Origin of the sequence: Burkholderia alba (assembly GCF_034721475.1) — a bacterium.
In the GTDB taxonomy this organism is placed as follows: domain Bacteria; phylum Pseudomonadota; class Gammaproteobacteria; order Burkholderiales; family Burkholderiaceae; genus Burkholderia; species Burkholderia alba.
This window is the reverse complement of the sequence record NZ_JAWJWL010000005.1, coordinates 115,344-164,952: the sequence shown is the minus strand read 5'-3', so window position 1 is coordinate 164,952 and position 49,609 is coordinate 115,344. Positions and strand designations below refer to the sequence as shown.

Below are 49,609 nucleotides of genomic sequence, written 5' to 3'. Positions count from 1 at the left end.
GGTCCGCGCGCCGCGGCCTTCTTCGAAGTGCTCCGTCGCGCGGAGCTCGTGATCGTGCCGACCGATCCGCGCGCGCACGACCGATTGATGGCGACGCTTCAGACGCTCGTGCACGGCGCCGTGCTGGCGTTCGGCGATGTGCTGTGCGATGCGTCGCTCGATATCGACGCGCTGCTCGCACTCGCGTCGCCGCCGTTTCGCGTGATGTTCGCGCTGCTCGCGCGGATGACCCGCAATCACCCGGACGTCTACTGGGAAATCCAGACGCAGAACCCCTATGCGCGCGAGGCACGGCATGCGCTCACTGCTGCGCTGGCCCGCCTCGAACAGACTTGCGCGACCCATGACGTGACGGCGTTTCGCGACACGCTCGCGCGGGTCGACGCGCTGCTCGTGCGGCCGAGGCCGGACACGGTCGACCTCAGCAAACGGATCTTCGATCTCGTCGGCCGGTCCGCCTGAGCTTTCGCCGCGGCTCGCCGTTACTTCACGCCACAGGATGGAATCCTTATGTCGCTGAATCATGTGAGACAACGAATCGATGCGCTCGACGACGAAATCATCGACCGGCTGGGCGCGCGCCTGAGTCTGGTGCGCCAGGTGGCGACATTGAAGCAGCAAAGCGCGACGCCGGTGATGCAGCCGGGCCGCGTGGACGAAGTCAAGGCGCGCTGCCGCGCTCGCGGGGCGGCGCTGGCATTGCATGGCGAATTCGTCGACAAGCTGTACGACCTGATCATCGGGGAGGCCTGCCGCATCGAATACGAGGCAATACGCAATTCCGACTGACGTTTCATCCCTTCATTGACGGAAAGAGACACTCCCATGAAACATGAACCGACCGGCGCCTTCGAGGCCGCCACCGTGCTGAACGACATCTTCTCGGCAGACTACCGGTACCGCGAAGCGACGCTGAGCCTCACGGCGAACGAGAACTATCCCAGCGAGCTTGTGCGCCTGACGTCGGGCTCGACGGCGGGCGCGTTCTATCATGTGTCGTTTCCGTTCGACGTGCCGGATGGCGAGTGGCATTTCCCGGAACCGGGGCACATGCACGCCGTCGCGGACCGCGTGCGCTCGCTCGGCAAGTCGCTGCTACATGCCCAGACTTTCGACTGGCGCCCGAACGGCGGATCGGCGGCGGAACAGGCGCTCATGCTAGCGGCGTGCCAGCCGGGCGACGGCTTCGTGCATTTCGCGCACGGAGACGGTGGGCACTTCGCGCTCGAGGCGCTCGCGGCGAAGGCCGGCATCGAAATCTTCCACTTGCCCGTCGATCCCGACACGCTGCTGATCGATGTCGACCGTCTCGCGACGCTGGTCAATGCCCATCCGCGTATCCGGATCGTGATTCTCGACCAGTCGTTCAAGCTGCGCTGGCAGCCGCTGCGCGCGATCCGCGATGTATTGCCCTCGCATTGCACCCTGACGTACGACGCGAGCCACGATGGCGGGCTCGTGATGGGAGGCTGGTTCGACTCGCCGCTGCGCTGCGGCGCCGATGTCGTTCACGGCAATACGCACAAGACCATCGCCGGCCCGCAGAAAGCCTACGTCGCGTTCGGCTCGGCGGAGCATCCGTTGCTGACGGATACGTCGATCTGGGTGTGTCCGAACATCCAGAGCAATTGCCATGCCGAGCAGTTGCCGTCGATGTGGGTGGCGCTGAAGGAGATCGAGACATACGGCCGGGCCTATGCGGCGCAGGTGGTGCACAACGCGGCCGCGCTTGCGCGCGCTTTGCATGCGCGCGGCCTCGACGTATCCGGAGAATCGTTCGGCTTCACCGAGACGCATCAGGTGCATTTCAGCGTCGGCACGCCGGAAGCGGCGCTGGAGATGTGCCGCGACGTGCTGCATCGCGGCGGTATCCGGACCACGAATATCGAGTTGCCCGGCAAGCCGGGCGTACACGGCATTCGCCTGGGTGTTCAGGCGATGACGCGCCGCGGAATGGTCGAACGCGATTTCGAAGCGGTCGCCGGCTTCATCGCCGCGTTATGCACGCGCGAGCGGACGCCCGAGGACGTCGCGTCCGAAGTCGAAACGTTCCTCGGTGATTTCCCGCTTTCGCCGCTCGCGTTTTCGTTCGACGGCGGAATGACGGACGAACTGCGCGCCTCGCTCCGCCAGGGAGTGATGCGATGAGCATGCCGGCGTTCGAACGGCCGGATGACGGCGCAGCATCGCTTGCCGACGAACTGGTGAGCGTCGGGCGGATCGTCGGTCGCGAACTCGTCGACGCGGGCATCGGCGACGTGTTTTGCATTCCCGGCGATTTCACGATGCAGCTATGCCGGGAGTGGCTCGCCGTGCCCGGATTGTCGCTGCGGACCCTGTCGCACGAATACGGCGTCATGCTGGCCGCGCTCGGTAACGCCCTGGCCGCCGGCCGGCCGGCGGCGGTGTGCTTTACCTACGGCGTCGGCCTGATGAATGCGATGAACGGGATCGCGCAGGCCTACGTCGAACGTGTGCCCATTGTCGTGATCAGCGGCGCGCCCGGCGCACGCGAGCGAGGCGACCACGTATTTCCGCACCATACGATCGTCGATCACGGTACGCAGCTGCGCATGATGCGCGAACTGACCGTGCATCAGGAAATCGTATCGGATCCGCGCGACGTGGCCATTCAGGTTGCCCGGGCGGTGGCGGTGGCGCGCGACGCCAGCCGCCCGGTGTATGTCGAGCTGCCGCGGGATCTGTACCGTCTGGAGGTGCCGTACCGTCCGGCGCATCGCGAAATAGTGCGCACGGTGGGCGGCGGCCCGGAAGAGCGTGTCGCGGCCCGTGCCGCGGCGCGTGCCGCGCTCGCGCTGTCGTGCGCCGCGCGCGCGCCGGTGTTCGCGCCGGGACTCGAGATCAAGCGCTTCGGGCTTGCCGGCGAAGTGCGGGCGCTCGTGGAGCGGCTTGCGCTCGACTGGGTCGCGAGCCCGATGTCGCGCCAGGTGCTCGATCCGACCGTGGCGGGTTACCGCGGCGTTTATGCCGGTCCCGCGTCGCCGTCCGCCGGGACGCGGACGCTCGTCGAGACATCGGATTGCCTGTGGGTGATCGGCGAGCCGAATTCCGACGTCAACATGGGTCTGGCCGGCCGCGTGCCCGCCGGCGCGTTGATCCACGCGCACGATGGGTGGGTGAGTGTCGCCGGCGAACGGTATGCCGCCGGCACGCCGGCGTTCGTGGATGCGCTGGTCGAATGCGTCGTCGTCGACAGGGTGGCGCCGATTCGCGAAGCGCGGCCCGCCATCGCGCCGGTGCCGCCGGGCAACCCGGCCCCGCCGCCCGATCCGGCCGCGCCGCTGACGCCCGACGTGTTCGTCGCGGCGATGCGCCGGTATTTCGAACGAGAGCCTTCGCGGGTGCTGGTCGCCGATTGCGGCGATGCGTTTTTCATGTCGCTCGGCATGGAACCTCGCGATGTGCTGACTTCGTCGCTGTACATGAGCATGGGCATCGGGGTGCCGGGCGCGATCGGCTGGCAGCTCGGCTGCGCGTCGCGTCCGATCGCGCTCGTCGGAGACGGAGCGTTTCAGATGACGGGACTGGAACTGATGCACGCGCGCCGGTTCGGCGCGAGCCCGATCGTCGTCGTGCTGAACAACCAACGCTGGACGTCCCTGTCGTCGCAACCCGACGATGCGCCGCTCACCGCGCTGCCCGCCACCGATTTCATCCACATGGGCGCCTATCTCGGGGTGCAAAGCGCGCGGGCCGACACGGTTGCCGACCTCGAGCGTCTGCTCGCATGGGCGGACACGCTGGACGAACCGGTTCTGATCGACGCGCGCTTCGCGCCGGACACCCGCTCGACGCTTTGCGAGCAGTTCTTCGGCGCTGTCGGCGCCCAATACCATCTGTCGCCGCCGCGCTCGAGCGGCTCCATCACGGAGGCATGACGCAGCCATGCAAGCACGGAATCAGGTAGACATCCTGCCCTTGACCGCCGCCCAGAACGCCATCTGGATCGGCCACCAATTCGACACGGCGAGCAGCGCATACAACGTCGCGACCCAGGTCGGCCTCGACGCGGCGCTCGATGCCGATACGCTGCGCCGCGCGTTCGACGTCGCGGCGAACGAGGCGGACTGCCTGCGGATGCAGTTCGTGGAAAGCGACCCGGACGGTGAAGGCGTCGTTGGCCAGATACTCGCCGCGCGCGCGCAAGTCGCGTTCGTCGTGCGCGATTTGCGCGCCGAACCCGAGCCGGATTCGGCCGCACACGCGTGGATGGCGGCCGATGTGCGCCGCCGGATCGATCTATCCGCGGGTTGCCTCGTGCATGCCGCGCTGCTCAGGACCGGCACGCGCGACTATGTGTATCTCAAGAGCCACCACATTGCGCTTGACGGCTTCGGGCTGTCGATGGTTCTGCGTCGCGTCGCGCACGTCTACGGTGCGCTCGCGGCCGGCCGCGAGGCGGCCGCGCCGTCGTTCGGCCCGTTCGCCGGGGTGATCGAGGACGAGCGGGCGTACCGGGCATCGGCCGCCTGCGAAACCGACCGCGCGTACTGGCAGGCGTACTGCAAGGGATTGGACGATGTGCCGGCGCTGTGCGCCGGCACCGCGTTGCCGGCGGAGATCGCGGTGTGCCATACGCTGCCGCTGCCGGCGCCGTTCGTGGAGCGGCTGCATGGGTTCGCGAGCGAGTGCGGGACACACTGGGTCAGCGTACTGGTCGCCGCGTTCGGCGCGTTTGTCGGCCGGGCGACCAGCCGCCGCGACATCACGATCGGCCTGCCGTTGATGAACCGGTTGGGCGGCGCTGCCGCGTCGGTGCCGTGCACGATGGCGAACGTCCTGCCGCTGTCGCTCGACGTGCGCCCCGGCGCGTCGAGCGGCGCGCTGGTCGCCGCGGCCGATGCCGATCTCACTGCCATGCGGCGCCATCAACGCTATCGCGCGGAGGACATCCGCCGCGACTGTCATCTGATCGGCGACAAGCGGCGTTTGACCGGACCGCAGATCAACGTCGACGTATATAGCGATCCGATCGCCTTCGGCGCCGCGTCCGGGATGGCGCGCGTGGTGAGCGCGGGGCCGGCCGACGATCTGTCGCTGATGATCCAGCGCGGCGAGACGACCGGATCGCTATCGATTGTCGGGATGGCGAATCCGGCGCTGTACCGGCCGCACGAGCTGGTGCTCTGGATCGAGCGTTTCGTTGCGTTCGCCGGCGGTTTCGTTGCGGACGCGAAGCGCCCGGTCGGGCAGCTCGATGCCTGCTTGCCCGGCGACGGCGCCGGCGCGCGCGTGCCCGAACCGGTGGAGCGAAGCCTCGGCGCGACGCTCGTCGAGGTATTCGAACGACGGGCGACGGAGCGCCCCGACGGGCGCGCGGTGACCCTCGGCGATACGACGTTGAGCTACGCGGAGCTGGATGCGCGGGCGAACCGGCTCGCCCGGCATGTCGCGGCGATCGTCCCCGCACGCGGCAACCTGCGCGTCGCGCTGTTGCTGCCGCGCACGCTGGACGCGATCGTCGCGATTCTCGCGACGCTGAAGTTCGGTGCCGCGTATGTCCCGATCGATCCCGACGCGCCCCGCGAACGGATACACGCGATCATCGACGATTGCGACGCCGCGCTGATCGTGACGACGGCCGGGCTTGCCGGGCAGATCGACGCATCCGGGCGCCGGCTCGTCGTGCTCGACGCAGCGGAGACGATCGCGGCGGTTTCCGCTGCGTCAGCCGCGCGACCGTCGCGCGACGAAGGCATGGCGCCGGGTGCGGACGATCTCGCGTACATCATCTTTACGTCGGGTTCGACCGGCAAGCCGAAGGGCGTGAAGATCACGCACCGTAACGTGATCCGGCTTTTCGAAGCGACCGACGCATGGTTCCACTACCGGGACGACGACGTGTGGACGATGTGCCACGCGTATGTGTTCGATGCTTCGGTATGGGAAATGTGGGGCGCGCTCCTGCATGGCGGTCGGCTGGTGGTCGTGCCGCCGGAGACGACGCGCGCGCCGGATGCGCTGCTCGAACTCGTGGTGCGCGAAGGCGTCACCGTGTTCGGGCAGATTCCGTCCGCGTTCTATCGCTTCATGGAGGCGCAGGCGGACAATCCGGCGTTGCGTCAGGGGCTCAGGCTTCGATATCAGTGCTTCGGCGGCGAGGCGCTGGACCTCAGCCGGCTCAAGCCGTGGTTCGACTGGCATCGCGACAGCGGCACGCGTCTGCTCAATATGTACGGCATCACCGAAACGACGATCAACGCGACCTATCGCTTCATCGACGAGCGCGATGTCGACGTCGGACGCGGCAGCCTGATCGGCGAGGTCTACGCCGACCTCGGAATCGTCGTGCTCGACGACGCGCTGCGGCCGGTGCCGGCGGGGGCGTACGGGGAAATGTACGTGACGGGCGCGGGACTGGCGCAGGGCTACCTGAACCGCCCCGATCTCGATGCGGTGCGATTCGTGGCGAATCCGCACGGCCCGGCAGGCACGCGCATGTATCGCAGCGGCGACGTGGCCCGCCTGCATGCGGACGGCGTGCTCGAATACGTCGGGCGAGCCGACCATCAGGTGAAGGTCCGGGGCTATCGGATCGAAATGGGCGAGATCGAGTCGCGGCTGCGCGAGCACGCGTCGGTATCGGATGCGGTCGTATCCGTGCGGCGGGATGCGGTGGGCGATGCGCAGCTCGTCGCGCACGTCGTTGCGCGCCGCGGCGGGCGCATCGAGGCGGAAGCGCTGCGCGACTATCTGCGCGAGCGCGTGCCCGCCTACATGGTGCCCGCGGCATTCGGAACGCTCGATGCGCTGCCGATGACCCGCAACGGCAAGGTGGACCGTAAATCGTTGCCCGAGATCGCGACGGAAGCGGCGCGCGTCGTCGAACCGCCGCGCGATGCGCTCGACGAGCAGATCGTCGATCTCTGGCGCGAGCAGTGCGGCGGCATCGCGATCGGCATCGACGACAATTTCTTTGATATCGGCGGCGACTCGATCAAGGCGATCCGGGTGGCGCGCGCACTCGACATGCCGGTGATGGCGCTGTTCGACGCGCCCACCATTCGCGCGTGCGCCGACTATCTGAGGACGGCGCGCGCCGAAGGCGGCAGCGAAGCGGGCAACCGTGCGCTTCATCATTTCAAACGGCCCGGCCACGCGCGCGTGCATCTGGTCTGCGTACCGTTCGCGGGCGGCAGTGCGTTGTCGTATCGCGAGCTTTCACGGGCGCTGCCGGACGGGTTCGCCTGCTCGGCGCTGCAATTGCCGGGACACGATCCGGCGGCGCCCGACGAGGCATTCGTCGATCTCGGCACGGTGATCGCGCGCGCGGTCGATGCGCTGCGCACGGAAGCGGTAGCGCCGATCGTCGTCTACGGCCACTGCGCCGGCAACGCGCTTGCGCTCGCGCTCGCGCGGCGCCTGATCGACGCCGGCACGCACGTGAGCGGCCTCGCGATCGGCGGAATGCTGCTGGACGAGGATGCGGATGCCGTGCTGGCCGAGGTGGGCGTGCGAACCGGCGAGAACATCGTCGACTTCCTGCGGCAGATCGGCGGCTTCAGGGACGTGCTCGACCCGGACACGCTGGCGGCGATCGCGCGGATGACCAAGCACGACGCGATGCAGGCCGCGACGTTCTTCGCCGCGGAGGCCCGTGGCCTTTCGCGGCTGGACGTGCCGCTGCATGTCGTGATCGGAGGCCGGGATCCGCTGACCCCGGATTACGCGCGCCGCTATCGCGATTGGCTGCGCTACTCGGACGCGGTCGACCTGGACGTGATTCCCGAGGGCGGCCACTACTTCGTCACCGAGCACGCCGACGCGCTGGCCGGGTTGCTCGCCGCGCGTTGGTTGCCGGCATCGAGCGCACCCGAGCGTGACCGGCAGGCGCTGCGCGCGTTCCTGAATCCGTTCGACGATGAAGACGAGCAGCACTATCTGCTGTCGAACGACATCGGCGCGTACTCGCTGTGGCCGACCTTCGCGCCGGTGCCGGAGGGCTGGCGAATCGTCGTCGGAGCCGCGTCGCGCAGGGCATGCCTCGACGCGCTTCCCGATCAACCGGCGGGCGCATGGACCGCCGCCCGCGACATCGCGGAGCAATGCATATGACGACTTTCGACGATTTTCCTCGCTATCCGGAAGCGGAGCGCTACCGTTGCGACGGCTTCTGGACCGGCGAGACACTCGGCGCGATGCTGCGTCGCGCCGCGCTTACGCGGCCCGACGCGCCGGCCGTCCTCGACGGCGGGCGGCGGGTGACATACCGCGAGCTGGATTCGACGGTCGATCGCATCGCGAACGGACTGGCGGCGGCGGGCCTGCGCGCGGGCGATCGCGTCGTCGTGCAGTTGCCCAATTCGATTGAGTTCGTCGAGGCGTTGTTCGGGCTTGCGCGAATCGGCGCGGTGCCGGTCATGGCGTTGCCCTCGGACCGGATCGGCGAACTCAAGCATGTCGCGGCCGGCACGGGAGCCGTCGGGTACTGGATTCAGGATCGGATCTTCGCCACGGACTACCTGCCCATCGCCGCCGAGCTGATCGATGCGGTCGATACGGTGCGGCACGTGTTCGTGGTGGGCGAGGCGGGGCGCTATCGCACGCACGCGTCGCTATATGGCGCCGAGACACGGCACCCCGAACCGGAGGCGAGCGCCGCCGCGCTCGTGATGCTGTCGGGCGGCAGCACGGGGCTGCCCAAGTTCATCGTCCGCACGCACGAGGATTACCTCTACAGCGTGCGGCGCAGCGCCGACGTGTGCGAACTGTCCGCGCGCACCGCTTATCTCTGTGTGTTGCCTGCCGCGCACAATTTCACGATGAGTTCGCCGGGCGTGCTCGGCGTGATTCATGCGGGCGGGTGCATCGTGATGCTGCGCGAGCCGAGCGGGCACGCCGCGCTCAACGCGCTGGCGTTCCTCGAGCCCGGCCGCGAGGCGTTCACGTCGCTCGTGCCGGGCCTGGCCCAGGCGTGGCTCGAAACCACACCGCCGCGCGCGTTTGCCGCGCTCGATTTCGTGCAGATCGGCGGCGCGGCGCTGAGTCCGGATGTCGCGGCACGCGTCCTCGAGCATTTCGGCTGCGAATTGCAGCAGGTGTTCGGCATGACGGAAGGCATGGTCGCCTACACGCGGCGCGGCGATCCTCCGGAACGGGTGCTGCACACGCAGGGGCTGCCGATGTCCATCGCGGATGAGATCGCGATCGTCGACGACGACGACCGGCCGGTGCCGGACGGCGAAACCGGCCATCTGCTGGTGCGCGGCCCTTACACGATTCCCGGCTATTTCCGCGCGTCGCCTCAGGCGGCGCTGGCGTTTACGCGCGACGGCTATTACCGCACGGGCGACCGTGTCTGCCGGCGCGCCGACGGCTACCTCGTGGTCGAGGGGCGTGTGAAGGATCAGATCAACCGGGGCGGCGAGAAGATCGCCGCCGAGGAGATCGAGTCCCATCTGCTGGCGTCCCCCTGCGTGTGCGAGGCGGCGGTCGTCGGCTTGCCGGACCGTTACCTGGGCGAGGTGTCGTGCGCGTTCGTCGTCGTCGCGGGCGAGACGAGGGACGCGCGCGCGCTTGCCGGTCAACTGCGCGCATTTGTGCGCGAGCGCGGCGTGGCTTCGTTCAAGGTGCCCGACATGGTGCGGATCGTGCCCGCGCTGCCCAAGACGACGCTCGGCAAGATCGACAAGAAAGTGCTGCGCGCGCGCTTCATACCCGAGTACGAAACCGCGCTCGGGGTCGCGTGAGCCGCGCGTCTAACGGAACATTGCCCGCCGCGGGGCGGGTCATCACGAAAGGGGATTCGTCATGGCATTACCCAGCATCAAACACTACGATCCGCCGGTGCAACCGGCGTCGCAGCGCGCCGGCGCGAATTGGCGCGTCGATGCGGGCCATACGGCGCTGCTGATCCACGACATGCAGCGCTATTTTCTGCGCGGCTACGAATCGGTCGAATTCGTCGAGCGGTTGGTCGGCCGGATCGTCCGGCTTCGCGCGCAGTGCGATGCGCTCGGCATTCCGGTCTATTACACGGCACAGCCGGGCGACCAGCGCCCGGAGGATCGCGGGCTGCTGTGCGATGTCTGGGGGCCGGGCCTCTCGTCGCGCGACGAGGACGTGTCGATTGTGGACGCGCTCGCGCCGCGTCCGCATGACGTCGTCATGACCAAGCACCGCTACAGCGCTTATGCGAAGAGCGATTTTCTCGACCGGTTGCGCGCGGCGGATACGCGTCAGCTCGTCGTGTGCGGCGTCTATGCGCACATCGGCTGCCTCGTGACCGCGACGGAAACGTTCATGGCCGACATTCAGCCGTTCTTCGTCGCGGATGCACTCGGGGATTTCTCCCGTGAGCACCATCAACTCGCGATCGACTATGTCGCCAGCCTGGCCGGCCGCGTGTTGACGACGGATGCGCTGTGCGCCGAGTTTGCGCGGGCGCGCGGCGAAGCGAAGGAGATGGTGTGATGACGGCGTCCTCGACGACATCCCCACTGACCCGCGCGCGCTTCCTCGCCGACGTGGCGACTGCGGCACGCATGGACGTCTCGTCCCTGTCCGACGATCTCAATCCGTTCGAGGCGGGCCTCGATTCGCTACGGTTGTTGCTGCTGATCGACGGCTGGCGCAAGCTCGGCACCGAGCTTGGCTTCGGCGAACTGGCCGAGCGGCGCACGCTCGGCGACTGGTGGGCGCTGATCGAGGCCCGTGAGCAGGGGGGCGCGTGAACGGGGCGAACTCGGACGGGCGTTTCGCCGACAGAACCTTCATCGTCACGGGGGCTGCGCGCGGCATCGGCGAGGCGGCCGCGCGGCTTCTCGCCGACGAGGGTGCCCATGTTCACGCGCTCGACGTCGCGGCGGATGCGCTGCACGCGTGGTGCGGCGCACTCGATCCGGCCACCGCGCGCCGCATCCGCCCGCACGTGGCGGACATCCGCGATGCGCAGGCAATCGGCTCGCTCATCGCGGCGCTCGACGACGAGCGGCCGATCGACGGTCTCGTCAACGCGGCGGGCGTGTTGTCGGCGGGCGCATTCCTGTCCACGGACGCGGACGCATGGCGGCGCATGCTCGACATCAATGCCTTCGGCACGCTCGTCGTGACGCAGGCGGCGGCCGCGCGCATGACGACGCGGCGGCGCGGCGCGATCGTGACCGTCGCATCGAACGCCGGCGCGACGCCCCGCTTCAATCTGACCGCCTATTGCGCGTCGAAGGCCGCCGCCGCGATGCTGACCCGCTGCGCCGGGCTCGAACTGGCGGGGTACGGCATTCGCTGCAACGTCGTGTCGCCCGGCTCCACCGATACGCCGATGCTGGCCGAGGTGGCCGGGACGGGGCCTGAGCGCGACGCGCGCTCGATCGCGGGCGACCCGGCCATGTTTCGCGGGGGGATCCCGCTCGGCAAGATCGCGACGGCGCGCGATATCGCGCAGAGCATTGCGTTCCTGCTGTCCGACGAGGCTGGCCACATCACGATGCGCGAGCTGGTGGTGGATGGCGGCGCGACTTTTTGAAGCGGACCGATGATATTGGCGACGAGGACAAGCATGACGAACGAAAGCGGCGAGATGTTGTCATTGCGATGGACGACGGGCACGGCCGTGCCGGATGGCGCATGGCCGCGCGCGGCGCAGGCGCTGGCGGCCGGCGGCGCGATCGCGTTGGCCGTCGAGGGCGACGCGCCGGATCTGGACGGATGCGCCGTCGACACGCTGCAGCGCTATCTGGCATTCATGTCGGGCATGACCGTACTGCGCGGCGACGCGGGGGCCGCCCCGGGGGATTCGCCGGCATTGCGCGTACCCCGCGGCACCTCCGCCGACGCGATCGCCGAGCATGCCCGGCGAGCCGCCGCCGCGGGACATGAGGCGCTGGTCTGCATCGCGGCGCGTGGCGACGGCGAGACGGATCTGTACGAAACGCTCGATGGGCTGCGCGACGTACCGCTGCGCACCGTCTGGCTCTACGACGCGCGCGACGGCGAGGGCGATGTCGCCTGGACGCAGGCGCTGCATCGCCGCTGCGGCCGCTCGCTGAACGGTGTCGCGGTGGCGGGGGGCTTCGAGGCGGCGTTGCGGGCATGCAGTCACTTCATTCACGGCACCCGGGGGCATCATGAGCGTTGAATGTGAATTCGCGACCGATTTCGATCTGGCGGCGCTCGTTCGTGCGCCGCTTCCGGCCGTCGTGACCGGTAGCGCGCTCAAGCCGTTTGCCATCAGGCTCGCGCGCCGGCTCGCGGGGCTGCGCGAGGACTACGCGCGGGAGTTCCTGTGCGTGTTCAGCCGCGAAACCACCCGAGGCCCCGAAACGATCGTCGCCATTGGCAGTGCGCTCGAGATCGACGCACGGCGCGAGGGCGATACGATGCATGTGTCGCTGCGAGAGGCGGGACGCGTGCTGTCGTCATCGTGCTTCGTCATTGACTGGAGCACGGAATTCCATCGGCAGATTTTCGATCGGCTGTCGGCGTTGGTTCGTCAGGCCGGACGCCGGCTGCCGGATGTGGCCGCGCTCGGCGGCTGGCAGTGCGCGACCCGCCCGGACACCCTGGCCCAGCCCGCGCGCTTCACGGTGCCGCGTATCGCGATCGAATTGAGCGACATGGGCGGCTTTCTCGTCGCGACGCCTGACGACGCGCCCGTTGCGGCCGCTGCGCTCGCCGGCTCGTCGGCCGCCGCCGACGAGCCGGCGAGCGGCTGGCGCGTGAGCGCGCGGACGAACGTGCCGGACGCGCCGGCCTACATCGACAGCCTTGTCGCCATGATCGGCGAGATGTCCGGAGAGGCGCGCGACAAGGTGGTGATCGGGCGCGAGGTACGCCTCGCGATCGACGGCGACATCTGTCCGCTGGCGCTGCTCGATTCCGTTGCGCGGCAGCAATCCAATCGCTACGAATACCTGTTTCGCTGGGACGGCGGCGATGCGTGGATCGGCATCTCGCCGGAAACGCTCGTGCGCGTTTCCGGCGGCGAGGTCTGCGTGGAGCCGCTGGCCGGCACGCGCAAGGGCAGCGGTATGGCTGACCGGCATACCCGCTATCGCAACGAGCTGCTGAGCGATGCGAAGGAAATCGAGGAGCACGAGACCGCCGCTCGCATGTTCGAGGATGCGCTCGGCCGCGTGTGCGTGCCCGGCACGCTGACGGTCGACCATGCGCGCGACGTGCTGGATCTCGGCTACGTCCAACACTTGCGCAGCAAGATGACTGGTCGGTTGCGCGCGGATACCGACGTGTTCGGCGTGCTGGCGGTTATTTATCCACCGGCCACGATCTGGGGGAAGCCGATCGGCCTGTGCGGAGAGCGGCTGCGTCGCTTCGAGCACATCGACCGCGGTTTCTTCGCGGGGGGGCTCGGGATGATCCGGCTCGCCGGCGATGCCGATTTCGCGCTGGCGATTCGCAGCGCGCGCGTGACGGGCCGCGAAGTGCGTATTTACGCGGGCAGCGGCATTGTCAAGGGTAGCGATCCGTATCGCGAATGGCTGGAAACGAGCAGCAAGATGCGTCCATTCCTCGAGAACGCCGCGTTCGAGCGCACATAACATTCGAAAATGCACGGGATATATGATAGTTTCAGCAACTCGCCGGAGGATGTCGCATTGATGCGGCGTCTGTAATGCAATTTTCACGATTATTCAACTCCCATGATTTCAATCGCTCTCCCCGACGGTAGCAAGCGCGCCTTCGACCACCCCGTGACGGTGGCCGCATTGGCGGCGGATATCGGCCCCGGGCTCGCCAAGGCGGCGCTCGCGGGCAAAATCGACGGCAAACTCGTCGACCTCGATTATCTGATCGGCACCGATTCGACAGTGGAAATCGTGACGGAGAAGCATCCGGACGCATTGCCGATCATTCGCCATTCGTGCGCGCACCTGCTGGCGCAGGCCGTGCAGCGGCTCTATCCGGCCGCGCAATTCTCGATTGGACCGGTCATTGAAAACGGTTTTTATTACGACATCGCGATTTCGCCGCCGCTGTCGGAAGACGATCTGCCGCGCATCGAGGCGGAGATGCGCGCGATCGTCGCCGAGGCCATTCCCGTGTCCCGCGCCGAGCTGTCGCGCGACGACGCGATCCGGTTCTTCTCCGACCGGGGCCAGACGTACAAGGCGGAGATTGTCGCAAGCATCCCCGAGAACGAGCGCCTGACGATCTACACGCAGGGCGAATTCTCGGATCTGTGCCGCGGGCCGCACGTACCGAGCACGCGCGCGCTGCGCGCGTTCAAGCTGATGAAAACGGCGGGCGCGTACTGGCGGGGCGATTCGAATAACGAGATGCTTTGCCGCGTCTACGGCACCGCGTGGCTGAACGACGCCGATCTGCAGGCCTATCTGCATCAGCTTGCCGAGGCGGAGCGGCGCGATCACCGCAAGATCGGCAAGCAGCTCGACCTGTTCCATATTCAGGAAGAAGCGCCCGGCATGGTGTTCTGGCATCCGCGGGGATGGAACGTCTGGCAGGCGGTCGAGCAGTACATGCGGCGGGTCTACGTCGAATGCGGTTACCAGGAAGTCAAGGCGCCGCAGGTTGTCGACGTGTCGTTGTGGAAGCGCTCCGGGCACTGGGACAACTACAAGGAGAACATGTTCTTCACCGAATCGGAGAAGCGCGAATATGCGCTCAAACCGATGAATTGTCCCGGTCACATCCAGATCTTCAAGCATGGGCTGCGCAGCTATCGCGATTTGCCGCTGCGCTACGGCGAATTCGGCGGCTGTCATCGCAACGAGGCATCGGGCGCGCTGCACGGCATCATGCGAGTGCGCGCGTTCACGCAGGACGACGGTCACATCTTCTGCACGGAAGCGCAGATCGAGGACGAGGTGGCCGCGTTCCATCGGCAGGCGATGAAGATCTATCGCGATTTCGGCTTCGACAGCGACAGCGTCGCGGTGAAGATCGCGCTGAGGCCGGAGTTGCGCCTGGGTTCGGACGACGTCTGGGACCGGGCCGAAAATACGTTGCGCGACGCGCTGCGCAAGTGCGGGGTCGAGTGGGAGGAGCTGCCGGGCGAAGGCGCGTTTTACAGCCCTAAGGTCGAGTACCACCTGAAGGATGCGATCGGCCGCGAATGGCAGGTCGGCACGATCCAGGCCGACTACCTGATGCCCGAGAAGCTCGGCGCGGAGTATGTCGACGAGCACTCGGAGCGCAAGACGCCGGTGATGCTGCACCGGGCGATCGTCGGCTCGATGGAGCGCTTCATCGGCATCCTGATCGAGCACCACGCGGGGCAACTGCCGGTGTGGCTCGCGCCGATCCAGGCGATGGTGCTGAACGTGACCGACGCGCAGCGCGAGTACGTGCATGACGTGCGTCGCGCGCTGATCGGGCACGGCGTGCGCGTCGACGTCGATGTCCGCAACGAGAAGATCGGCTACAAGGTGCGTGAACACGTACTGCAGAAGGTACCTTACCTGCTGGTCGTCGGCGAGCGCGAACGGGAAACGGGCATGGTATCGGTCCGCGCACATTCGGGCGAGGACCTCGGCACGATGACGATCGACGCGTTCGCGGCGCGGGTGCGGGACGAACGCCCCGCCTGAGCATTGCCGCAGGGTCAGGGCGGTTCGACGGCACACGTCCGGTCAGGCGGCTTCGGCCGCCGTGTGATCGTGTTCGTGCAGCGCGGCGGCGAGGCCCGGGATCCGGTAGAGATGCGACAAGGACTCCGCGACGTCGATCCACAGCGCGATCGGCGTCGATGCATCCGCGTCGCCGTGCCGGTCGAAGCGGCGGGATGCGACGCCGAGATGGCGCAGCATCCGCTCGATGGCCGGAGTCGTCACGGTGACGTAGCGCGTGATGCCCGATCGATGCGCATAAGAGAGCACGCTTGCGATCGACATCACGGTCGGATTCGAAAAACCGAACCGGCGCGACGCGGTTTCGTTGGCGAGCGCGAAGCGGCTCAACTCCCAGATGTCCGGAGCGTTCGGCGCGGGCTGATCCCCCAGCAGGTGCGTGAATGAATTCTTCAGCATGTACGGGCCTTGTGTGCTCAGGATGCGCCAGCAGCCGCACAGTTGGCCGTCGTCGGCGCGGACCGTCAGATATCGAGGCTCCAGCGCGTCGTAGCTGTCGACTTCCATGCCGTCGAACACATCGACATCCCAGTTCAGACGCTGTCTGAATACGCGGGCGCGCAGCCGAAATATCTCGTGAAGTTCATCCGGGCGAAATACGTCGCGATGCCCGATTTTGATCAGCGGTTTCATGCCAACTCCCGTTCAACAAAGGTGCGCCTATTCTTAGGGAGTGCAGTCGCGGCGAATACTAGAACATCTGATAGGGTCCGGCAGCGCAGCCCGATACATCGTCATACGACGACCCATCCCTCCATCAGGCTTTTGGCGATCGCTTGCTGACGATTTATTACGCCGAGTTTCTTGAGAATGTTTGAAACGTGAAAGTTGACGGTAGCCTCGGAGCAGACCAGGATCTTCGAGATTTCCCATGATGTCTTGCCGCTCGTCACCCATTTGAGACATTCCGATTCCCTGGGCGTCAGCGGCGATTTACACGATTTCTGGGTATCGGGCGGAATGAGTCCCAGCCCGGATTCGAACACCAGATCGCGGGTCAACGCCAGGGTGGAGACGCTCGCCAGCATGTCGGCGTGGCTGAGCCTGTAATCGGACGCAAAACTGAGCAGGCCGAATTCTCCTTTTGTACCGTGAATCGGCAGCGTGATGCCGACCTTCAAGCCAAACCCTGCGGCCTGTTCGTACAGAACGCATTCGTGGTGCGTGCGGAAATTCGCCTGGTTCCAAAGCAGGGGTTTCAGGTGATGCAGCGCATGGTTGACCGTAGGATCGACGAGATGAAGCTTGTCCTGCTGATACAGGTTGCGCCACGCCGGCGGGTAGTTGGTCAAAATCAGCGCATTTTCATAGTGGGTGGCCTTGCTCGATTTCAGTCCTAATAAAACCGATGTAAAACCATATTCTCTCGCGATCGAATGAAGCGCTTCGATCAGAGATTCGTTGCTGTCGCAGGCTGAAATTCTCTCAAGTTCATGAAGTGACTTCATTTAATTTGGATCTTGATGGCGGCCACGTCATGTTGATGTAACTTTGGCTGCGCAGGTTCTCGGAACGGCGATTGTCTCGGAATCTCGCTTTCGATTCAATCATTGCTATATGACAGCATTTTGTATCAGTGCGGCAGGTTCGGTGGCGATTTAAATCTTTGCTCACGTTTGAACAGCGGATAGCGTGGCTATTCGTCTGAGTAATGGCTTGCGCTTAATCCACGATATATGTCGTTGTCAAGTTGACTTGTTTCAATTTGAAAGCATCCGATGACGAATCGAAAGTATTTTGAAATGAATAAACGTCGTCGTTCTTCGTAAATGAACGTGAATTCCGACCATTCGACCATTCGACCATTCGGCAATTGGGTCGATGCGCGGCGACAGGGGCCGCCCGTTACTCGAGGGCGGTCTCTCGTCGGGATGACGCGTGCGTTGCGCGTCGACAGGGCGTCAACCGCGCGCTGAGTCGAGGAGCCAAAGCGGTGCTCGAACGAAACGAGAAATTCACCGAGCCTATCCGCGTCGGCCTCGCGGATTGTCGATACCGGTGCTCGCCCTGAGCATGAACCGCGATCACGCGGGATGCCCTCCGCGGCAATGATCGAGCCTGCTTCGGCGAGGCCGGTTGCACCATCGCGGCGCGCGGTCGGCTATCGAACCCTCATGACCGATGAGCCATTCAAATGAAACCGGATGTCGTCAATCGTTTGCAGTTCGTAATCATCTGTTTTAAAGTCGTCAGTCAATAATCTGACACATTGACGATAACAAGGAGACACGGATGAATCTGAAACGCTCGATTCGATCGTTGCATATGTTCGCATTCCTAATCATGGGCCTGTCGGGATGCGGAAACGACGACGGCACCAGCACCCGGCCGCCTGTCGACGGCGGTGCTTCGTCGTCGCTGCAGTTCAGGATAGACGAGGGCGGCCAGATCAATGCGTTCTTCCGGCAGGACCGGGTCGCCGCGCACCTGCTGGCGCGCTCGTCCGCGAAGCCGCGCCTGCTCGCGGTGTTTCCGGCCGGCAATAGCGGCACCGGCCTGTGGTTCGCCGACACCGCGCGGCCGGTGAACTGGACGCTCGACGCGCCCGTCGCGCCGGTGACGAACAAGGACGCGCTGGGCCGCGATCTGTACGGCATCGGCGCGGATCTTTCGGTCGATATCGACCGGCTTGCCGTGCGCGCGGCGGTGCTCAGCTCGGTGCGCTTCCTGCGCGACTACAACGGCGGCGCCGCGATTCCCGATGCGATCGGCGCGACGCCGACGATCGCCGGCAATACGGTGACCTGGGCGCGGCACCGCGTCGACGGCGCGCCGGGCTATGCGCTGCGCGTGTCGATGCGCGACGGCGGGCGCGTGTCGGCGGGCCCGGACGGCCAGCCGCTGTTCCAGGCCGCCTCCGGCGCATCGACGCTGCGTATGCACATGGAGGCGCTGAGCGGCGAGACGCCGTTGCGCGCGATCGCGAAGCCGGACCTGTTCACGTCGTTGGTCAATCCCGACGAGCGCAGCCAGAACGTGCTGGCCTTCCTGAGCTACGAGGACAAGCTGCTCGCCGGCTCGTGGCAATACGACACCTACTTCGGCCGCGACACGCTGGTGTCGCTGCGGATGCTGATGCCCGCGCTGCAGCCGGTGGCGATCGAGGCGGGCCTGAGCGCGGTGCTGGCCCGGCTGTCTCCGGAAGGCCGTGTCGCGCACGAGGAGGGCATCGGCGAATTCGCGCTGATCGACAACGGCAGGCACGGCCGGCAGAACGATCCGACGCCCGCCTACGACTACAAGATGATCGACGGCGATTACCTGCTCGCGCCGATCATGGCGGCCTGGCTGATCGACGATCCGCGCGGCCAGGCGCGCGCGGAGGCCTATCTCGCGGCGACCGGCGGCGACGGGCTGTCGAACGGCAGCCGGCTCGTGCGCAACCTGCTGCTGGTCGTCAACAGCGCGAGCGCGTTCGCGCAGCAGCAGAGCACCGCCAATCTGATCCGCCTGCGCAGCGGCGAGATCGTCGGCAACTGGCGCGACAGCACCGACGGCCTGGGCGGCGGCGTGTATCCGTACGACGTCAACGCGGTGCTGGTGCCCGCCGCATTGCGGGCGGCGAGCGGCTTCCTCGGCAAGGGGCTGCTCGACCCGTACCTCGATGCGCAGCAGCGCGCCACGCTCGCGGCGGCGGCCGGCGCCGCGAGCGTGTGGGAGGCGGCGGCGCCGCCGCTGTTCCAGGTCACGGTGCCCGCGGCGCAAGCCGGCGAGCGGCTGACCCGCTACGCGGCGCAGGCCGGCGTGCCGGCCGGGACGATGCCGAGCGCGCCGCTGTCGTTCTACGCGGTGTCGCTCGATGCGCAGGGCAAGCCGGTGGCGGTGATGAATTCCGACGGCGGCTTCGCGCTGCTGTTCGGCAGTCCGTCCGCCGACGTGCTCGAACGCATCGCGACCGACATGATGCGGCCGTTCCCCGCCGGACTCGCGACGGACATCGGGATGCTGGTCGCGAACCCGGTCTACGCGGACGAATCGCTGTGGCCGAAATTCTCCAGCTCCGCGTATCACGGCACGGTGGTGTGGTCATGGCAGCAGGCGCTGTGGGCGGCGGGCCTCGACCGCCAGTTGGCGCGCCAGGATCTGCCGGACGCGGTCCGTGCGCAGCTCGAGCAGACGCGCACGCGCCTGTGGGAAGTGATCGAGAACGCGAAGGACATGCGCGCGTCGGAGATGTGGACCTGGTCGTATGTGAACGGCGGCTACCGCGCCGATGCGTTCGGCACCCGCAGCACAGACGTCACCGAATCGAATGCCGCGCAGCTGTGGAGCACGACGTATCTCGCGATCCGCGATCCGAAGCAGCGCGCCGGACGATACTGGTGGTCGATGGAGCGGGGCGGGGCGCAAAGCTACGCGTCGCTCGGCGCCGGATCCTGACCGGCGAGGACGGCGTGCCGGATCCGGCACGCCGTCGCGCGTTCATCCGCGGCGGCGTCGGGGTGCGGCCCCGCCGCGCCGATTGAACGAGATTTGAACGATAGGCGGTTTTGCCTGTCTGTCTGAACGGCGCGGGGTGAGGCGCGCCGCGCCGCCCGATGCCGGTTCGCCGTCATTCCCTTCGCTTCATCCCATCCCGTTACGACGCGCCGGTCCGGCGCATGCCTTTCCATCCATCCTGTTGCGGCGTTCGCCGCGAGGTCAATTCAGACACGGACTTTCATGCAAGAACTTCTTTCCCATATTCATCCCGACCGCTGGACCTTCCTGTGGAACGCGCTCTCCACGTTCGCGATCAGCGCATGCACGAGCGCGCTGATCCTCGTGATCGGCTGGTGGATTTCGAAGCGCGCGGGCCGCTGGCTCAATCGCGCGTTGACCAATCAGGCGCGGATGGACGACACGCTGCGCCCGATCATCTGCGACGTCAGCGTGTGGAGCATCCGGATCGTCGCGATCGTCGGCGCGCTGTCGCAGCTCGGCATCCAGACCGCGAGCATCGTCGCGGTGCTCGGCGCCGCGGGTCTCGCGATCGGTCTCGCGCTGCAGGGGACGATGCAGAACATCGCGGCCGGGATCATGTTGCTGCTGCTGCGCCCGTTCAAGGTCGGCGACTACATCGACGGCGGCGGCGGAGCCGTCGCCGGGACGGTCGAGGAGGTCAGCCTGTTCACCACGCGGCTGACCAAGCCCGACGGCATTTGCGAATACGTGCCGAACAGCGCGCTGTGGAGCAATTCGATCCGCAACTACACGCGTAATCCGACCCGCCGGCTGGATCTCGAGGTGGAGGTGTCGATGCGCGACGACGTCAATCGCGCGATCGAGGCGCTGCGCCGGCTCGCCGCCGGTTACGCGCATGCGCTGCCCGATCCGGCACCGCAGGTGATGGTGATGCGCTTCGACGACAGCACCGCGGTGCTGAACGTGCGGGTCTGGTCGAAGACGGATGCGTTCTGGGACATGCGCTGGGATCTCGCGCGCCAGATGCGCAAGGCGCTCGACGACGCGCAGTGCGCGCTGCCGGTGCGCACGCGCGAGCTGCATATCGTGAAGGAGGCGGGCGGCGCGCACTGACGCGCGGTTCGTCGCGCCGGACGCCGTCGTCGAGGCGGCGCTCGGTACCCGATATCCGGAGCGAGCGCACGGCCGGGCGAGCCGCCGCGCGCACGACCGGTCAGCCGGCGGCCTTGCCCTTTTTGGCCGGCGTCCGGGCTTTCTTCGCCGGGGTCTTGGCGAGCGCGTCCGACGGCTTCGCGTTCGCCTGCTGGGTCACGGCCATGTGCTCGCGGATCAGCTCCGTCTGGAAGCGCGTGATGGTGTCGGGATCGGTGATCACGCACGCGGTGTTGTTCTGCGCCTTGTAGCCCTTGCCGCCCGGCGCCGGAACCTGGACGCCGCCGGTCGGGATCAGGAAGGTGCCCTCGCCCGATTGGGACCAGTTCGTCGACCCTTCCAGCGCGACTCGCCCGTCGGCGACGAAACCCTTGGTGTGCGTGATCTGATGCGTCGGCGATTCGCCGATCGCGAAATGCGTATTGAAGGCCGGCGCATTCTTCAACAGATCCTGATTGAGAATGCCGCGCTCCGTGAGGCCCTTGGCCTGGCTGCTGTCGAGCGTCACGAGCATCGTGACGGTCGGATCGACGGCGAGATCCATCAGGATGGCGTTGAGTTCCGGATCGTCGTAGCCGAACATGTTCAGATACAGCGACACGCTCACGCGCGACAGGATGTACTTGAGGATGTCGTGGACGTCGTCGCGCCCCACGTAGAAAAGATGGACATCCGCGCTGGCGTCGGTCGAGTAGGCGTGTTCGTAGGTGTACTGCGCGAGATCCGCGAGCGTGAACGTCTGCAGCGTTTTCGACGGATCGCTGATCACGTTCGATGCGCTGGTCCGGGTCTTCGTTTTGCTCGCCTTCTTCGATGTAGCCATCTGCACGCTCCGTGACAAGGGGATGACACTGGATGGAACGACCGGGGCCGCCCTTCGGCGACCCCGGCCACTCTGTCACGCGGCGAGGGGGCGGTCAAGGCGGTCGCGCGCAAGCTGACGGCGTGCTTTCCGGCGCATGACGGATGCCCCGCGAAGCGCGCGTCGTCCGTCATGCGTTGCCGGGCGGAACCCGCGCGCCGCAATTGCCGGCGACGGGCTGACCGTTCATCACCTTGCGGATGAACGGCAGCGAATCGACCCGCGACGCGTTGACGGTGCCGTCGTGCGTGAGGCCCGGATAGTCGTGCCATTCGACCGTCGCGCCGAGCGCGCGACGCCGTTTTCGTGCCTCGCCTACGCCGGTGCGATCGAACGATCCGGTCGCGGCCGGAGTGTGAAATGATCGCGGATCGACAATCGAAGAGGGCACACGCGATGACGCAATTGGCCGGCAAGGTGGTGTGGATTACCGGGGCATCCGGCGGAATCGGCGAGGGCCTCGCGCTGCGCGCCGCGAGCCGCGGCGCCAAACTGATCCTGTCGGCGCGCCGCGTCGACGCGTTGCAGCGGGTGCGCGCCGCCTGCCCGCGCCCGGAGGAGGTCGCGGTGCTCCCGCTGGATCTCGAAGCGCTCGACGATCCGCAGGCGGCCGTCCGGCAGGCCGAAGCCTGCTTCGGCCCGATCGACGTGCTGGTGAACAATGCGGGGTTGTCGCAGCGGACGCTGACGCTCGACACGGCCGTGCGGGACTACCGCCGCCTGATGGAGGTGGATTTCTTCGCGCCGGTGGCGTTGACCAAGGCGCTGCTGCCCGGGATGCTCGCGCGCGGCGGCGGTCACGTCGTGACGGTGAGCAGCGTGTTCGGGCATATCGCGATGGCGCGCCGTTCGGGCTATGCGGCGGCCAAGCATGCGCTGCACGGATTCTTCGACTGCGCGCGGATCGAACTCGGCGGGCAGGGCATCCGCTTCACGACGGCGTGCCCGGGCTTCGTCGCCACCGACGTGTCGGTCAATGCGCTCGGACCGGGCGGCCTGCCTTTCGGACAGGTCGATCCGGACATCGGGCGCGGCATGGACCCGGCCGCTTGCGCGGAACGCATCTGGCAGGCGGTGGAGCGCGACCGGCAGGAAGTGCTGATCGCCGGCCGCGAGCGCATCGCGGTGTATTTCAAGCGCTTTCTGCCGCTGCCGTGGTTTACCGCGTTTGCCAGACGTCTGAAGGTGAATTGAGCGCGGCGGCGCGTGGGTTCGGGTGCAAAGGTGATGGGACGCGGGTTCGCGACGGCGGAGGCGGGGTCGCTTGGCGCGTGGTTCCCCGCGTTTCGCGTTGCGCGTGCGGAGGGCGCGGCGGAGCAAGGCAAGGCAAGGCAAGGCAAGGCAAGGCAAGGCAAGGCAAGGCAAGGCAAGGCAAGGCAAGGCAAGGCAAGGCAAGGCAAGGCAAGGCAAGGCAAGGCAAGGCAAGGCAAGGCAAGGCAAGGCAAGGCAAGGCAAGGCAAGGCAAGGCAAGGCAAGGCAAGGCAAGGCAAGGCAAGGCAAGGCAAGGCAAGGCAAGGCAAGGCAAGGCAAGGCAAGGCAAGGCAAGGCAAGGCAAGGCAAGGCAAGGCAAGGCAAGGCAAGGCAAGGCAAGGCAAGGCAAGGCAAGGCAAGGCAAGGCAAGGCAAGGCAAGGCAAGGCAAGGCAAGGCAAGGCAAGGCAAGGCAAGGCAAGGCAAGGCAAGGCAAGGCAAGGCAAGGCAAGGCAAGGCAAGGCAAGGCAAGGCAAGGCAAGGCAAGGCAAGGCAAGGCAAGGCAAGGCAAGGCAAGGCAAGGCAAGGCAAGGCAAGGCAAGGCAAGGCAAGGCAAGGCAAGGCAAGGCAAGGCAAGGCAAGGCAAGGCAAGGCAAGGCAAGGCAAGGCAAGGCAAGGCAAGGCAAGGCAAGGCAAGGCAAGGCAAGGCAAGGCAAGGCAAGGCAAGGCAAGGCAAGGCAAGGCAAGGCAAGGCAAGGCAAGGCAAGGCAAGGCAAGGCAAGGCAAGGCAAGGCAAGGCAAGGCAAGGCAAGGCAAGGCAAGGCAAGGCAAGGCAAGGCAAGGCAAGGCAAGGCAAGGCAAGGCAAGGCAAGGCAAGGCAAGGCAAGGCAAGGCAAGGCAAGGCAAGGCAAGGCAAGGCAAGGCAAGGCAAGGCAAGGCAAGGCAAGGCAAGGCAAGGCAAGGCAAGGCAAGGCAAGGCAAGGCAAGGGATGTGGACCGGGGCAGTCCGCCGGCGTTCCGGCTCATCACGGATGAGGGGCTGTCCACCGTGTTGTTCCCGGAGCATTCCGCCATGCCCGCCGCCGGTTTCTCCCGGGGGCAGTACCCGATGATGAGCAAACGCTCGAACGCGCCGGCTGATCGTCGCCGGGCGGCCAAACGCCTGAGCGTCGCGGCTCGCCGTTGGCTGATATCCGGCATCGGCCGTCCCGCCGTACCCGGCCCGGGTTTATCCCCGGTCCGGGCGCGAGCCGCCGACGTGGCGCGGCTCGCGCCCGACCCCTACGTATTCTTACGTACCTGCAATACGTAGTAATCCGCTTGTTAGCACCGCGCCGAAAGCGAACAATACCCGGCCATCGCTTCGCTCGATCGAAGCGGGACACTTGCCTTCATCGAGCGCGGCCGAGCGCCGCGCCCATTTCAATAAATAGACAGGAGACGCCATGAATCGGGCTTCCGGATTTCTGCTCTGGACGGCGGTCGCGCTGCTCGGCGCGTTCGCGTTCGGCACGATCGCGCTGGGCCACGGCGAACGGGTCAGCGCGCTGTGGATCGTGATCGCCGCCGTGTGCGTGTACTTGATCGCCTATCGCTTCTACAGCCGCTTCATCGCCAGCAAGGTCGTGCAGCTCGACGGCCTGCGGATGACGCCCGCCGTCAAGTACAACGACGGGCTCGACTACGTGCCGACCAACAAGTACGTGCTGTTCGGCCATCACTTCGCCGCGATCGCCGGCGCCGGGCCGCTGGTCGGTCCCGTGCTCGCCGCGCAGATGGGCTATGCGCCCGGCATGCTGTGGATTCTCGCGGGCGTCGTGTTCGCGGGCGCGGTGCAGGACTTCATCGTGCTGTTCATCTCGTCGCGCCGCGACGGCCGCTCGCTCGGCGATCTCGTGAAGATGGAGCTTGGCACGGTGCCCGGCGTGATCGCGCTGTTCGGCGCGTTCCTGATCATGGTGATCATTCTCGCGGTGCTCGCGCTGATCGTCGTGAAGGCGCTGACGAATTCGCCGTGGGGCACCTTCACCGTCGCGGCGACGATTCCGATCGCGCTGTTCATGGGCGTCTACACACGCTACATCCGCCCGGGCCGGATCGGCGAAGTGTCGATCATCGGCTTCATCGGGCTGATGGCGGCGATTTCCTACGGACAAGTCGTGCACGATTCGCCGACGCTCGCCGCGTGGTTCACGTTCAGCGGCACGCAGCTCACGTGGATCCTGATCGGCTACGGTTTCGTCGCGTCGGTGCTGCCGGTGTGGCTGCTGCTCGCGCCGCGCGACTACCTGTCGACCTTCCTCAAGATCGGCACCATCCTCGGTCTCGCGATCGGCATCCTGATCGTCGCGCCGGAACTGAAGATGCCCGCGCTGACGAAGTTCGTCGACGGCACCGGCCCGGTGTGGTCGGGCAACCTGTTCCCGTTCCTGTTCATCACGATCGCCTGCGGCGCGGTGTCGGGCTTCCATGCGCTGATCGCGTCGGGCACGACGCCCAAGCTGCTCGACAACGAAACCAACGCGCGGATGATCGGCTACGGCGCGATGCTGATGGAATCGTTCGTCGCGATCATGGCGTTGGTCGCCGCGTGCGTGATCGAGCCGGGCATCTACTTCGCGATGAACGCGCCCGCCGCCGTGCTCGGCACGACGCCCGAGGCGGTCGCGCAGACGGTCACGCAGTGGGGCTTCGTGCTGACGCCCGAGATGCTGACGGAAACGGCCAAGGCGGTGGGCGAGACGACCATCATCTCGCGTGCCGGCGGCGCGCCGACGCTCGCGGTCGGGATGGCGCACATCCTGCACCAGGTGATCGGCGGCCCGGCGATGATGGCCTTCTGGTACCACTTCGCGATCCTGTTCGAGGCGCTGTTCATCCTGACGGCGGTGGATGCCGGGACGCGCGCGGGCCGCTTCATGCTGCAGGATCTGCTGGGCACGTTCCATCCGGCGCTGAAGCGCACCGAGTCGCTGCCCGCGAATCTGGTCGCGACCGGGCTGTGCGTCGCGGCCTGGGGCTATTTCCTCTATCAGGGCGTGGTCGATCCGCTCGGCGGCATCAACACGCTGTGGCCGCTGTTCGGCATCTCGAACCAGATGCTGGCCGCGATCGCGCTGGTGCTGGGCACGGTGGTGCTGTTCAAGATGAAGCGCGAGCGCTACGCGTGGGTGACGATCGTGCCGACCGTGTGGCTGCTGATCTGCACGCTGACGGCCGGCTGGCAGAAGATCTTCGACGCGAATCCGAAGGTCAGCTTCCTCGCGCACGCGGCGAAGCTGCAGGCGGCGGTGGACGAGGGCAAGGTGCTCGCGCCCGCGAAGTCGATCGCGCAGATGAAGCGGATCATCTTCAACGACTACATCGACGCGGCGCTGGCGGGGCTCTTCATCCTGGTGGTGCTGAGCATCGCGGTGTACGGCGTGCTGGCGGTGCTGCGCGCGCGGCGCGAGGCGAAGCCGACGTCGCGCGAGACGCCGTTCGAGCCGATGCCGGCCGGGCAGGCGCTCGGCAGCGGCCGGTAACGGAGGCGGCGATGTTCTCCGATCTCGGCGGCGAACTGCGGACGGCGGGCCGGTATCTCGGGCAGGCGCTGCGTTTGATGGTCGGCGTGCCCGACTACGATACGTACGTCGCGCATATGCGGGCGACACATCCGGAGCGCGACGTGATGACCTACGAGGAATTCTTCCGCGAACGCCAGAACGCGCGGTACGGGTCGGGCGCGGGAAAGTGCTGCTGATCCGGCCGATCCGCCTCGCGCGGTGATCCGCGACCAACGCCGTGACCCGAGGTCACGGCGTTTTTTATCCGGCGGGAACGGATGCGCGGCCGTTTCCGGGCATTCGTTCGTCCTTGCCCGGCATCGTCCCGGGGGCGGGTGTCCTGCGCGCTGCACGCAGGTTTGGCGAGCGTCGGCGGGCAGGCGCCGCAAGCCGGCGCGAAACGCCTGTACCATGCGATTCACCCGGGTCGGGCGACCCGCGCAGCGCGAGCCCGGCTTGGTCTCAATCGACCCTGTCGACCCACTTCCGGATCGTTCCTATGATCGAAGATCGCTACATCGCGCGGCTGCAGCGGCTGGCCGTTGACGGCCGGCGCCGCATTCTCGGGCTGGTCGGTGCGCCGGGCGCCGGCAAATCGACGCTCGCGCAGGCCTTGCTCGACGCGCTGCCGGGCCGCGCGGTGGTCGTGCCCATGGACGGCTTCCATCTGGCGAACCTCGAACTCGCCCGCCTGGGCCGGGCCGCCCGCAAGGGCGCCGAGGATACGTTCGACAGCGCCGGATACGTGGCGCTGCTGGCCCGGCTGCGCGCGCAGCCCGACGACGAAGTGATCTACGCGCCGGCCTTCCGTCGAGAAATCGAGGAGCCGGTGGCCGGCGCGATCCCCGTGATGCCGGATCTGCCGCTCGTCATCACCGAAGGCAACTATCTGCTGCTGGAGCGCGGCCATTGGAAGGCCGTTCGTCCGCTGCTCGACGAGGTCTGGTATGTCGACGTCGATCCGGCGCTGCGCAGGCAGCGGCTGGTTGCCCGCCACATGCTGTTCGGTCGCGACGAGGCGGCCGCCAGGCACTGGGTCCGGGAAACCGACGAAGCCAACGCGGCGCTGATCGAGTCCACGCGCGCGCGGGCCGATCTCGTGTTCGAGTGGCCGCCGTCGGCGGGCTGATGCGCGCCGGGCGCGGGTCGCCCGAGTGCCGATCGTGCGCGAGCGACGCAGCGCGCCGGCCGTCGGTCCGTGCCGGTCCGACGTGACTCGATGCCGGAGGGCGCATGACGCCCGGGACGCAGCCGGCTCCGCTCCCGATCGCTTGCGAACGCGCCGGATTCCGGGCATCCGATCGGCTAAGATGTGCGCCCCGACTCAACGGAGTGTTCCAGTGATTCAACCGAGCAACGTATTCAAGGACAACCTCGCCCACCTGCCCGCCATCGACGGTATCGAGCGCATCGATCTGGTCGACGGCGGCGGCACCGTGGTGGCGAGCATCGCGAACGCGCCGGGCAAGCAGGGCTCGCTGGCGGTTTATCACTATCTGCGGCAGGCGTTCGGGACGCTGGACGCCAGGGCGGCCGAGCATGGCCTCGCGGTGTTCGGCGAGCATACCGCCGACGCGCGCAATCGTCCGGGCGCGCATCCGAACGTCGATCGCCTGCTGGCGATCGCGGCAGGCGGAGAAGCGCTGCGCATCGACGTCGTCGCTGCCGCCTGAGCGCCCTTCGCGGCGCCGCGCATGCCGGCGGACGATTGCGATACCGTGCGCGCTCCCGCGCGCCCTCAACCGCGCCGGGTTCGCGTGCTCAAGCTGCGCCGATGCGTCGGCGCGGGCCGCGCCTTCTCCAGGCCGATGCGGCGCAAGCAGCGGGCGGCGCGGGCCACGCGACGCGCCGGCGGGGCCGGTATCATGTGCCATTTGCCGTAACGAACCCGAGCGGGAGGACAACGTCGTGCATGTCGGAGAGCGTTTCAACAGCATTACCCACCTCGTCGGCGCGGTCATGTCGGTGGCGGGGTTGGCAACGCTCGTGACGATGGGTGCGCTCGAAGGCGATGCTTACAAGGTCGTGAGTTTCAGCGTATACGGCGCGATGCTGTTCCTGCTCTACGCGATCTCGACGCTTTACCACAGCGTGCGCCGTCCGCGCCTGAAAGCGATCCTGCAGAAATGCGACCATTCGGCGATCTACCTGCTGATCGCCGGCAGCTATACCCCGTTCACGCTCGTCACGCTGCGCGGACCGTGGGGTTGGTCGCTGTTCGGCGTGAGCTGGGGGCTCGCCGCGCTGGGCATCGCGCAGGAACTGACGCTCGGGCGCCGCACCCGCGCGGTGTCGATGGCGCTGTACGTGCTGATGGGATGGCTGGCGCTGGTGGCCGTCCGTCCGCTGATCGCCGCGCTGCCTGTCGAGGGCACCGCGTGGCTCGTGGCGGGCGGCGTCATCTATAGCGTGGGCATTTACTTTTTCATCAACGACGAACGCATCCGCCACGGGCACGGTATCTGGCATCTGTTCGTGCTGGCGGGCAGCCTGTGCCAGTTCGTCAGCGTCGCGCGCTACGTCGCGTGACGCCGTTCGGCGCGCGAGGCCGCCGAGCCTGAACGCACGCCCGGCCGCGGCGCTACTGCGGCCCGGTTCGCGCGCGGCGCGGAACCGTCATTCCAGTCCGGCGAGGTTCAGCTCATACGAGCGGCCGATCCATGCGGCCGAGTCGCGATGGTCGCGCAGGTCGTCGCCGGTGTTCGGATGCAGGAATACGTCGAGCTCGCCGTGATTCAGCACGAGCCAGGGCACGATTTCGGCGAAGTGGGCCGGGTCGAACGCGAGCTGATAGGACCAGGCGGGATGCGGTCCCACGGGCTGTTCGTGGAAGCGGCCGAGCTGCAGCAGCGTGCCGAAGCGCTGGTCGACCGTCTGGCGAAATGCCCATGCCAGGTCGCGGCGGGACGCGTCGAAGTAGATGTGGGCGTGCCAGCTGGTGATGGCGGTCGTGTCGAGGAGGGTCATGGCAATGATCGAGAAGAACGTGCCCGTAGCGCACCGGGAACGTCGTAGCGTACCTGACGCCCGAGCCGTTCGCCAGCGCGCCCGAAGCGGCTCGACACGTTTGATCCGGTGCTCCGGTGTCGACGGAGGCAAGGCGCGCATCGGAAGAGAGGGGGTCCTCCGGTCGCGGCAGCCGTCGGGATCGAATCCCGGTGGCGGCCGATCGCGCGGATCGCCGCCCGGCGGACCGGAACCGGATGGATGCCGACCGGGACGGGTCGCTTGAGTCGACGCGGAGCGAGGCTCGGGCTGCGTCGGTCCGCCAGGCGACCGGAGCGTGCGCATCCGGCTGTCGTGGCGCCTTGAAAAGGCTTTACTCTCCTACCTTTGCGGCAGGCCTGCCTGCTGTCTGACGCCTCAATCCAATCAAGCAATGAACATGAAGGTGCTCACCTTTTCCGGTCGTCCCGGTTTTCACGTTGGCGCGCGCGTTGCCGCAATGCTCTTCTGCGCCGTCGCGGCATGGCAATCCGTATCCGCGCGGGCGGCCGATCTCGCCGCCCACGCCGCACCGGCATCCGCTGCTGCGGCAGCGGCCCGCTCGTCCGGCGTATCCGGCGTATCCGGCGTATCCGGCGTATCCGGCGTACCCGGCGTACCCGGCGTACCCGGCGTACCCGGCGTACCCGGCGTACCCGGCGTACCCGGCGTATCCGGCGTATCCGGCGTATCCGGCGTATCCGGCGTATCCGGCGTATCCGGCGTATCCGGCGTATCCGGCGTATCCGGCGTATCCGGCGTATCCGGCGTATCCGGCGTATCCGGCGTATCCGGCGTATCCGGCGTATCCGGCGTATCCGGCGTATCCGGCGTATCCGGCGTATCCGGCGTATCCGGCGTATCCGGCGTATCCGGCGTATCCGGCGTATCCGGCGTATCCGGCGTATCCGGCGTATCCGGCGTATCCGGCGTATCCGGCGTATCCGGCGTATCCGGCGTATCCGGCGTATCCGGCGTATCCGGCGTATCCGGCGTATCCGGCGTATCCGGCGTATCCGGCGTATCCGGCGTATCCGGCGTATCCGGCGTATCCGGCGTATCCGGCGTATCCGGCGTATCCGGCGTATCCGGCGTATCCGGCGTATCCGGCGTATCCGGCGTATCCGGCGTATCCGGCGTATCCGGCGTATCCGGCGTATCCGGCGTATCCGGCGTATCCGGCGTATCCGGCGTATCCGGCGTATCCGGCGTATCCGGCGTATCCGGCGTATCCGGCGTATCCGGCGTATCCGGCGTATCCGGCGTATCCGGCGTATCCGGCGTATCCGGCGTATCCGGCGTATCCGGCGTATCCGGCGTATCCGGCGTATCCGGCGTATCCGGCGTATCCGGCGTATCCGGCGTATCCGGCGTATCCGGCGTATCCGGCGTATCCGGCGTATCCGGCGTATCCGGCGTATCCGGCGTATCCGGCGTATCCGGCGTATCCGGCGTATCCGGCGTATCCGGCGTATCCGGCGTATCCGGCGTATCCGGCGTATCCGGCGTATCCGGCGTATCCGGCGTATCCGGCGTATCCGGCGTATCCGGCGTATCCGGCGTATCCGGCGTATCCGGCGTATCCGGCGTATCCGGCGTATCCGGCGTATCCGGCGTATCCGGCGTATCCGGCGTATCCGGCACATCCGGCACATCCGGCCAGGCGCCGTCCGCGCCGAGCCCGTCCTGCACGGCGGACGGTGGCCCGGGCGGACGGCCGTCGATCGGCCTGGTGCTGTCGGGCGGCGGCGCGCGTGGCTACGCCCACCTTGGCGTGCTGAAGGTGCTCGAAGCACATCGCATTCCGATCGACTGCATCGCCGCCACCAGCATGGGCGCGGTCGTCGGCGGCCTCTACGCGAGCGGGATGACGGCGGAGGAGATGGAAAGGAAGCTGTCGCACGTGAACCTTGCCGACATCGCGTTCGACGTGACCGACCGCGCCGACCTTCCGCAGACTCGGCGCGAGGATGAGCAGCTGTATGCGACCGGCTTGACGATCGGCTTCGGCTCGAAGGGCTTCAAGGCGCCCGCCGGACTCGTGCAGGGCAACCGCCTGCAGGCGCTGCTGGCGAGCTGGACGGCCGCCGTGCCGACCAACCAGCCGTTCGACCAGTTGCCGATCCCGTACCGCGCGATCGCCACCGACCTGCAGACCGGCCAGATGGTCGTGCTCGACCACGGTTCGCTGCCGCTCGCGATTCACGCGAGCATGGCGCTGCCGGGCCTGTTCGCGCCGGCCGAAATCGACGGCCGCACGCTGGTGGACGGCGGCCTCGTCTCCAACCTGCCGGTCGACACCGCGCGCGCGATGGGCGCGAACGTCGTCATCGCCGTGGACATCGGTTCGCAACTGAGGCCGCTCAACGCGCTCGCGTCGCCCGCCGACGTGATGCAGCAGATGATCGGCATTCTGATCCGGCAGAACGTGTCGAGCCAGCGCAAGCAGCTTACGTCGCGCGACGTGCTGCTCCAGCCGGCGCTCGGTTCGCTGAGCTTCACGGATTTCCAGACCGCCAGCCAGGCGATCGAAGCCGGCGCGGCGGCGGCCACCGCCGCACTGCCGAAGCTCGAGCAGTATGCGCTGACGCCCGAACAGTACGCCGCGTACCGCGCGTCTCATACCGAGCCGCCGCCTCAGCCGCTGCATATCACGTCGATCGACATCCGGATGAACGGGCCGGTGCCGAAAAAAATCGTCAGCAACGCACTGCACGTTCGGCCGGGCGACGTCTACGATCCGCAGGCGGTGAGCCAGGATCTGCTCGCGTTGACGACGAGCGGCAACTTCGAGAGCGTCACGCAGCAGGTGGTCAGCGATGGCGACGCGCACACGCTCGTGATCGATGCGCGCGAGAAATACTGGGGGCCGAACTTCCTGCTGTTCGGCCTCGGCATGTCGAGCAGTTCGAGCGACGAAGGCGGCTTCCGCCTGCACGTCGGCTACCGGCGGCCGTGGCTCACGCAATCGGGGCTCGAGTTCCGCGCCGACACCACGCTCGGCAGCGATCTGCAGTCCGGACACCTCGAACTGCGCCAGCCGCTGTCCGACAAGGTCGGCTTGTACATCGCGCCTTACGTGGAAGCCGAGCGGCGCTACGCGAATCTCTACGACGAGAGCGGGGAAAACAAGCAGAATCAATACCGTTTGCTGACACAGCGGGCGGGTATCGATTTCGGCGTGCCGATCGGGCGCCTCGGCGATTTCCGTATCGGGCTCGCCTATACGCGTGGAACGGGCTCGCCCAATTACCAGAGTCCGATTGACGAGGTGGGTAGCGATCTGAACAATATCCTCACGACGTCGCTTCCGAGTCTTTCCTCGCAGGCGCTGAGTGTCCGCGCGCGACTGGTGATCGATCAGCTCGACGATCACCTGTTCCCGCGCAAGGGCTATTACACGGAGTTCCAGGTTGAACGGTCGCTGGCCACGAGCACGCGTGATACCGGTGTGGACGATCCCGACATCGACCGCACGCCGTACACCACGGCGCGCGGCAAGGCGATGATCGCTCAGCAGTTCGGGCGGCACAGCTTCAGCGCCGGCGTGGAGGCCGGCAAGAGCTTCGGCGGACGCACCATCTTCAACGCGTTCGACTTCACGCTGGGTGGCTTCCAGCATCTGGCCGCCTATGCGGCCGACCAGTTGAACGGCGATGCGCTCGTCTACGGGCAGATCACCTACATGAACCAGTTGATGACGTTCAATGCGTCGCCGATCAAGGCGCTGTACCTTGGCGCGAGCGCGGAAGTCGGCAACGTCTGGTCCGACAGTGTCCGGGTGGGCGGCGGCGCGCTCAAGCAGAGCTATACGCTCTTCACCAGCCTCACGACATCGTTCGGGCCGCTGTATATCGGTGTCGCGCTCGCGCCGGGCGGCCGCCGCAACCTGTACTTCCAGCTTGGGCGCACGTATTGACGGCGGCGGGGATGGCGGGAAATTTCGTCTCGGGCACCCGGCGTCGGGCGTTGGGGGATGAAGAACCCGCTGTCCGAAGCGGATGAATGCGAGCGTGATCGAATCCGGTCGGCGAGGTGGCGAGGTCGAGGCGGTGACGTGCCGGTGCGCGGAAGGCGGAGTGTGACCGACGCGACGCAGGGCCGATGCGCGCACGACGCGCGGCGCGTCGTCGGTCGCGAGGCCAGTCTCTCGTTGTCCTCCGGCGGGCCGTTCGGACGCCGACCGGCCGCATCAGGCTGCGGCCACGCACTCAGCGCCGCCGCGCGACTTCCCACAAAATACAAAAGGCGCCACGGACTGGGTCCGTAGCGCCTTTCTTACACAGCGAGGCGGTGCCGGCGCACCGCCCGTCAACCGGCTCAGGCCGCCGCTGCCGGCTTGGCCGCCTTTTGCAGCTTGCCCTTGCCCGCGCGCTGGATCTCGTCGAGCTTGATCTCGACGTGGCGCGAGAACACGTACTCGGCGGGACGCTGGTTGTCGATCGGGATATCCGGCGCGAACTGGCCGGTGGTCTTGATCCCGCCCAGGCTGACGCGCAGCGCCTTCAGCGGATGCGCGACGGTGTCCATCACGGCGGTGGCCTCGAAGCCGCAGTGGACCATGCAGTCCGCGCACTTCTCGTAGTTGCCGACGCCGTAGTTGTCCCAGTTGGTGTCTTCCATCAGTTCCTTGAAGGTCTTCACATAACCTTCGCCGACCAGGTAGCACGGCTTCTGCCAGCCGAACACCGTGCGCGCGGGGTTGCCCCACGGCGTGCACTTGTAGGTCTGGTTGCCGGCCAGGAAGTCGAGGAACAGCGACGACTGGCTGAACGACCAGCGCTTGCCGCCTTCGCCGCGCTTCAGGATTTCGCGGAACAGGTTCTTGGTCTTGTCGCGGTTCAGGAAGTGCTGCTGATCCGGCGCGCGCTCATACGCGTAGCCCGGCGACACGGTGATGCCGTCGACGCCGATCGGCTTGAGCGTGTCGAAGAACTTCGCGACGCGCTCGGGCACAGCATCGTTGAACAGCGTGCAGTTGATGTTGACGCGGAAGCCGCGGCGCTTCGCTTCCTTGATGGCCGCGACGGCCTTGTCGTACACGCCTTCCTGCGATACCGAGTGATCGTGCGCCTGCTGGTCGCCGTCCAGGTGGACCGACCAGACGAAGTACGGGCTCGGCGCGTAGTCGTCCATCTTCTTTTCCATCAGCAGCGCGTTCGTGCACAGGTACACGAACTTCTTGCGCTTCATGATGCCCTTCACGATCTCCGGCATTTCCTTATGCAGGAGCGGTTCGCCGCCCGCGATCGAGACGACGGGCGCGCCGCATTCGTCGACCGCCTGCAGGCATTCCTCGACGGACAGGCGCTGGTTCAGGATGGGGTCCGGATAATCGATCTTGCCGCAGCCGTTGCAGGCGAGGTTGCAGCGGAACAGCGGCTCGAGCATCAGCGCGAGCGGGTAGCGTTTATTGCCGGACAGGTGTTGGCGCATGATGTATGCGCCGACGCGGGCTTGCTGGAGCAGCGGAATAGACAAGAGATGTCCTCCTTAAACTTCGCGGGCGACAGCTTGCAACAGCTTCGCCGGCAACTTGAATTCGACTTTTTCTTCCCGGCCCGCCATCGTGATGACGTCGACGGGGCCCAGCGCGCGGAGCGCGCCGATGACATCCTCAACCATTTCTTCCGGCGCCGACGCGCCGGCCGTCAGGCCGACCGTCGTCGCGTTCGCGAACCATTCCGCGCGGATCTCGGAGCCGTCGGCGACGAGATAGCTCGGGACGCCGCTTTCGGTGCCGATCTCGCGCAGCCGGTTCGAGTTGGAACTGTTCGTCGCGCCGACCACCAGCAGAACATCCACCTGCTCGCTCAGCTCGCGCACCGCCGCCTGGCGGTTTTGCGTCGCGTAGCAGATGTCGCGCGTGTCCGGACCGATGATGTCGGTGAACTTGCGCATCAGCGCTTCGATGATGCCACGCGTGTCGTCGACCGACAGCGTGGTCTGCGTCACGTACGCGACGGGGGTGTCGACGGGCAACGTCAGCCCCTCGACCTCGGTCTCGCTCTGGACGAGGATCACCTCGCCCGGAATCTGGCCGATCGTGCCTTCGACCTCCGGATGGCCCGCGTGGCCGATCAGGATCAGCCGGCGGCCCGCGGCCACGTATTGACGCCCCTGCACGTGCACTTTCGTGACGAGCGGGCACGTGGCGTCGAGGACGTCGAGGCCACGTGCCTCGGCATCCCGCTCGACCGTCTGCGCGACGCCGTGCGCGCTGAAAATCGCGACGGCGCCGTGCGGCACTTCGTCGAGCTCCTCGACGAATCGTGCCCCTTTATTTCTCAGGTTTTCGACCACGTGCCGGTTGTGGACAATTTCATGCCGCACATAAACCGGCGCGCCGTGCTGCTGTAACGCCCGATCGACGATCTCGATCGCACGGACAACCCCCGCACAAAAGCCACGGGGCTGGGCAAGGATGACTCGCATATTTGGGCGAACTCCGACGACTGACGCGGGGTTCGAGAGAGCCGCAAAGGCCGGCCCGATCGCCCCAACTTAGATGTTATGAATGCGGGAACTGACCCGGCACCCCGAATTAATCGCGCATTTTAACCCTATCGGCTTCCTCGTGCTTTACCGTTCCTGACGATGTTGCAATTGGCGCAATCCCCGGCTCCGGCGCCGACCGGCGGGGAACCCAGTAAACTAGGCGGTTTTGCAACCGTTCGCGCGGCCGTCCGGCGCCGCGCGCATCCGAAGGCGGGGTTGATGGAAGTCGATCGTTTCGAGAAGGTCCCGGCCGCGCCGGCGGCCATGGAGGGCGGCGTATGACGCTGGTTGTCGTGTTTTTGCTGTCTTGTCTGTCCCTGATTATCTGGCTGGTGCTGCTGTTCGCCCGCGGCGGCTTCTGGCGCGCCCGCCCGGCGGGGCGCCTGTCGCCCGACGCGCGCGGCGCGGCGGTGCGGGAAGGCTGGCCCGCCGTGGTGGCGGTGGTGCCGGCCCGCAACGAGGCCGACGTGATCGCGGAAGCGGTCACATCGCTGCTCGAGCAGGGCTATCCCGGCGCGTTCCACCTGATCGTGGTCGACGACCACAGCACCGACGGCACGGCCGATGCGGCCCGCGCGGCGGCGCTCGCGCTGGGCCGCGCCGAGCGCCTGACGGTGCTGGCCGCGCAGCCGCTGCCGGCCGGCTGGTCGGGCAAGGTCTGGGCGCAATCGCAGGGGATCGCCGCCGTGCGCACGCACGGGCTGCCCGCCGACTACCTGCTGTTGACCGACGCCGATATCGGCCATCCGCCGGACGCCGTCACGCAGCTCGTGACGCGGGCGCAGGCCGAGCAGCGCGATCTGGTGTCGCTGATGGTGCGGCTGCGCTGCGATTCGTTCTGGGAGAAGGCGCTGATCCCGGCGTTCGTGTTCTTCTTCGCGAAGCTGTACCCGTTCTCGTGGGTCAACAATCCGCGCCGCCGCACGGCGGGCGCGGCGGGCGGCTGCATGCTGGTCCGCCGCGCGGCGCTCGAGGAGGCGGGCGGGATCGAATCGATTCGCGGCGCGCTGATCGACGACTGCAGCCTCGCCGCGCAGATCAAGCACCGCGGCGAAGGCCGCCATCCGATCCGCCTCGATCTCGCGGAACGCAGCGTGTCGCTGCGGCCCTACGACAGCTGGCGAGACATCTGGAACATGATCGCGCGCACCGCTTTCACGCAGCTGCACTATTCGCCGCTGCTGCTGGCCGGTACGCTGTTCGGGATGGCGATCATCTACCTGCTGCCGCCCGTCGCCGCGCTCGTCTACGGCGCGCGCGCGTGGCCGGCATGGCTCGCGTGGGCGTCGATGTGCACCGCCTATGCGCCGATGCTGAGCTATTACCGCCGTTCGCCGCTGTGGGCGCTGGCGCTGCCGCTCGTCGCGCTGTTCTACGTGGGCGCGACGTTCGCGTCGGCCGTGCGCTACTGGCGGGGCAAGGGCGGGCAATGGAAGGCGCGCGTGCAGGCGCCGGTGCAGGACCGCTGAACCCGGGCCGACGCGGCGCGACGCCGCATCGCGAGGGCGGCGCGCGCTGCGCCGCCCGGCCCGCTCACTTCTGGGTGAGCATCATGTAGAGCTGGATCGCGGCGTCGGGCGAGAGCGTGAACGGCACCCAGCCGTAGCCCGTATGCCGCGCGATCAGCAGGCGGTCGCCGTTCGGCTGCTTCTGGACCACCATCATCGGATTCCGCGTCGATACGAAACGCCAGCCCGGCGGCACGCCGGTCGGCTGTTCGATCGTCATCGACGCGCGGGCGTGCGACAACTCCTCGATCAACTGGCTCAGCTGGACAGGGTGCAGCGACACCGTCCGTCCGTCGATCGTCACCGTGATTTCGTCCTGCGACGGGCGCGCGACCTGCAGCGTCGGCCGGGCATCGGCGGCTTGTTCGCCGGCCGGCGGCTCGGCGGGCTGCCGCGCGGCGGCGTGATGCGCGGCGTCGAGATCGGCGGCGGCCTGTCGAGCGAGCGATTCGGCCGCGGCCTTGTCGGCCGCAGCCTGGGAGGCGGCGGCTTCGGCGGCTGCGCGGTCGGCGGCGGCCTGGGCCGCGAGCGCTTGAGCGGCGGCCTTGTCGGCCGCGGCTTGTGCGGCGAGCATGTCGGCGGCTGCGCGGTCGGCCGCGGCCAGGTGCGCTTGGGTGTCCGTCGCGGCGTGGCGCTCGCCGGCTGTCTGCGCGGCAAGCACTTCGGCGGCCGAGCGATCGGCCGCGGCCTGCGCGGCGGCGGCTTCGGCGGCGGTACGGTCGCGAGCGGCCTGCGTGGCGAGCGCCTGCGCGGCGGCCTTGTCGGTCACCGCTTGCGCGGCGGCGGCCTCGGCCGCGGCCTGGACCGCGCCGGCCTGCTCGGCGAGCGCTTCGGCGGCGGCTTTGTCGGCCGCGGCCCGGGTTGCGGCGGCTTCGGCCGCCGCGCGGTCGTGCGCGGCCCGATCGGCCCGGTCGGCGGCCGGCGCCGGGCGGGCGTCTGCGTCGGTGGACTGCGCGGCGCGGGCGATCGTCCGCGCCGTATGGATGAGCTGATCGATGCCGCCATCGAGCGCATCGATCTGATCGTTCAGGTTCATGCGGAATATCTCTACGTAAGACCCGGGATTTTACCCGCTGCGGATCGGCAGGTCCGGGAGCGGCGTGTAACAAAGTGCTCGGCGCGCCCGCCGCACGGGCGTGCGGAGCGTGCCGGCGGGCCGCGTCAGGCGTTCAGGTAGCCTGCGCCGCGGAACCACGCAAGCGCGTCCTCGAGCCCTTCGCGGTAGGGGCGCGCACGGTAGCCCAGCTCGCGCTCCGCCTTCGCCGACGTGAAGTACATCTTGTTCTTCGACATCTTGAGACCGTCGACCGTGATGAACGGTTCGCGCTTCGTCACCTTCGCGGCCATTTCCGCGCCGAGCGCGAGCGGATACAGCGGCCAGCGCGGCAGCGCGAGCGTCGGCGGCTTGCGCTCGGTCAGTCGCGCGATGTCGGCGAGCATGGCCTGCAGCGGCAGGTTCTCGCCGCCGAGGATGTAGCGCTCGCCGATCCGGCCGTGGTCGAGCGCGAGGAAGTGGCCGTTCGCGACATCGTCGACGTGCACCAGGTTCAGGCCGGTGTCGACGAACGCGGGAATCTTGCCGGTCGCCGCCTCGACGATGATGCGGCCGGTCGGCGTGGGCTTCACGTCGCGCGGGCCGATCGGCGTCGACGGGTTGACGATCACGGCGGGCAGGCCGTCCTCGGCGATCATCTTCTCGACCGCGCGCTCCGCGAGCACCTTGCTGCGCTTGTAGACGCCGATCGCCTGGTTGGCCGCGAGCGGCGAGGTTTCGTCGGCGGAGCGGCCGGAATCGGTGACCTTCAGCGTCGCGACGCTGCTGGTGTAGACGATCCGCTCGACGCCTTCGGCGAGCGCCGCGCGCATCGTCGCGACCGCGCCCTCGAGGTTCGCGCGCTCGATCTCGAGCGGGTCGGGCGCCCACAGCCGGTAGTCGGCCGCCACGTGCAGCAGATAGCGCACGCCGCGCAGTGCCTGGCGCATCGACGCCTCGTCGCGCATGTCGCCCGTGACGATCTCGGCATCGAGGCCCGCGACGTTGGTGCGGGGGCTCGTCGCGCGCACCAGCACGCGCACCGCATAGCCTTTTTCCTGCGCGATGCGCGCGACGGCGGAGCCGACGAAACCGGATGCGCCGGTGACCAGAACGAGATCGCGGGGTGTATCAGTCATGCCTGTCCTCTTGGCCGCGCGGCGGTTCGCGGCGCGGCGGGTTGTGCGTCGTGCGAGATTGTACGTGTTTGTCCGGAGGCGGCCGCCTCACGCCGTTCGCGCGGCGCGACTACAATGCCGGGCTTGGACGATATCGGGACAGGGGATGGCGATGAGCGGCAACGATCTGGATGAACGGATCGAGACGTATTACGTCAAGGTGCGCGGCACGGTGCAGGGCGTCGGCTTCCGGCATGCGACGGTGCGCGAGGCGCATGCGCTGCGGCTGCGCGGCTGGGTCGCCAATCTCGAGGACGGCACGGTCGAGGCGATGATCCAGGGCCCGGGGCCGCAGGTCGACCGGATGCTCGCCTGGCTGCGGCATGGGCCGCCGGCGGCGCGCGTGACCGAAGTCACGTTCGAGGAGCGGGCGACCGACAAGCGTTTCGAGCGCTTCCAGCAGCACTGAACATGGCGACCGATCGCGGCGGCGCGGGGCGCGGCATCGCGCTGTCGGTGAGCGCGTCTGCGCTGTTCGCGCTGATGTCCGCGTATGCGAAGCTGCTCGCGCCGCTCACGGGCCTCGACATCTTCGCGTGGCGGGTGGTCTGGACGGTGCCGTGCGCGCTCGCGCTCGTCGCGCTGCGCGGCGGCTGGCCCGAACTGGCCGCGCTCGGCCGGCGGGCCTGCGCGGACCGGCGGCTCGCGCTGGCGCTGACGGTCAGCGCGGCGCTGCTCGGTGTGCAGCTGTGGCTTTTCCTGTGGGCGCCGCTGCACGGCCGGATGCTCGACGTGTCGCTCGGCTATTTCCTGCTGCCGCTGACCATGGTGCTGGTCGGGCGTTTCCATTACCGCGAACACCTGAGCGGGCTGCAATGGCTCGCGGTCGCGTGCGCGGCCGCCGGCGTCGCGCATGAAGTGTGGGCGACCCGCGCGTTCGCGTGGCCGACGCTCGTCGTCGCGCTCGGCTATCCCCCTTACTTCATGCTGCGCCGCCGGATCCATGCCGATTCGCTCGCGGTGTTCGCGATCGAGATGCTGCTGCTGTTGCCGGTAGCCGCGGCGACGCTCGCGGCGAGCGCGACGCCCATCGCAGCGCGGCCGGCGCTCTGGCTGCTGCTGCCGGGCCTGGGCTTGCTCAGCACCCTCGCGCTCGCGAGCTACCTGAAGGCGAGCCGGCTGCTGCCGATGACGCTGTTCGGCATCCTCGGCTATGTCGAGCCGGTGCTGCTCGTGCTGGTGGCGGTGCTGTTTCTGGGAGAGGCGCTGTCGCCGGGACAGCTCGCGACCTACGGGCCGATCTGGATCGCGGTCGCGTTGACCGCGTGGCACGGCGCATGGCTGATGCGGGAGCGGCGGGCGGGCTGACGGCGCGCGCGGGCCGCATGCCCGGGCAGCGGATGAAGCGATGCGCGATACGGCAGAGGGATCCGCCGGCAAAAGCCGGCCCGCTGCGCGGAAAGGCGTGTTGCCGTCGACCGGAGAGATGCGCTGGATGAAGCGCGGGAAAAACGGGAAGCGGATGCGGCTAGTGAGGTGAGCCGATACGGGAGCGGACGGTCAGCGCGGCATCGTCGAGCCGCACTGCCTCGTCCTCGTCCGGATCGCGTTCCGCGGGCTCGGCGAGCACCGCGTCCGCTTCGGCCGCGGCAGCGGCGGCGCGTAGCGCCGTGCATCGCTGCGCATGCCGGATGTCCGACAGAATGCGCAACAGCCGCGTCGTCCGGTTCTTCATCGAAGTCTCCCTGCCAGCGCCGTCCAACCCGAAGGGGTTTCTTCAGTGTAGGTCGGACGCGCACAATTGACAGGGGAATGTGGCGCGCAGATCACGCGCCGAGGGATTTCACTGAGTCGCGGCGGCTTGCGTGTCGCGTTGCTCGTTCACGCAGCGATGATGTTCGCGCGACAGCTTGCGCATCAGCGGCAGCAGCAGCAGCGAGATCGCCATGCCGCCCGCGGCGAGCCAGCCGAGGCCCGTGAAGAGCCGGATGTAGAGCGGCAGCGACGCGGTCGCGGGCAGATCGTGCGACGGCATCTGCGCGAAGTTCGCGACCACGCTGCCCAGATATTGGGATACGCCCGTCGCGACGAAGTACGCGCCCATCATGAAGCCGCTCATGCGGGCCGGCACGTAGCGCGCGATCATCGCGAGTCCGAGGCCGCTCACGAGCAGCTCGCCGAGCGAGTAGAGGCCGTAGCCCCACACCATGAACCACGACGACACGCGCCCGTCCACCGCGAAACGGCCGCTGATCGAGAACACCAGGTAGCCGATCGCCACCGAGCCGAACCCGACCGCGTATTTCACCGCGACCGGAATGTCGTGACCGGCTTTCGCGAGGCGGTTGTAGAGCAGCACCAGCACCGGGCTCAGCAGCATGATCCAGATCGGATTGAGCGCCTGGAATTGCGCGGCGCTCCACGTGAACAGCGTCGTGCCGAACAGAATGAAGCGCGGATCGACGTTGCGCAGCGCGAACAGCGTGAGCGACGTCGACATCTGCACGTAGAAGATGAAGAACAGGATCACCTGCGCGATCAGCACCAGCGCGGCGATCAGGCCCGCGCGCTCGGAGCGGTCGGATTTCGCGATCATGTACGCGAAGATCGCGAGGATCGCGAACGCGGCCGTCCACACCGTCGCCACCGCGAGCGCCTTGTGCTCGAGCACGTACATCGTGATCAGCCCCAGCGCGACGCCGCCCGCGACGACGGCGAGCAGCCGGCGCCAGCGGACCGGCTCGGCATCGGGCGGCGAGCCGATGTGCGCGAGCGTGCGGTGCATCAGCACGAAATTCAGGATCGCGAGCAGCATGCCGCCGCAGCAGACCGCGAACGCCGCGTGCCAGCCCCAATGATCCTTGATCCACGGCGTGGCGAGCATCGACACGGTCGAGCCGATGTTGACGGCCATGTAGTAGATCGTGAACGCGCTGTCGATCCGGCTGTCGTCGCCTTCGTAGATGCGGCGCACGAGGTTCGCCGCATTGGCCTTGAAGAGCCCGTTGCCGACCACGATCACGCCGAGCGACGCATACATATAGGCCAGGTGCTCGTTCGGCACCGCCAGCATCAGGTAACCTGCGCACAGCACGACCGCGCCGGCGATCATCGTGCGACGGGTGCCGAGCACCTTGTCGCCGATCCAGCCGCCGATCGACGGCGACGCATAGACGAGCGCGGTGAAGGCGCCCCAGGTCAGGTTCGCGTGGCTGTCGGTGAAGCCGAGCTGGTTGACCATGAACAGGACGAGCAGGGCCGCCATCCCGTAATAACCGAAACGTTCCCACATTTCGATCAGGAAGACCGTCGTAAACGATCGTGTCTGCGAGACACGTGTATCCATCATGTACCTCAGGTTGAAACGGCAACGCTGTCGCGAATCGACGCGACAGGCCGTGAAGGGTGCGTCGGACGGCGCAACGGCGCAAGGCTGCCGGGGCGTCGCGAGACGGGCGCGTGAACGGGCGGGCGGAGGCCGCCGCTAGCGGTGGGGTGGGTCGGCGTTGGTACGGAAGCGCAGTGGCGCGCGCGGCGAGGCCGGCGCGGCGGTGCCGAAGCAGGGGCGCGCAACAGGCGCCGGACGAACGAGAACGATCATTTCAGTGCAACTGCCGACGGCGCCGGATAGCGGCGCGCTGGAAGCCGTCGCGCGCCGCGGTCAGCCGCGCGCTCGAGCTTGTAAAACGGGAACGGATCCCAAGATTGTTGCGATCCGCCGAACGGCCGCGATTTTCGCGGCGGGTGGTCAAATCGTCACTCAGGGTAATCCCCGAATTGATGAACGTTGTCGACAATATTCATATCAATAGGCGGTTGAAAGCTTGTCGTCATCGAGTCCCACCAAAACCCTCAAACCCACACCGTGCATGCCTGTGAAGGTTTTGAGTCTGGCAAGATAGCGGGTCGTCCCCACTATGATGCATCGGTTTGCGCGTGGATCGAACGTCAATGACGCCCCTCAAAAAGACGAAGACTAAGCCATATCTATCAAACTTAGTTATTTTCCATCAAACAATTTTTGACGATCAGATTTCGGCCTGCTATGGTTCCTTCCACTGAAAATACGCGGCCCGCAAATGCGGCAGCGGCACTTGGGGGCAAGATTCGGGCGTTGCGACAGCGATTGAAGCGCACGCTCGACGAGACCGCCACAGTCGCGGGTATTTCCAAACCGTTTTTATCGCAAGTCGAGCGCGGGCTCGCGTCGCCGTCCATCACGTCGCTGGCCGGCATCGCGCATGCGCTGGGCGTCACGGTGCAGTATTTCGTCGAGACGCCCAGCGAAGAGCGCTCGGTTTGCCGCGGGGATCAGTTACGCTTCTTCAGCTTCGCCGATTCGGCGAACCTGTTCGCGCGCCTGACCAACGTGCCGGAAGGGCGCCAGCTCGAGGCGATTCTCGTGCGGCTGCCGCCCGGGCAGAAACGCTCGGAAGTCACCACGCATGCGGGAGAGGAATTCCTGTATGTGATCGACGGGGAGGTGTCGCTGACGCTCGAGGGCAAGACCTTCACCCTGCATGCCGGCGACAGCGCGCATTACCAGTCGACGGTTCCGCACAGCTGGGTCAACACCGCGAAGATCGAGTCGGTGGTGGTCTGGGTCGGAACACCGAGGCTGTTCTAAGGATCGGGTATTCCCTCATGTTTTCGAATGAGAGGCCCGCCGAAAGGAACGTAAGGAGTACGAAAATGAGACATCAGCACCAAGGGCCACCTCTTTCTCTACAGCTGTAAGCGTTCCCAGCGCCGGGCGCCGGCATCATGCTACGCCCGCTCTCCCCCTTACCTCAGCCAACTGCACACGATGAAATTTACGCATGCCACCGCGGCCGTGCTGGCCACGCTCGCCTTCGCGGCGATCCCCTCCGCATTTGCCGTGACCGTCCCGCCGAACGTCGCGCTTGCCGCGCAACAGGACCTCACGCGACAGGTGCCCGCCGAGATCGAGTCGCTCGATCCGGCGCACATCGAATCGTGGACCGGTAACACGATCGGTCTCGACCTGTTCGAGGGGCTGGCGCGTATCGGGGCGGACGGGCAGGTGGTGCCGGGCGTGGCGCAGTCGTGGGAGCACAAGGCGCCGGACACGTGGGTCTTCAAGCTGCGCCACGACGCGAAGTGGACCAACGGCCAGCCGGTGACGGCCGCCGATTTCGTGTACGCGTGGCAGCGCGTCGTCGATCCGAAAACGGGGTCGAAGTACACGATCCTGGTCGAGTTTATCAAGAATGCGAAGGCGATCATCGCCGGCAAACAGCCGCCTTCGGCGCTCGCCGTGCGGGCGGTGGATCCGTATACGGTCGAAGTGACGACCGAAGTGCCGGTGTCGTACTTCCCCGAGCTGACGGCGATGGTGCCGCTCGCGCCGGTCAACAAGGATGCCGTGGCGAAGTTCGGCGATGCGTGGACGCGCCCCAAGAACATCGTTACCAACGGCGCGTATTCGCTGGTCGACTGGCAGCCGAACAATCGCATCCTGATCACGAAGAACGACAAGTACTGGAATGCGCGCAACGTCGTCGTCAAGAACGTGACGTACCTGCCGATCGAGAGCGACGAGACGGCGATGCGGATGTATCAGTCGGGCCAGATCGACTACACGTACTCGATCCCCGCCGGCGTGTTCAACCAGGTCAACAAGCAGTTCGGCCCGGAGCTGCGCCAGGGCCTGCAGCTCGCGGCGTACTACTACTACATGAAGAACAGCGATCCCGCGTTCAAGGACAAGCGGGTGCGCCAGGCGCTCGCGATGGTGCTGGATCGCGACATCCTGACGTCGAAGCTCACGCAGGCGGGCGAGGTGCCGATGTACGGCCTGATGCCGAACGGCATCAAGGGCGCGGCGCCGTTCAAGCCGGACTGGGCGTCGTGGCCGATGGCCAAGCGCGTCGACTATGCGAAGAACCTGCTGAAACAGGCCGGCTACAGCGACGCCAACCCGTTGACCTTCACGCTGACCTACAACACCAACGATCTGCACAAGAAGGTCGCGCTGTTCTCGGTCTCGGAGTGGCGCACCAAGCTCGGCGTGACGGCGAAGCTCGAGAACGTCGAGTTCAAGGTGCTGATGAAGCTGCGTCATGACGGCAAGGTGCAGATGGCGCGCGACGGCTGGTTCGCCGACTACAACGACGCGATGACCTTCTTCGATCTGATCCGCTGCGGCAGCGCGCAGAACACGGTCGGCTACTGCAATCCGAAGGTGGACGCGCTGGTCGACGAGGGCAACCGCAAGCTGGACGAAAAGGAACGCACCGCGCTGCTCACGCAGGCGCACGATCTGGCGATGAACGACTACCCGATGCTGCCGCTGTTCCAGTACTCGGCGGATCGTCTGGTGAAATCGTACGTGGGCGGCTACTCGCTCAAGAACTTCATCGACATGCGCGCGTCGCAAGACATGTATCTGATCAAGCACTGAGCGGAGCGCATCATGCTGGCCTACGCACTGCGGCGCACGCTCTGGGCGATTCCGACGATTCTCGCGGTCATCACCGTCTGCTATCTGCTGCTGCACTTCACGCCGGGCGGGCCGTTCGACAGCGAGAAGCAGCTGTCCGCCGCGACGCTCGCGAACCTGAACGCGAAGTACCACCTCGACGAGCCGCTGTGGAAGCAGTACCTGCTGTACCTGAACGCGCTGCTGCACGGCGATCTGGGGCCGTCGTACCGGTACGTCGACTGGTCGGTCAACGATCTCGTGCGCAAGGCGCTGCCGGTCAGCCTCGGCGTGGGCGGCGTGTCGATTCCGATCTCGATCGGGCTGGGCGTGCTGCTCGGTACGGTGGCGGCGGTGCGGCGCGACAGTTTCGTCGACCGCATCGTGATGCTGATCGGCAACTTCGGCAACGTGATCCCGCCGTTCGTGCTGGGTCCGGTGCTGGTGCTGATCTTCGCGATCCTGCTCAAGACGAGCGAAGGCAACGGCTGGCTGCCCGCCGGCGGCTGGGGCGAGGGCGGCTGGCGCTACCGCGTGCTGCCGATCCTGCTGCTGACGCTGATCAACGTATCGCTGCTGGCCCGCGTGATGCGCGGCTCGATGATCGAGACGCTGTCGAGCAACTACATCCGCACCGCCCGCGCGAAAGGCCTGCCGGGCAGCACGATCGTGATGCGCCATGCGCTCAAGCCGGCGCTGATGCCGGTGGTGTCGCTGTTCGGCTCCGTGTGCATTTCGTCGATCACGGCGGCCGTCGTCACCGAATCGGTGTTCGCGCTGCCGGGCCTCGGCCAGCTGGTCGTCAACGGCGCGATCAACCGCGACTACACGCTGGTGCTCGGCCTGGTCGTGCTCACGACCGTGTTCGCGGTGCTGTTCAATCTGCTGGTCGACCTCGCGTATGCGTGGCTCGATCCGCGCATCCGTTATTGAGGAGGCACACATGCTGCCTGCTTCCACGCCTTCCGTCGACCTGCCCGAGCCGACCGACGCGCCGCCGCGCTCGCGCACGCCGCTCGAGCTGGCCGCGCAGCGTTTCGTGCGCAACGGCGCCGCGATGCTGAGTCTCGGGATCCTGGCCGTCATCGCGATCGCGTGCGTGTTCGGGCCGATGGTGCTGCCGAACGACCCGACCGCGAGCGACTGGTCGTCCATCAGCCTGGCCCCCACGCTGGCGAACATGCACTGGTTCGGCACCGACGAACTGGGCCGCGACCTGCTGGTGCGCACGCTGGTCGGCGGGCGCGTATCGCTCGAAGTCGGCGTGCTCGGCACGCTGGTGTCGGGGCTGTTCGGCGTGGCCTGGGGCGCGGCCGCGGGCTTCGCGGGCGGCCGCACCGACTCCGTGATGATGCGCATCGTCGACATGATGTACGCGATTCCGTACCTGCTGATCGCGATCCTGATGATGACGCTGTTCGGGCGCTCGTTCATGCTCGTGGTGCTGACCATCAGCGCGTTCTCGTGGCTGGACATGGCGCGCGTGGTGCGCGGCCAGACGCTGTCGCTGCGCACCCGGGAATTCGTCGACGCGGCGCGCGCGATCGGCGTGACGCCCACGGCGATCGTGCGGCGCCACATCGTGCCGAACCTGCTGGGCGTGGTGGTGGTGTATGCGACCGTCAGCGTGCCCGGCATCATCCTGACCGAATCGGTGCTGTCGTTTCTCGGGCTGGGCGTGCAGGAACCGATGACGAGCTGGGGCGTGCTGATTCAGGACGGCGCGCAGAAGCTCGATGCGATGCCGTGGCTGCTGCTCGCGCCCGCGATCCTGCTGTGCGTGACGCTGTATTGCGTGAACTTCGTGGGCGACGGCCTGCGGGATGCGCTGGACCCGAAGGATCGCTGACATGGCACTACTCGAAGTCAACAATCTCGGCGTGCGCTTCACCCGCAGGGAAGGCGCGCCGGTCGACGCGGTTTCCGGCGTGTCGTTCAAGCTCGAGGCGGGCAAGACGCTCGGCATCGTCGGCGAATCCGGATCGGGCAAGAGTCAGACCGTGATGGCGATGCTGGGGCTGCTCGCCGGCAACGGCTCGACCACGGGCGAAGCGCGTTTTCACGGCGACAACCTGCTGGCGATGAACACGCGCGCGCTCAACGCGGTGCGCGGCAACCGGATCGGCATGATCTTCCAGGATCCGATGACGTCGCTGAATCCGTTCCTGACGATCGAACGGCAGATGACGGAAAGCCTGCAGCTGCATCAGAAGCTGTCGCGCAAGGCGGCGATCAAGCGCGCGATCGCGGCGCTCGACACGGTGCGGATCCCCGACGCCGCGCGGCGCATCCGGATGTATCCGCACGAGTTCTCGGGCGGCATGCGCCAGCGCGTGATGATCGCGATGGCGCTGCTGTCCGAGCCGGAGATCCTGATCGCCGACGAGCCGACCACCGCGCTCGACGTGACCGTGCAGGCGCAGATCATCGAGCTGCTGCGCGAACTGAACCGGGAACACGGCACGTCGATCGTGCTGATCACGCACGACATGGGCGTGGTCGCGGGTCTCGCCGACGACGTGATGGTGATGTACGCGGGCCGCACCGTCGAATATGCGAGCGCCGAGGCGATCTTCGCCGCGCCGTCGCATCCGTACACGGTGGGCCTGCTGAACGCCTTGCCGCGGCTCGACGGCCCGGACGACGCGCCGCTGATCGCGATTCCCGGCAATCCGCCGATGCCGGGCCACACCGCCCACGGCTGCGCGTTCGCGAAGCGCTGCACCTACGCGTCGGAGCACTGCCGCACGGATCGTCCCGAGCTGGCGCGCTATTCGGAAGCGGGCGCGGTGCGCGCCTGCCATCGGCCCGTTGCGGAAATCACCGGAGGTCTGCGATGAGCACGACCGATCTCGTTTCATCCTCTTCGTCCGACGTGCCGGATGCCGACGTGCTGCTGTCGGTGCGGGATCTGAAGGTGCACTTCCGGGTGCCGATGGGCGGCTATCCGTGGTCGCGCAAGGGCACGCTGCGGGCAGTCGACGGGGTGTCGTTCGACGTGCGGCGCGGGGAGACGGTCGGCCTGGTCGGCGAATCGGGCTGCGGCAAGTCGACGCTCGCGCGCGCGCTGATCGGGCTGGCGCCGGTGACGGCAGGCAGCGTGCAGTGGCGCGGCGAAACGAAGGTGAGCAGTTCGCGCCGCGATGCGCGGACGATGCGCCGCGAAATGCAGATGATCTTCCAGGATCCGCTCGCGTCGCTCGATCCGCGCATGACGATCGAGCAGGTGGTGGCGGAGCCGCTCGTCACGCATCAGCCGGGCATCGGCCGCGACGAGATTCGTCTGCGCGTGCGGACGATGCTTGAG

At 67.1% G+C, this 49,609-nt stretch carries 42 protein-coding genes and 1 pseudogene (1 of these 43 running past the window's edge); 31 read left to right on the top strand and 12 right to left on the bottom strand.

Features of this window, described 5'->3' with window-relative positions:
- The 12 genes from RZR99_RS07325 to thrS all read left to right on the top strand — a co-directional run.
- Positions 1–462, top strand: a 462-nt coding sequence (locus RZR99_RS07325; RefSeq protein WP_323119080.1) for a prephenate dehydrogenase dimerization domain-containing protein, incomplete at its 5' end; no start/stop codon positions are given.
- 48 nt (positions 463–510) lie between these two features.
- Entirely contained in the window at positions 511–789 is a 279-nt protein-coding gene (locus RZR99_RS07320; protein WP_323119079.1) for a chorismate mutase, read from the top strand.
- Between the two features lie 36 nt (positions 790–825).
- Positions 826–2,148: a hypothetical protein gene (locus tag RZR99_RS07315; protein WP_323119078.1), complete on the top strand. Its 1,323-nt coding sequence runs from the start codon at positions 826–828 to the stop codon at positions 2,146–2,148.
- Positions 2,145–3,899 carry a thiamine pyrophosphate-binding protein gene (locus RZR99_RS07310; RefSeq protein WP_323119077.1) on the top strand — a complete coding sequence of 585 codons (1,755 nt, stop codon included), beginning with the start codon at positions 2,145–2,147 and terminating at the stop codon, positions 3,897–3,899. Before RZR99_RS07315 ends, RZR99_RS07310 begins: the two co-directional genes overlap by 4 nt.
- Positions 3,900–3,906: 7 nt before the next feature.
- Positions 3,907–8,076, top strand: a complete 4,170-nt coding sequence (locus RZR99_RS07305; protein WP_323119076.1) for an amino acid adenylation domain-containing protein — start codon at positions 3,907–3,909, stop codon at positions 8,074–8,076.
- Positions 8,073–9,710, top strand: coding sequence for a (2,3-dihydroxybenzoyl)adenylate synthase (locus tag RZR99_RS07300; protein ID WP_323119075.1), 1,638 nt, complete (start codon positions 8,073–8,075; stop codon positions 9,708–9,710). Before RZR99_RS07305 ends, RZR99_RS07300 begins: the two co-directional genes overlap by 4 nt.
- Positions 9,711–9,771: 61 nt before the next feature.
- A complete protein-coding gene (locus RZR99_RS07295) occupies positions 9,772–10,434 on the top strand; it encodes an isochorismatase family protein (RefSeq protein ID WP_323119074.1) in 663 nt (220 codons plus the stop codon).
- Positions 10,434–10,694 (top strand): phosphopantetheine-binding protein, encoded by a 261-nt coding sequence (locus RZR99_RS07290; protein ID WP_323119073.1) that lies wholly within the window; start codon positions 10,434–10,436, stop codon positions 10,692–10,694. The genes RZR99_RS07295 and RZR99_RS07290 overlap by 1 nt, the downstream gene beginning before the upstream one ends.
- The gene (locus RZR99_RS07285; protein ID WP_323119072.1) at positions 10,691–11,485 is read left to right on the top strand and encodes an SDR family oxidoreductase; all 795 of its coding nucleotides are present in this window, start codon (positions 10,691–10,693) and stop codon (positions 11,483–11,485) included. Before RZR99_RS07290 ends, RZR99_RS07285 begins: the two co-directional genes overlap by 4 nt.
- Positions 11,486–11,518: 33 nt before the next feature.
- Positions 11,519–12,097, top strand: a complete 579-nt coding sequence (locus RZR99_RS07280; protein WP_323119071.1) for a hypothetical protein — start codon at positions 11,519–11,521, stop codon at positions 12,095–12,097.
- Positions 12,087–13,517: a chorismate-binding protein gene (locus tag RZR99_RS07275; RefSeq protein ID WP_323119070.1), complete on the top strand. Its 1,431-nt coding sequence runs from the start codon at positions 12,087–12,089 to the stop codon at positions 13,515–13,517. The genes RZR99_RS07280 and RZR99_RS07275 overlap by 11 nt, the downstream gene beginning before the upstream one ends.
- Positions 13,518–13,619: 102 nt before the next feature.
- The gene (gene thrS / locus RZR99_RS07270) at positions 13,620–15,527 is read left to right on the top strand and encodes a threonine--tRNA ligase (protein ID WP_323119069.1); all 1,908 of its coding nucleotides are present in this window, start codon (positions 13,620–13,622) and stop codon (positions 15,525–15,527) included.
- Positions 15,528–15,569: 42 nt separating this feature from the next.
- On the opposite strand, the gene RZR99_RS07265 is transcribed toward thrS, so the two are convergent.
- Positions 15,570–16,199, bottom strand: a complete 630-nt coding sequence (locus RZR99_RS07265) for an acyl-homoserine-lactone synthase (RefSeq protein ID WP_323119068.1) — start codon at positions 16,197–16,199, stop codon at positions 15,570–15,572.
- Between the two features lie 101 nt (positions 16,200–16,300).
- Positions 16,301–17,014 (bottom strand): LuxR family transcriptional regulator, encoded by a 714-nt coding sequence (locus tag RZR99_RS07260; RefSeq protein WP_323119067.1) that lies wholly within the window; start codon positions 17,012–17,014, stop codon positions 16,301–16,303.
- Positions 17,015–17,798: 784 nt separating this feature from the next.
- Between RZR99_RS07260 and RZR99_RS07255 the strand changes: the two genes are divergently transcribed.
- A complete protein-coding gene (locus tag RZR99_RS07255) occupies positions 17,799–19,946 on the top strand; it encodes a glucosidase family protein (RefSeq protein WP_407655414.1) in 2,148 nt (715 codons plus the stop codon).
- Positions 19,947–20,228: 282 nt separating this feature from the next.
- Complete coding sequence (locus tag RZR99_RS07250; protein WP_323119065.1) at positions 20,229–21,083, top strand: mechanosensitive ion channel family protein; 855 nt, start codon at positions 20,229–20,231, stop codon at positions 21,081–21,083.
- Between the two features lie 100 nt (positions 21,084–21,183).
- On the opposite strand, the gene RZR99_RS07245 is transcribed toward RZR99_RS07250, so the two are convergent.
- Positions 21,184–21,945, bottom strand: a complete 762-nt coding sequence (locus RZR99_RS07245) for a phospholipase D-like domain-containing protein (protein ID WP_323119064.1) — start codon at positions 21,943–21,945, stop codon at positions 21,184–21,186.
- Between the two features lie 169 nt (positions 21,946–22,114).
- Positions 22,115–22,375: a hypothetical protein gene (locus tag RZR99_RS07240; RefSeq protein ID WP_323119063.1), complete on the bottom strand. Its 261-nt coding sequence runs from the start codon at positions 22,373–22,375 to the stop codon at positions 22,115–22,117.
- Positions 22,376–22,380: 5 nt separating this feature from the next.
- Here RZR99_RS07240 and RZR99_RS07235 point away from each other — a divergent pair, with 5 nt between their 5' ends.
- The 7 genes from RZR99_RS07235 (at position 22,381) to trhA (ending at position 29,247) form a co-directional block, all read left to right on the top strand.
- Entirely contained in the window at positions 22,381–23,178 is a 798-nt protein-coding gene (locus RZR99_RS07235; RefSeq protein WP_323119062.1) for an SDR family oxidoreductase, read from the top strand.
- A gap of 70 nt (positions 23,179–23,248) precedes the next feature.
- A complete protein-coding gene (locus tag RZR99_RS07230; RefSeq protein WP_323119061.1) occupies positions 23,249–24,208 on the top strand; it encodes a hypothetical protein in 960 nt (319 codons plus the stop codon).
- A gap of 410 nt (positions 24,209–24,618) precedes the next feature.
- Positions 24,619–26,697, top strand: coding sequence for a carbon starvation CstA family protein (locus tag RZR99_RS07225; protein ID WP_323119060.1), 2,079 nt, complete (start codon positions 24,619–24,621; stop codon positions 26,695–26,697).
- 11 nt (positions 26,698–26,708) lie between these two features.
- Positions 26,709–26,915, top strand: a complete 207-nt coding sequence (locus RZR99_RS07220) for a YbdD/YjiX family protein (protein WP_323119059.1) — start codon at positions 26,709–26,711, stop codon at positions 26,913–26,915.
- Between the two features lie 302 nt (positions 26,916–27,217).
- Entirely contained in the window at positions 27,218–27,847 is a 630-nt protein-coding gene (locus RZR99_RS07215) for a nucleoside/nucleotide kinase family protein (protein WP_323119058.1), read from the top strand.
- Between the two features lie 211 nt (positions 27,848–28,058).
- The gene (locus tag RZR99_RS07210; protein WP_323119057.1) at positions 28,059–28,391 is read left to right on the top strand and encodes a DUF2322 family protein; all 333 of its coding nucleotides are present in this window, start codon (positions 28,059–28,061) and stop codon (positions 28,389–28,391) included.
- 235 nt (positions 28,392–28,626) lie between these two features.
- A complete protein-coding gene (trhA, locus tag RZR99_RS07205; RefSeq protein ID WP_323119056.1) occupies positions 28,627–29,247 on the top strand; it encodes a PAQR family membrane homeostasis protein TrhA in 621 nt (206 codons plus the stop codon).
- Positions 29,248–29,334: 87 nt separating this feature from the next.
- Here the strand turns inward: trhA and RZR99_RS07200 are convergent, their stop codons facing one another.
- Both RZR99_RS07200 and RZR99_RS07195 read right to left on the bottom strand, forming a co-directional pair.
- The gene (locus RZR99_RS07200; protein WP_323119055.1) at positions 29,335–29,685 is read right to left on the bottom strand and encodes a DOPA 4,5-dioxygenase family protein; all 351 of its coding nucleotides are present in this window, start codon (positions 29,683–29,685) and stop codon (positions 29,335–29,337) included.
- A 453-nt stretch (positions 29,686–30,138) separates the two neighbouring features.
- Positions 30,139–31,395 (bottom strand): hypothetical protein, encoded by a 1,257-nt coding sequence (locus RZR99_RS07195; protein ID WP_323119210.1) that lies wholly within the window; start codon positions 31,393–31,395, stop codon positions 30,139–30,141.
- Between RZR99_RS07195 and RZR99_RS07190 the strand changes: the two are divergent.
- Positions 31,385–33,622, top strand: a pseudogene (locus RZR99_RS07190) (patatin-like phospholipase family protein); the annotation flags it as partial. The gene RZR99_RS07195 and the pseudogene RZR99_RS07190 overlap by 11 nt on opposite strands.
- Positions 33,623–34,023: 401 nt before the next feature.
- Here the strand turns inward: RZR99_RS07190 and hpnH are convergent.
- Entirely contained in the window at positions 34,024–35,184 is a 1,161-nt protein-coding gene (gene hpnH, locus RZR99_RS07185) for an adenosyl-hopene transferase HpnH (protein ID WP_323119054.1), read from the bottom strand.
- Between the two features lie 12 nt (positions 35,185–35,196).
- Positions 35,197–36,138, bottom strand: coding sequence for a 4-hydroxy-3-methylbut-2-enyl diphosphate reductase (ispH, locus tag RZR99_RS07180; protein WP_323119053.1), 942 nt, complete (start codon positions 36,136–36,138; stop codon positions 35,197–35,199).
- Between the two features lie 341 nt (positions 36,139–36,479).
- Between ispH and RZR99_RS07175 the strand changes: the two genes are divergently transcribed.
- A complete protein-coding gene (locus tag RZR99_RS07175) occupies positions 36,480–37,670 on the top strand; it encodes a glycosyltransferase (protein ID WP_323119052.1) in 1,191 nt (396 codons plus the stop codon).
- A 64-nt stretch (positions 37,671–37,734) separates the two neighbouring features.
- Here RZR99_RS07175 and RZR99_RS07170 read toward each other — a convergent pair whose 3' ends face one another.
- On the bottom strand, positions 37,735–38,745 hold the full coding sequence (locus RZR99_RS07170; protein ID WP_323119051.1) for a hypothetical protein: 1,011 nt from the start codon (positions 38,743–38,745) through the stop codon (positions 37,735–37,737).
- A gap of 125 nt (positions 38,746–38,870) precedes the next feature.
- Positions 38,871–39,881 (bottom strand): hopanoid-associated sugar epimerase, encoded by a 1,011-nt coding sequence (hpnA, locus tag RZR99_RS07165; RefSeq protein ID WP_323119050.1) that lies wholly within the window; start codon positions 39,879–39,881, stop codon positions 38,871–38,873.
- Between the two features lie 151 nt (positions 39,882–40,032).
- On the opposite strand from hpnA, the gene RZR99_RS07160 reads away from it, so the two are divergent.
- Complete coding sequence (locus tag RZR99_RS07160; protein ID WP_323119049.1) at positions 40,033–40,329, top strand: acylphosphatase; 297 nt, start codon at positions 40,033–40,035, stop codon at positions 40,327–40,329.
- Between the two features lie 2 nt (positions 40,330–40,331).
- The gene (gene rarD / locus RZR99_RS07155) at positions 40,332–41,228 is read left to right on the top strand and encodes an EamA family transporter RarD (protein WP_323119048.1); all 897 of its coding nucleotides are present in this window, start codon (positions 40,332–40,334) and stop codon (positions 41,226–41,228) included.
- 160 nt (positions 41,229–41,388) lie between these two features.
- On the opposite strand, the gene RZR99_RS07150 is transcribed toward rarD, so the two are convergent.
- Positions 41,389–41,595, bottom strand: coding sequence for a hypothetical protein (locus RZR99_RS07150; protein WP_323119047.1), 207 nt, complete (start codon positions 41,593–41,595; stop codon positions 41,389–41,391).
- A 108-nt stretch (positions 41,596–41,703) separates the two neighbouring features.
- Complete coding sequence (locus RZR99_RS07145) at positions 41,704–43,209, bottom strand: peptide MFS transporter (RefSeq protein WP_323119046.1); 1,506 nt, start codon at positions 43,207–43,209, stop codon at positions 41,704–41,706.
- Between the two features lie 696 nt (positions 43,210–43,905).
- On the opposite strand from RZR99_RS07145, the gene RZR99_RS07140 reads away from it, so the two are divergent.
- From RZR99_RS07140 to RZR99_RS07115, 6 genes are all read left to right on the top strand, one after another.
- The gene (locus RZR99_RS07140) at positions 43,906–44,487 is read left to right on the top strand and encodes a cupin domain-containing protein (RefSeq protein ID WP_323119045.1); all 582 of its coding nucleotides are present in this window, start codon (positions 43,906–43,908) and stop codon (positions 44,485–44,487) included.
- 180 nt (positions 44,488–44,667) lie between these two features.
- Complete coding sequence (locus RZR99_RS07135; protein WP_323119044.1) at positions 44,668–46,284, top strand: peptide ABC transporter substrate-binding protein; 1,617 nt, start codon at positions 44,668–44,670, stop codon at positions 46,282–46,284.
- A gap of 12 nt (positions 46,285–46,296) precedes the next feature.
- A complete protein-coding gene (locus RZR99_RS07130; RefSeq protein WP_323119043.1) occupies positions 46,297–47,235 on the top strand; it encodes an ABC transporter permease subunit in 939 nt (312 codons plus the stop codon).
- Positions 47,236–47,245: 10 nt separating this feature from the next.
- Positions 47,246–48,151: an ABC transporter permease gene (locus RZR99_RS07125; protein WP_407655413.1), complete on the top strand. Its 906-nt coding sequence runs from the start codon at positions 47,246–47,248 to the stop codon at positions 48,149–48,151.
- 1 nt (position 48,152) lies between these two features.
- Complete coding sequence (locus RZR99_RS07120) at positions 48,153–49,142, top strand: ABC transporter ATP-binding protein (RefSeq protein WP_323119042.1); 990 nt, start codon at positions 48,153–48,155, stop codon at positions 49,140–49,142.
- Positions 49,139–49,609, top strand: the 5' portion of a protein-coding gene (locus RZR99_RS07115) for an ABC transporter ATP-binding protein (RefSeq protein ID WP_323119041.1). Its footprint extends 564 nt past the window's final position; the window shows 471 of its 1,035 coding nt (coding positions 1–471); the start codon lies at positions 49,139–49,141; the stop codon falls past the right edge of the window. Before RZR99_RS07120 ends, RZR99_RS07115 begins: the two co-directional genes overlap by 4 nt.

Coding starts and splice junctions, on each gene's coding strand:
- RZR99_RS07320 (WP_323119079.1), top strand. CDS start 511: ATGTCGCTGAATCATGTGAGACAACGAATCGATGCGCTCGACGACGAA.
- RZR99_RS07315 (WP_323119078.1), top strand. CDS start 826: ATGAAACATGAACCGACCGGCGCCTTCGAGGCCGCCACCGTGCTGAAC.
- RZR99_RS07310 (WP_323119077.1), top strand. CDS start 2,145: ATGAGCATGCCGGCGTTCGAACGGCCGGATGACGGCGCAGCATCGCTT.
- RZR99_RS07305 (WP_323119076.1), top strand. CDS start 3,907: ATGCAAGCACGGAATCAGGTAGACATCCTGCCCTTGACCGCCGCCCAG.
- RZR99_RS07300 (WP_323119075.1), top strand. CDS start 8,073: ATGACGACTTTCGACGATTTTCCTCGCTATCCGGAAGCGGAGCGCTAC.
- RZR99_RS07295 (WP_323119074.1), top strand. CDS start 9,772: ATGGCATTACCCAGCATCAAACACTACGATCCGCCGGTGCAACCGGCG.
- RZR99_RS07290 (WP_323119073.1), top strand. CDS start 10,434: ATGACGGCGTCCTCGACGACATCCCCACTGACCCGCGCGCGCTTCCTC.
- RZR99_RS07280 (WP_323119071.1), top strand. CDS start 11,519: ATGACGAACGAAAGCGGCGAGATGTTGTCATTGCGATGGACGACGGGC.
- RZR99_RS07275 (WP_323119070.1), top strand. CDS start 12,087: ATGAGCGTTGAATGTGAATTCGCGACCGATTTCGATCTGGCGGCGCTC.
- thrS (WP_323119069.1), top strand. CDS start 13,620: ATGATTTCAATCGCTCTCCCCGACGGTAGCAAGCGCGCCTTCGACCAC.
- RZR99_RS07265 (WP_323119068.1), bottom strand. CDS start 16,199: ATGAAACCGCTGATCAAAATCGGGCATCGCGACGTATTTCGCCCGGAT.
- RZR99_RS07260 (WP_323119067.1), bottom strand. CDS start 17,014: ATGAAGTCACTTCATGAACTTGAGAGAATTTCAGCCTGCGACAGCAAC.
- RZR99_RS07255 (WP_407655414.1), top strand. CDS start 17,799: ATGAATCTGAAACGCTCGATTCGATCGTTGCATATGTTCGCATTCCTA.
- RZR99_RS07250 (WP_323119065.1), top strand. CDS start 20,229: ATGCAAGAACTTCTTTCCCATATTCATCCCGACCGCTGGACCTTCCTG.
- RZR99_RS07245 (WP_323119064.1), bottom strand. CDS start 21,945: ATGGCTACATCGAAGAAGGCGAGCAAAACGAAGACCCGGACCAGCGCA.
- RZR99_RS07235 (WP_323119062.1), top strand. CDS start 22,381: ATGACGCAATTGGCCGGCAAGGTGGTGTGGATTACCGGGGCATCCGGC.
- RZR99_RS07225 (WP_323119060.1), top strand. CDS start 24,619: ATGAATCGGGCTTCCGGATTTCTGCTCTGGACGGCGGTCGCGCTGCTC.
- RZR99_RS07220 (WP_323119059.1), top strand. CDS start 26,709: ATGTTCTCCGATCTCGGCGGCGAACTGCGGACGGCGGGCCGGTATCTC.
- RZR99_RS07215 (WP_323119058.1), top strand. CDS start 27,218: ATGATCGAAGATCGCTACATCGCGCGGCTGCAGCGGCTGGCCGTTGAC.
- RZR99_RS07200 (WP_323119055.1), bottom strand. CDS start 29,685: ATGACCCTCCTCGACACGACCGCCATCACCAGCTGGCACGCCCACATC.
- ispH (WP_323119053.1), bottom strand. CDS start 36,138: ATGCGAGTCATCCTTGCCCAGCCCCGTGGCTTTTGTGCGGGGGTTGTC.
- RZR99_RS07175 (WP_323119052.1), top strand. CDS start 36,480: ATGACGCTGGTTGTCGTGTTTTTGCTGTCTTGTCTGTCCCTGATTATC.
- RZR99_RS07170 (WP_323119051.1), bottom strand. CDS start 38,745: ATGAACCTGAACGATCAGATCGATGCGCTCGATGGCGGCATCGATCAG.
- hpnA (WP_323119050.1), bottom strand. CDS start 39,881: ATGACTGATACACCCCGCGATCTCGTTCTGGTCACCGGCGCATCCGGT.
- RZR99_RS07160 (WP_323119049.1), top strand. CDS start 40,033: ATGAGCGGCAACGATCTGGATGAACGGATCGAGACGTATTACGTCAAG.
- rarD (WP_323119048.1), top strand. CDS start 40,332: ATGGCGACCGATCGCGGCGGCGCGGGGCGCGGCATCGCGCTGTCGGTG.
- RZR99_RS07150 (WP_323119047.1), bottom strand. CDS start 41,595: ATGAAGAACCGGACGACGCGGCTGTTGCGCATTCTGTCGGACATCCGG.
- RZR99_RS07145 (WP_323119046.1), bottom strand. CDS start 43,209: ATGATGGATACACGTGTCTCGCAGACACGATCGTTTACGACGGTCTTC.
- RZR99_RS07140 (WP_323119045.1), top strand. CDS start 43,906: ATGGTTCCTTCCACTGAAAATACGCGGCCCGCAAATGCGGCAGCGGCA.
- RZR99_RS07135 (WP_323119044.1), top strand. CDS start 44,668: ATGAAATTTACGCATGCCACCGCGGCCGTGCTGGCCACGCTCGCCTTC.
- RZR99_RS07130 (WP_323119043.1), top strand. CDS start 46,297: ATGCTGGCCTACGCACTGCGGCGCACGCTCTGGGCGATTCCGACGATT.
- RZR99_RS07125 (WP_407655413.1), top strand. CDS start 47,246: ATGCTGCCTGCTTCCACGCCTTCCGTCGACCTGCCCGAGCCGACCGAC.
- RZR99_RS07120 (WP_323119042.1), top strand. CDS start 48,153: ATGGCACTACTCGAAGTCAACAATCTCGGCGTGCGCTTCACCCGCAGG.